Raw genomic sequence first — 56,901 nt, 5'->3', positions numbered from 1 at the left:
GGTGATGTTACCGAAGGCCACCAGCGAAGCGAATAAGGCGATAGCGCAGACCAGCAGCGCTTTGGATAAGCGAACGATCATCGTGATGAGTCCTGAACAGGTTAAGGTAAGGTTAGGCGGGCTCAGAAATGAAAGAACGGGCTTGCTGGATACCCGAAAGAAGCAAGCGCCTCTTTTTTTAAAACAAAAGAAGCGCTTGTTCAATACGCATTCAGGCGTAGCGGCGGAGCTTAGACGTACAAATAGATCGCCATGAAATGGCAGGCGCTGCCACCGAGCACGAAGCCGTGCCAAATGGCGTGGCCAAAACGGATGCGTTTGGAGGCATAGAAAATCACGCCCAAGGTATAAACCACCCCACCTATCGCCAGCAGCGTGACGCCGCCGGCCTCCAACCGCGTGACCAGCTGGTAAATCACGATCAGCGACAGCCAGCCCATCGTCAGATAGGTCACCAGCGACAAGGCTTCAAAACGGTGGGCGAAGGCCAGTTTGAACAGCACGCCCAGCAGCGCCAACCCCCAGATTACCGCCATCAGGCCCTTCGCCAGCGGCGAATCCAGCCCCACCAGCAAAAACGGAGTGTAAGTCCCGGCAATCAGGAGATAAATGGCGCAGTGGTCAAATTTTTTCAGCCAGTGCTTGGCCTTCTGATGCGGAATGGCATGGTACAGCGTGGAGGCGAGAAACAGCAGGATCATACTGCCGCCGTACAGGCTGTAACTGGTGATGGCCGTCGCATCGGCACCGGTATTCACCGCCTGCACCAGCAGCAACACCAGGCCGACGATGCCGAACACCAGCCCGATACCGTGGCTGATGCTGTTGGCGATCTCTTCCGCCCACGGATAAGCGGCGGCGACCCTCTTACCGCTCCCGGTTCTCACTCCGTCCGTTTTCCCCATAACGCGTAACCCCTCAAAATGCCCTGCTTTGTTCGAAATTAACGCAAAGCAGCTTAACTGAGAATAATTCCAGTGTACACGTGTACGCTAAAATAAAAATGTGAACGCGTGTAACCATCGAAATCCCCCGTCCGCTGGTCTACAATCGTCAGGCTTCAACCCACCCACCTTGAGGTTTACACCATGTCATCCGCTGTACCCGCGTTAGATTTCGGCTCAATGACCCAGGTCGTCCAGTTCCTGATGGAAATCGATAAGTTGAAAGGTGTGCAACGCCGCACCAAAGTGCTGGGTACCCAGCGCCAGGAAAACTCCGCCGAACACAGTTGGCACTTCGCCATTGCCGCCATGAGCCTGGCGCCCTACGCCGGTGATGACGTAGACATTCAGCGCGTGATCCAGATGGCGCTGCTGCATGACATCGTGGAAATCGACGCCGGCGACGTGCTGGTCTACGATCTGGCGGCCCGCGCGGCGATCCACGATCAGGAAGTGGCGGCGGCGCGCCGTCTGTTCGGCATGTTGCCGGAGGCTCAGCGCGAGTATTTCACCGCTTTATGGCAGGAATATGAAGATGGCGAAAGCGCCGATGCGCGCTTCGCTTTGCTGCTGGATCGCACCATGCCGATGCTGATGAATCTGCACAACGAAGGCCAGAGCTGGGTAGAAAATGGCATCAGCCTGGAACAGGTGCTGTCGCGCAATGCGACGATCGCCGACGTGCACCCCGAGCTGTGGCGCCACATGGAGCAACATCTGCGGGACGCGCAGCGCAAAGGCTGGTTGAAGTAAGTGAACCGGGCTGCCGCCGCAGCCCTTCAACGTCAAGCGAACGCCCGCTGGCGTTCCAGCGCCTCCTCATAGCTCGGCATCGACCCCGCCGCCCCGGCGCGCTCCACGCAGACCGCCGCATAGGCGGCGGCGAAGCGCACCGCATCGGCTAACGGCACCTGATTCGCCAGCTGCGCCGCTAGGGCGCCGTTAAACGCATCGCCCGCGCCGGTGGTGTCTTGCGGCTGCGCTGGAAACGCCGGGATCAGCTCGCTGTTTTCCCCGTCCGAGAACAACGCCCCCTGCGTGCCCAAGGTCACGATCAGCAAGCGAATGCCTTTGGCATGCAGCACCTGCGCCGCCTGGCGCGCCGAAGCCACATCCCGCACCGGTACACCGGTCAGCAACGTACACTCGGTGGCGTTGGGCGTCAGCAGATCGACCTGCGCCAACAGGCTGTCCGGCACCGGCTGAAACGGCGCCGGGTTGAGAATGATGAACGTCCGCGCCTCGCGGGCGATGGCGATCACCTGCTCGATCGCCGGCAGGTTGTTCTCCAACTGGGTCAACAGAATATCCGCAGCGGCGATCGCCGGCCGGCACTGGCGCACCTCGTCCTCACTGACCGTCAGGTTGGCGCCGGGATCGACGGCGATCATGTTCTCCGCATCCTCCCCGGCGACGTAGATAAGCGCATTGCCGGTCGGGCAATCGCCGGTGGAAAACAGCGTCACCGCATCGAAACCGGCGGCGGCGAGGTGGCGCCGGGCAAAGGTGCCGAAATCGTCGCGCCCCACCTTGCCGATATAGTGTACCCGCGCCCCGGCGCGCAGCGCGGCGGTGGCCTGGTTGGCCCCCTTGCCGCCCGCCCCCATCATGCTGTTGCGGGCGATCAGCGATTCGCCGGGCTGCGGAAAGCGCGCCATGCCGGCGACAATATCCAGGTTGAACGAACCGAACACACAGACTTTGCCTTTCATTGCGGGTACTCCCTGCTCAATTGGAGATGGCGCCGGGCGGCCAAACAGGCGCCTTTGCTGCCGGTTTCATCGGTCAGGCGGCTGACGGAGATCGCCAACCCCTGCGCCGGCTGCGGCCCGCGTAGATGGCGGCGGATCTCTTGCTCAAGGTGCGCCAACGGAAAACCGGTCATGGCGATCACGCCGCCGCCCAGGATCAGCCGCTGTGGATCGAGCACGTTCATTTCGAAGGCGATGGTCTGCGCCAGTCGTTCGACGAAGCACCGCAGATCCGGATGATCGCCGTGGCGTTCGAACAGCCGTTCGAACGGCGTTTGCGCCGCGTTGGCGCGCGCCCAGCCGGTCAGCCAATGGCCGGAGGTCAGGCTCTCGACGCAGCCCCGTTTGCCGCACGGGCACTCGCCCTGATGACCTGGCCAGGGAATGTGCCCCAGCTCGCCGGCGGCGCCGTGCGCACCGTGGTAAAAATCGCCGTTCAGCCACAGGCTGTTACCCATACCGGTGCCCAGATACAGCCCCACCGCCACCTGCGGCAGCGCCGGCAGCTGGTGCAAATCCCACCACAGCAGGTGATTGACGTCTTTATCCATCTGCACCGGCAGCGCCAGCAAATCGGTCAACAGCGCCGCCACCGGCTGAGTGTCCAGCGCCGGAATGAACGGCAGCGACAACACCCGCGAGCGATCGCGGCTGAGGATCCCCGGCAGCCCGAGCATCACCTGCGCCACCTGACGATCCTTGCAATGCCCGGCGATCAGGCGGCCCAACGCCGCCAGCGGATCGGCCTGCTGCGCCCAGCCGGCGGTCGCTATCTTGCGGTAGCCGCTGAACTCGCCCTCTTCATCCATCAACAGCAGGCGAGTATTGGTGCCGCCGACGTCAACGCCAAGAAAATGCCGCATCATGTCCCCCGCCTCAGGCCGCCTGCCGCATCTGGTCCAGCATTTTTTCCCATGCCGTCTCCAGATCCGGATCGAGGTTGAACAGCCCGGAGCTGCCGACGATCAACACTTCCGCGCCGGCGCCCATCAGATCGCGATAGGTGCGCTGATTGCAGGATCCGTCGATCTCGATCAGATAGCTCAGGTTTTGTTGACTTTTCAGATCGCGCAACTGGCGGATCTTTTCCAGCATTTCGGGAATGAACGGCTGCCCGGCATAGCCCGGATCGACGGTCATCACGGTGATCTTGTCGAGCAGATGGAGATAGTGGCGGATAAACTCCACCGGCGTGGCCGGGTTCAGCACCACCCCCACTTTTTTACCCAGCGCGCGGATCTGGTTGATCACCCGGAACGCGTCGCGGTTGATGGTTTCGGCATGCGGGCAGATAAAGTCCGCGCCGGCGCGGGCGATCGGGTCGATAAAATCGGTCGGGTTCTCCACCATCAGATGCACGTCCAGCAGCAACGAGGTATGCGGGCGGATCTGTTCGATAAAGAACGGCGACAGCGTGATGTTTTTGACGTAGTGCCCGTCCATGATGTCGATATGCAACATATCGGCGCGGCGATTCAACACCGCCAATTGCTGCCGGATATCCATCAGGTTCATGCACATCAGTGAAGGTGAAATCTGGTATTTCATTCGCGTTATCCTGCGCAAAAGGGAAAAAGGATCAGTGGCCCGCCGCGGCTCTGGCCTGGGCCGCGCTGCGGCGCATCGCCCGCCGCTGCCGATAGCGATGGCGGAAAAATTTCAGCGCCAGCACCGCGATCAGCACCGCGCCCCACATCGCCAGACTGAAATGCGGGCTGACGTTCATCAGGTTCAAACCGGTGGCGATCACCTGCAGCACCACCAGCGCCAGCACTACGCCGCTGACCCGGCCGAAACCGCCGAACGGATCGGTGCCGCCCAGAATGATCGCCAGCACCGTGAGCAGCAGATAAGAGTCGCCGTAGCCCATGCGCGCCGAGTTGAAGCGCGCCATCATCACCAGCCCGGCGATCACGCACAGCAGGCTGGAGAGGGTGTAAATGGCGATCAGCACCCGGTGGGTATTCACGCCGCTGAAGTGGGTGGCGTTGATGTTGCTGCCGCTCATGTAGATGCATTTGCCGAGCCGGGTTTTCTGCAAGAACAGCGCCAGCAGCGCGGCGACCGCCAGAAAGATCAGCAACGGTACCGGCATGCCCAGCACGCGTTCGGCGCCGATAAACCGCACGATTTCCGGCATGCCACTCAGGGCCGCGCCGCGCGTCAGGTAGATGCCGATGCCGTTGACCGTGGTCATGGTCGCCAGCGTCACCAGAATCGGGTGCGCGCCGACGTAGGCCACCAGCGCGCCGGTCGCCGCGCCGATCATCACGGCCAGCAGCATCGCCGCCGCCAGCGCCAACGCCAGCCACAGCGCCTGCAGCCCCAGCCCGGCGTCCGGCGGCAAATAGCTGATGAACAGCCAGGCCATCAGCAGGCTGGTCAGGTTGGCGCTGGCGATAATGCACAGGTTCAGGCCGCCGCTGAGGATCGGAATGAACATTGCCAGGGTCAGCAGACCCAACTCCGGCAGTTGAAACGCCACGCTGGTGAAGGTGGTACCGCTGAAGAAGCGCCCCGGCATTAGCAGGCTGAAGGCCAGCACCACCGCCAGCAGCAGCGCCAACAGACCGACGGCGGTGCCGTCCGGACGAAATTTCTGGTAGTTGCCCATCAAGCGCTCCTCAGGCGAAACCGACGTCGGTTTCTTTGCGTTTCTTGTAGTGGGTGACGGTAATCGCCGCGACGATCACCAAGCCGATCACCACGTTCATGAAGTAGCTGGACACGCCGATCAGGTTGAGACCGTTTTTCAGCACGCCGATCAGGAATACGCCCATCAGCGTACCGGCCACGCTGCCCTTGCCGCCGTTCAGGCTGGCGCCCCCCAGCACCGCCGCCGCCAGCACGTCGAGCTCGCCGCCCACCAGCGCGTTGGGCACCACTTCCCCCATGCGGTACACCTGCACCAGGCCGCCGATTGCCGCCATCGCGCCCAGATAGCCATAGGCGAACAGATGCAGCAGGCCGACGCGAATGCCGATACGCCGCGCCGATTCCGCATCGCCACCGACGGCAAACAGCTGGCGCCCGAGGTGCGTCTTGTTCAGCAGCAGCCAGGTCAGCAGCGCCACCGCCAGCATCACCAGCGTCGGCAAACCGAGCTGATAGCTCTGTTCACCCAGCTGGAACGGCAGCACGCTGCGCGGCAACGTCCACCAGTCCGGCAATGCGTACACACTGCGGCCGTTGGTCAGCCACATCAGCATGCCGAACAACAACGCCTGCATGCTGATGGTGACGATGATCGAGACGATACGCAGGCAGTAGATCAGCAGCGCGTTGACCATGCCCAGCGCGGCACCGATCGCCAACGCCAGCAGAATGCTGCCCGCCGGGCTGGCCAGGCCGTAGTGGGTCGCCAGCGTGGCGATCAGGTACTGCACCACCGAGGCCACCGCAGCGAAGGAGATATCGATGCCGCCGGTCACCAGCACCACGAACAGGCCGAGGGCGAAAATGCCGCTCACCGCGTAGCTTTCGCTGAGATCGAGCAGGTTCTGCACCGTCAAAAACTGATCGCTCATCAGCGAAAAGACGATGACCGTCAGCAGCAGTACCCAGGCCAGGTAGCCTTCGTTACCGCGCGGTTTCAGACTGAATCTACGCATTGACCGCCTCCGCCAGCTGCTGCTGGCTCACCTGCCCCGGCAGGTATTCGCCGATCACGCTGCCGCCGCTGAAGTGCAACACCCGATCGCAGTTGTAATACACCTCCGGCACCTCGTCGGAGATCAGCAAAATGGCGATCCCCTCCTGCGCCAGCCGATGGATCAATTGGTAGATGCCGGCCTTGGCACCGACGTCGACGCCGACGGTCGGCGAGTCGAGGATCAGGATCCGCGGCTGGGTCAGCACCCACTTGGCCAGCACGATCTTTTGCTGATTGCCGCCGGACAACGTCGAAACCGCCTGCTCCGGATCCGCCACCCGCACGCCGAGTTTGGCGATCCACTCCGCGACGATGCGATTCTTGCGGTCGTCGTCAAGCAGGCGAAAACGCCCGCGCAGCTTGTCGAGAATGGTCAGCACGGCGTTGTCCGCCACCGACTGTTGCTGCACCAGGCCCAGCGTCAGGCGATCCTCCGAAACGTAGCCAATGCCGGCCTTGATCGCGTCCTCATGGCCGCGAAAGCGCACCGGTTTGCTGTCGAGATAGAGCTTGCCGCTGTCCGGCCGGGTCATGCCGAACAGGCTCAGCGCCAACTCGGTGCGCCCGGAGCCGAGCAACCCGCACAGCCCGAGCACCTCGCCCTGATGCAGCCGGAAGCTCACGTCCTGATACTGCCCGACGCGGCTGAGGCGATCCGCCTCCAGCATCACCCGATCCTTATTCATGCTGGGTGGCTTCAGACGATAGTCCAGCTTCAGACCGGTCATCAGTTCGGTCAGACGATCGCCGGTGATCTCCGCCGCCGGCCAGGTACCGATCTTGTTGCCGTCGCGGATCACCGTGACGCGATCCGAGATCTCCAGCACTTCATCCAAACGGTGGCTGACGAACACCACGCAGATGCCCTGCGCTTTCAGATAACCCACCGTGCGCAGCAGCTGATTGACCTCGGTGCGCGTCAGCGAAGCGGTCGGCTCATCCATGATCACCAGCCGCGCCTCCGCCACCAGCGCGCGGCAGATCGCCACCTGCTGGCGCTGGGCGATCGGCAGTTCCGCCACCCGTTTGTCGAGATCCAGATGGAAACTCAGCGTCTGCAGCAGACGCTCGGCGGTGCGCCGCAGCCGCGCCGGGCGATACCAACCCAGCAGCCCGCGCAGGTTGTGCTCGAAGGCGATGTTTTCCGCCACCGTCAGGTTGGGAAACAGCGACAGATCCTGATAGATCACCTGAATGCCAAAGGCGCGTGCCTGATCCGGCGACAGCCGGCCGAAGGTTTGCCCATCGATGGTAATGCGGCTGCCGTCATCCGGTTGATACACACCGGCAATCGCCTTGATCAACGTGCTTTTGCCACAGCCGTTGGTGCCCGCCAGGCAGTGCACTTCCCCCGGCATCAGCGCCAGCGAGATAGCGTTCAGCGCACGCTGCCCGCCAAAGGTCATCGACAGCTGTTGCAGCGCGATCAGCGGCGCGCCCTGCGTGGCCGTATTGCCGGAAATCGCCATGATCACAACCCCATCTTCACCAACTTCGGCAGATTTTGCTTATCCAGGCTTTCGGTAGCGTTGCCGAGAATGGTGTGCTGCTGCGCATCCACCTGCACCTTGCCCATGCCTTCGATGGTCATGCCGTCGGTGATTTTTTCTCCCTTGTGCATCATGTCGGCGATGCGCACGAACACTTCGCCGGCCACCATCGGGTTCCAGATATAGCCTCCCTTGATGGCGCCACGGTTGACCAGCGAAGCGCCCTGGCCTGGGCTGAACGGCCCGACGACGCAGATATCGCTGCTTTTTCCGCGGTTGAGCACCGCGCGCCCAGCGCCGATCGGCCCCTGCGAACCGAACGCCAGCACGCCTTTCAGATCGGGATATTTGGCCATCAGATCGTTGGTGGTGCGCACGCTGTCATCCAGCGATTCACCCACGCCGAACTTGTCGCCCACCAGCTGCATATTCGGGTAGTGCTGCTTCTGATAGTTGATGGCCGAGTCCGACCAGGTGATGTGCAGCGGCACCGTCAGGCTGCCGACGTACACCGCGTATTTGCCCTGCTCTTTCATGCAGGCGGCCAGCGCTTTCATGTGGTTGACCCCGTGTTGCGAGGCGTCCACCAGCTCAAAGTCCCAGTCGGCGTACTTTTGGCCGGGGGATTCGTGCACGATCACCTTGATACCCGCTTCCTGCGCTCGCTTGAGCACCGGCTCTAGCACCCGGGCGTCGTTGGGCACCACGCCGATGATGTCCACCTTCTGCGCGATCAGATCTTCGATGGCGCGCACCTGCAACGCCGGATCCGCCGCCGTCGGCCCGACCATCCAGGCGTCGATGCCACGTTTGGCGCTCTCACTTTTGATACCGGCCTCCATGGCGTTGAACCACGGAATGCCGCCGATCTTCACCACCACGCCCATTTTTAGCTTGTCCGCCGCCTGCGCGGAGATCGACAGCAGCAGCGAGGCAAACAGACCGACCAGTACGGATTTTTTCATTGTTCTCTCTCCACAAATGTTGGCTGTAATAAAGGTTTTTCGTTGTTGTTATCGCGCCGCCCTTTTCGCGGCGGGTGAAACTTCGATCACGTCGACGTTGTTCCAGGCCAGTTCCTGACGAAACTCGTCGTCGCTGAGCCGATCGGTGATCAGGGTGTCTATCTCCCGGTAATGACAGATACGCGCGAACGAGCGGCGGCCGAACTTGTTGCTGTCCACCAGCAGGAATTTGCGTTCCGACGCCAACAGCATCTGCTGCTTCAGCCGCGCATGGTGCTCGTTGCTTTCGCGAATGCCGCCGTCCTGGCAGATACCGTGGCAGGAAAAGAACAGCTTGTTGATCACGAACTCCTTCAGCATCTGCTCCGCCAATACGCCGATGAAATCCTCGTACTTGGCGGAATATTCGCCCCCCAGCCCGATGGTGCGCACGTTGGCCTTACAGGCCAGCGTCTGGATGATGTGCAGCGAGTTGGTCAGCACCACCAGCGAGATATCCGGCAGCTGGCGCGCCAAAAACCAGCTGGTGGAGCTACTGTCCAGCAACAGGCAATCCCCCGGCGCGATAAATTCCAGCGCGCGTTTAGCGATGCGCGTCTTCTGCTCCGGTGCCTCGTTGCTGCGTTGGCGGAAAGATTCCCCCTGGTCTATCTCGGCGGGCACATAGGTTTTCTCCACCGCCGGCAGCTCGACGAACACCGCGCCGCCGTGGCTGCGCAACAGCAGGCCGCGCCGTTCAAGCAAGGCCAGATCACGCCGCGCCGTCTCGATAGAGATGTGGCACAGCTGCGCCACCTCCTGCACCATCACGCGGCCGCGCTGGCTCAAGACTTCGGTGATAAAGCGATGACGTTCTACAGGCAGCATGTTTCTTTTCTCCTCCAGGACGATGATTACGATATCGATTTGCTGCGCCGCGTTTTGCGCGCAGACGCAAAGCGCATCGCCCCGCGATCGGTCAACGATGGCGGTGTGATAGTTGTCAAAAAAATCGGGAAGGAAATGAAATGAATAATTACGAAAGTGTGGAGTAACAGGCAGTTATGATGTGTGTGCGTCTTAGACAGACAGGAAAGAAACGGTAAACGGTCACAATTCCACGTTCCGCAACATGACCGTTAATGACCGTTATTGTGGTTTTGACCGAACGCTGCCGAGCGGCGGCTAATGCTGGTAGGCAATACACTCCGCACGACGGGATGTCAAAAACCCCTCATGCGTTCAACGCCCGCCTGCGGCCTCGATAAAAGTGCCGGTCACGTAAGACGCAGCGTCAGACAACAACCAGGCGATCACCTCCGCTACTTCCTGCGGCTGCCCGCCGCGCTGCATCGGCAAGCTGTCCTTGACGCGATCCACCCGGCCGGGTTCGCCGCCGCTGGCGTGCATCTCGGTATAGATGAATCCGGGCCGCACGCCGTTGACGCGGATACCCTGCGCCGCCACTTCCCGCGATAACCCGATGGTCAGGGTATCGACGGCGCCTTTCGAGGCGGCGTAATCGACGTACTCCCCCGCCGCCCCCAACCGGGACGCCGCGGAGGAAACGTTGACGATGGCGCCACCCTGCCCGCCGTGGCGCAGCGCCATGCGCTTCACCGCCTCGCGGCAGCACAGGAAGTACCCGGTAACGTTGGTGCTCAGCACCTGATTGATGCGCTCGGCGGTCAACTGCTCAATGCTCGCCTGCTGGAACAGAATCCCGGCATTGTTGACCAGCGCGTCGAGCGTGCCCAGCCCGGCATCCAGCGCGGCGAACATCGCCATCACCTGCGTTTCGTCGGCCACGTCAGCCTGCAACGCCAGCGCTTTGCCGCCCTGCGCCTCAATCTCCGCCACCACCTGCCGCGCCGCACTTTCGTCGCGCAGGTAATTCACACCCACCGCATAGCCCTGCCGGGCCAGCAACAAGGCGGTCGCACGGCCAATCCCCCGGCCCGCACCTGTAACCAATGCCACTTTTGTCATACTGTTTTTCTCTGGTTGGCGATGTCAACATAGCGGCCTGCGCGCAGGCGCCCCGTTTGCCAGCCAGAGTATAGAATGGCGCCCTAAAAAACGCTTCAAAGCTGAGCCAAGCGGCGCAGCTGCTTTTTAATGCGCGCTTTGACGCAGCCGCAAGCGTCCGGCGCCGTCATCTGATGCCCCCGCTGCAAGCCGGCAGCATGCAGGTCGCTATGGTTATGGCTCTGGGCATCGCCGCGAAAAGACAGCATCAACAGAATGAGCAGCGCCGCCACGCCTGAATACATCAACCGCCGCGAGGAGCCCGCAAGCGGGGAACCGTCAGTCTGCATGTTTCGCTCCCTCTGTTGTGATATCGAATGGCAGCAAAATAACTGAAATTCCCCCGTGCTCCCTTAACGCGAGATTAAAGCCAGATTAAGGTTTGCTTAAGAACGTGCAGGCAAAGTGGGTTTCCCCGTTGTCTTCCCGGCAGGGTTATAGTTAGATAATCGCGACTCGAAGATCTCAGCGGAACAAACGTGAACATACTGTTGGTGGAAGACGACCTGCAATTAGGCAAGGCGCTGTGCCGCGCATTGGAGCTGGCCGGCTTTAACTTGTGCTGGGTGCGCCTGCTCGCGGACGCGGAAAATAAACTTCCACCCGGCGGGTTCGATTTGATGCTGTTGGATCTCACGTTGCCGGACGGCGACGGTTTGCAGAAGCTGATCGCCTGGCGCACCGCCGGGCAAAATATTCCCATCATCATCCTGACCGCCCGCGACCGCATCGAAAGCCTGGTGAACAGCCTGGACTCCGGTGCAGACGACTTCCTGGCCAAACCCTTTGCGCTGCCCGAACTCATCTCGCGCGTCAAAGCGGTCAACCGGCGCATGGCGGGCTTCGCTTCGCAAACCTGGAGCCTCGGCACGCTGTATCTCGACCCGGTCAACCATCAGGTGACACTGGATAACGCACTGCTGATGCTATCGAAAAAAGAGTATCACCTGCTGCACGAGCTGATGCGCTGCGCCGGCACTGTGGTGCGCAAAGCGGTGTTGGAACAGCGGCTGTTCGGCCACGGCGACAGCGTGGAAAGCAACTCGCTGGAAGTGCACATGCATAATTTACGGCGCAAGATCGGTAAAGAAAGAATTATTACCGTACGCGGCATTGGCTATTTGCTGAAGAAAGAGTAGCAGGATGATCGGTTTCAAATCCTTCTTTATGCGCACCATTATTTTCCAAGTCCTGGCCATTTTATTATTGTGGGGGATCCTCGTCGCCTGGGTGAAATATTGGTATTACCCCGACATGGAAAAATATTTCGATAACCAGCAACGCATCGTCGCCGTGGGTATCGCCAATATTCTCGATGAAACCGGCACCGATAATATCGATTACCGCGGTATCATCAAAACCATCGAAAGCATGTACATTGATTCCATCAATAATGGCATGCATGACCAATTCGACTATCACCCGCTGTTCGTCGTTTACGATCGGGATAACCAGGTGCTTTACTGTTCGCAAACGCAGGGAGAGCCGCTACGCCTGCCGCCTACGGTGCTGTCCGGCTCCGTCAATTACGCCGGCGCCAACTGGCACCTTGCCGGCAGCTGGAGCGAAAAGCGCCAGTACCGGGTGATCGTCGGCGAGTCGTTCCACGATCGCACCACGATATTCGGCAATCCGGCGGAAAGCACCGCCGTACCGCTGTTGGGCATTCTGGCGGCCATCATCATCACCTTGCTGTTTACCGCCTACTTCAGCCTGCGGCCGCTGCGCCAGATCGCCCGCACCATTTCCGATCGCCAGCCGGGCAACCTGTCGCCGATCAACGTCAGCGAGCAGTATCAGGAAATCCGGCCGGTGGTGATGGAGGTCAACAAGCTGATGGCGCGCATCGACGCCGCCAATCAGCGCGAGAAACGCTTTATGGCCGATGCGGCACACGAACTGCGCACGCCGATCGCCGCCGTGCTGGCGCAGCTGCATCTGCTGACCCAGGTCACCGAGCAGCAGGAGCGTCGGGAAATCATCGGCGACATGCAGCAGGGGCTAGATCGCGCGGCGTCGCTATCACGCCAGCTGATCAACCTGGCCAAGCTGGAGGCGGAGGATTTCCCGCTGAAAATTGAGGCGGTGGACATCTACGCCGAGATCGGCAAATGCATCGCGCAGCACGTCCCTTACGCGCTGGAGAAGGATGTGGAGCTCTCGCTCGACGGCAGCGAGGACGTGGTGATAAACACCGATCGCCATGCGCTGATCGCCATCTTCACCAACCTGCTGGATAACGCGCTCAAGTACGCGCCGCCCGGCAGCCGCATCGAAGCCAATATCCGTTCGCTGGCGCCGCTCGGCTGCTATATTACGCTGCGCGACAACGGCCCCGGAGTGAGCGAAGAACACCATTCCCGCCTGTTTGAACGCTTTTACCGCGTGCCTGGCACGCAGCAAACCGGCAGCGGGCTCGGATTGGCCATCGCCCGAAACCTGGCCGACAAAATCGGCGCACAGCTGCGCGTCACCGAAGGCCTCGACGATCGCGGCATCGGCTTCATCATCGATTTGCCGGAAAGTTACCGGCCACAGGCTGAGAGTGAACAACGACCATGATCGCCCCTGTTCTGCTGCAACGGCAGCAACTCGACCGGTTATGGGATATCGACCGCAGCGAAATCATCGACACCCTGTATCGCCTGCAGGACGGTAAGCTGCAGCCCTATGCGGAGTACTACGATGTACGCGGCTGGGATCCGCACGATCGGGAAACCTATACGCCGATCCACGAAGCATGCTTCGACCGCGGCGGCGCGTTCTTCGCGCTGTTCGAAGGCGAGGAGATCGTGGCGGCGGCGGCGCTGGACACCGAACTGCGCGGCCCGCAGCGGAATCTGCGCCAGCTGCTGTTCTTTTACGTCAGCGCGCACAAACGCGGCCAGGGGTTAGGCAAGCAGCTGTTTCAACTCTGCCTGCGCCAGGCGGCGCAAGAAGGCGCTGCCGGGCTGTACGTCTCCTCCATCCCCAACAAAAGCACCGTAGACTTCTATCTGGCGCAAGGGTGCCGGCTCATCGAACACCCGGATGCCGAGCTGTTCGCCCGTGAGCCGGAGGACATTCACCTGGTCTGCCCTTGCCGCTAGCGGCCGGAACTTAACGGGAGATGCGTATCACCGAACGCACGTCGCTTTTCTTGTTCAGATCCCACACCTCGGCGATCTCCGCCAGCGCATGCTCCTGCGTCTCGATAGTGAGCGCTCCCGTCGCCGCCAGCGCCAAAATCTCGGTCGCGTAGCGCTGCATCTCCGGGATCGGCGGGAAGTTGCCGGTACCGCTGCCGAGGATCTGCAGCTGATTGCTGCGCAACACCGCCGCCGGCAGCCGGATGTCCGACGCGGCCATCGAGCCGACGTTGACCAGGCGAATGCCGCGCCCGCCGGCGTAAGACGAGAGATCGTGGTTGTTGAGCGTCGCGAGCAGCGCTTCGGTCGCCGGGCCCCAGATATAGTCGACGATCACCTGATAACCGCCCGGCCCCGCCGCCGCAGCGAAAGCCTGCGTCAGCGCCTCGCCCTGCAGGCTCAGATCCACCGTGGCATCCACGCCCAACGCCTCCAGCACGCTCAGCCGACGGCCGGCGGCAACGATGCGCCCGGCCCCCGCCTGACGCGCCGCCGCGACCGCCAGCTTGCCCGAAGTGCCTGTGGCGCCGATGATCAGCACCGTTTCACCAGGCTGCAGATCCGCCCGCCAGCGCAACGGCAGCCAGGCGGCGAAGGCTGGATTGATCAGCGCCGCCGCCGTCGCGTCGTCCACCACTTCCGGCACCGGCACCGTCCATGACGCGACGCTGCGCTCGGCCATCGCGCCGTAAGGGCGACGGAAGGAGGCGAAATACACCCGTTTCCCGTCCGCCGTACGGCCCACGCCATCGGTGCCGGGCACGATCGGCAATTGCTTCGGGCTGGAGTAATGGGTGCCGGCGACGGTGGCGCGATCCAGCTGTTTGATGCCGGCCGCCAGAACGTCGATCAACACTTCATTCGCCTGCGCCTGGGGCTCCTCAAAGGTGCCGAAAACCGGGGCTTGCCCCAGCGCTGTTACGATTGCCGCTTGCATGGTGACTCCTCAAATCGTGGGAACGTACAGGAAAGAATAGGCCGCAATAAAATAAAAAGGGACACCGCATGATGCGGTGTCCCCCGAACACAAACTTTGCCGAACGTGTTATTCGTAATCGCTCATCGGCACGCAAGAGCAGAACAGGTTACGGTCGCCGTACACGTCGTCCAGACGCTTAACGCTCGGCCAATACTTGTTCTCGCGCACACCGGCCACCGGGAACACCGCCAGCTCGCGGCTGTACGGGTGCTGCCAGTCGTTGACCAGCTCCGCCTGCACATGCGGCGCATTCACCAGCGGGTTGTCCTCCAGCGGCCATTCGCCTTTGGCAACGCGGTCGATCTCGCTGCGGATCGCCAGCATCGCATCGATAAAGCGATCCAGCTCCACTTTGCTTTCCGACTCGGTCGGCTCAACCATCAGCGTGCCCGCCACCGGGAACGACATGGTCGGCGCGTGGAAGCCGAAGTCGATCAGGCGCTTGGCGATGTCCATTTCGCTGATGCCGGTCTCTTCCTTCAGCGGACGAATATCGAGGATACATTCGTGCGCCACGCGGTGATCGCGGCCGGTATACAGAATCGGGTACGCGCCTTTCAGACGGGTAGCGATGTAGTTGGCGTTCAGGATCGCCATCTGGCTGGCCTGCTTCAGCCCTTCCGCACCCATCATGCGGATATACATCCAGCTGATAGGCAGGATGGAGGCGCTGCCGAACGGTGCCGCGGAAACCGCGCCCTGTTGGGTGGTCACACCGTCGATCTGCACCACGCTGTGGCCCGGCACGAACGGTGCCAGGTGCGCTTTCACGCCGATCGGGCCCATGCCCGGGCCGCCGCCGCCGTGCGGGATGCAGAAGGTTTTATGCAGGTTGAGATGCGAAACATCCGCGCCGATGTAGCCTGGCGTGGTGATGCCCACCTGGGCGTTCATGTTGGCACCGTCCAGATACACCTGACCGCCGAACTGATGCACGATCTGGCACACTTCGCGGATGGTCTCTTCATACACGCCGTGGGTCGACGGGTAAGTCACCATGATGCAAGAGAGTTCTTCGCCTGCCTGCTCCGCCTTGACGCGCAGATCGTGCAGATCGATGTTGCCGTTCTTGTCGCAGGCGACCACCACCACGCTCATGCCCGCCATCTGGGCAGAAGCCGGGTTGGTGCCGTGCGCGGAGCTCGGGATCAGGCAGACATGACGGCCCGCTTCGTTGCGGCTTTCGTGGTAGCGGCGGATCGCCAGCAGGCCGGCGTATTCGCCCTGCGCGCCGGAGTTCGGCTGCATGCACACCGCGTCATAGCCGGTCAACTGCACCAGCCACTGAGACAGTTGGCCGATCATCTGCTGGTAGCCGGCAGCCTGTTCCGGCGGGCAGAACGGATGCAGTTCGGAGAATTCAGGCCAGGTGATCGGGATCATCTCCGCCGCGGCGTTCAATTTCATGGTGCAAGAACCCAGCGGGATCATCGCCTGGTTCAGCGCCAGATCCTTACGTTCCAGACGATGCATATAACGCATCATCTCGGTTTCGCTGTGATAACGGTTGAATACCGGGTGGGTCAGGATCGGATCCTGGCGCAGCATGGCGGCCGGGATCGATTGGCTGTTCTTGCTCACCGCCGCGTCCAGCGCGTCGATGTCCAGGCCGTGGTTGTCGCCGGCCAGCAGTGCGAACAGCGTTTGCACGTCTTCGCGCGAGGTGGCTTCGTCCAGCGTGATGCCCACTGCGCCGTGGATGTCGGTACGCAGGTTGATGCCGAAGCTCAGCGCGCGTTCCAGCACCGCCGCCTTGTCTTTCACTTCAACGGTCAGGGTGTCGAACCAAGTGTGGTGACGCAGCGTCAGGCCGGCCTTCTGCAGCCCGGCGGCCAGAATGTCGGTCAGGCGATGGATACGCCCGGCGATGCGCTGCAGCCCTTGTGGGCCGTGGTACACCGCGTACAGGCTGGCGATGTTGGCCAGCAGCACCTGCGAAGTACAGATATTCGAGTTGGCCTTCTCGCGGCGGATATGCTGCTCGCGGGTTTGCATCGCCATACGCAGCGCGGTGTTGCCGGCGGCATCGCGGGAAACGCCGATGATGCGGCCCGGCATCGAGCGCTTGAACTCGTCGCGGCAGGCGAAGAAGGCGGCGTGCGGGCCGCCGTAGCCCATCGGCACGCCGAAGCGCTGCGCGGAGCCGAACACCACGTCGGCGCCCTGCTTGCCCGGCGCGGTCAGCAGCACCAGGGCCATGATGTCGGCGGCCACGCTGGTGATGATTTTGCGCGATTTCAATTCGGCCAGCAGCGCGCTGTAGTCGTGCAGCTCGCCGGTGGTGCCCACCTGCTGCAGCAGCACGCCGAACACGCCGTCCAGCTCCAGCACTTTTTCTGCTTTATCGACGATAACGTCGAAGCCGAAGGTCTCGGCGCGGGTGCGTACCACGTCCAGCGTCTGCGGATGCACATCGTCGGCCACGAAGAAGCGGTTGGCGTCTTTCAGCTTGCTGGCGCGTTTGGCCAAGGCCATCGCTTCGGCGGCGGCGGTGGCTTCATCCAGCAGCGAAGCGGAAGCCAGATCCAGGCCGGTCAGATCGAGGGTCACGGTCTGGAAGTTCAGCAGCGCTTCCAGGCGGCCCTGCGACACTTCCGGCTGATAAGGGGTGTAAGCGGTGTACCAGCCCGGATTTTCCAGCATGTTGCGCAGGATCACCGGTGGCGTCAGCACGGCGCTGTAGCCCATGCCGATATAGGATTTGTAGCGCTGATTCTGCGAGGCGATCGCCTTCAGCTCAGCCAGCGCCTGGTGTTCGGTCGCCGCGTCGCCGACCGGCGGCGGCCCCGGCAGCTGAATGTCCGCCGGCACGATCTGTTGGATCAGCGCGCTGAGCGAGCGTGCGCCCACCGCTGCCAGCAACTCCTGGCGTTGTTCCGCAGAAGAGCCGATGTGGCGTTCGATGAACGCTTCGCTGTGTTCGAGTTGGCTGAGTGTCTGAGTCATTGCTACAAATTCCTGAATGCTTGCGTGATACGGGATATAGCTTGAGCGGTAACTAAAACGCCCCGGCCGAAAGGCCTGGGGCGTGGTCACGATTACTCGTCGATCGAGGCCTGATAAGCCGCGGCGTCCAGCAGATTCGCCAGCTCGCCTTCGTCTGAGGCTTTAATCTGGAACAGGAAGCCCTCACCGTAGGGTTCGCTGTTCACCAGCTCCGGAGAGCTTTCCAGCTCGCCGTTCACCGCCACGATTTCGCCGCTGATTGGCGCGTAAATGTCTGACGCCGCCTTGACAGATTCCGCCACGGCGCAGTCTTCACCGGCGGCGACTTTGCGGCCCACTTCCGGCAGATCGACAAACACCATATCGCCCAGCAGCTCCTGCGCGTGTTCGGTGATGCCTACGGTGTAAACGCCGTTACCTTCTGAACGAACCCACTCGTGGGAGGATGCGTATTTCAATTCTGTTGGCACATTGCTCATAGCCGGTTACTCCTTCGAAGAAATAATTTCCCGTCGTCTTTCACACCGCAGCGTTGTTGGCTGCGTACGTTCACCTCGGTCACTTACTTCAGTAAGCTCCCGAGGACTCGCGCACTTGCCGCCTGGCCGCAGCGCGAAATCCATAGGGAATAATCAATAAAAAATCAATTTGTCAGCGGCTTGCCGGCGCGAACGAAACCGGGCTTGGTCACTTTGACCGGCATTTCACGGTTGCGGATCTGCACGATAGCCTGCTCGCCGATGCCGGCGGGCACGCGCGCCAGCGCGATGCTGAAGCCCAGCGTCGGAGAGAACGAACCGCTGGTGATCACGCCTTCGTGGGTTTGCCCTGCCGCGTCGGTGAAACGCACCGGCAACTCATTACGTAATACGCCTTTTTCCGTCATGATCAAGCCGACCAGTTGCTCAGTACCTTGATCGCGCTGTTGTTCCAGCGCTTCGCGACCGATGAAACGGCGATCTTCCGGCTGCCAGGCGATGGTCCATCCCATGTTGGCGGCCAGCGGCGAAACGCCTTCATCCATCTCTTGCCCGTAGAGGTTCATGCCCGCTTCCAGACGCAGCGTGTCGCGCGCGCCCAGACCGGCCGGCTTGACGCCCGCGGCCAGCAATTTTTGCCAGAAATCCGCCGCCTGCGCTTTCGGCAGCGCGATCTCATAGCCGGCTTCGCCGGTGTAACCGGTAGTGGCGATGAACAGCTCGCCGGCCTGCACGCCGAAGAATGGCTTCATGCCTTCGACCGCGCTTTTTTGTTCCGGGGTGAACAGGGTGCCGGCGCGCTCTTTGGCCTGCGGGCCCTGCACCGCGATCAGCGCCAGATCGTCGCGCACCGTCAGCGCTACGCCATACGGCGCGGCGTGCTCTTCGATCCAGGCGAGGTCTTTGTCACGCGTGGCGGAGTTCACCACCAGGCGGAAATAGTCTTCAGTGAGGAAATAAACGATCAGGTCGTCGATCACGCCGCCAGAGGCATTCAGCATGCCGGTGTACAGCGCTTTGCCGGGTTGGGTCAGTTTGGCGACGTCGTTCGCCAGCAGGTAACGCAGGAACTCGCGGGTGCGGGCGCCGCGCAGATCCACAATGGTCATGTGAGACACGTCGAACATGCCGGCATCCTGACGCACCGCGTGGTGCTCATCGAGCTGCGAGCCGTAGTGCAGCGGCATCATCCAGCCGTGAAAGTCTACCATGCGCGCACCGCACGCCACGTGCTGGTCGTACAGTGGGGTTTGCTTTGCCATCTTTTCCCTCTTTCCACTCGGTCGCTAGAAGTTAGGGTGCTGCCACGCAATGCGGCGGAGCCTGGCTCGCGGCCCGATCGCCATGGCGCACTGACTGCTCAACACAAATGCTGCGCCGGGACGGGCGGAAACTGCGTGCAACCGCCGTGACGCAAACGATACCTTTCCCTCGAACTTATCACCGAACGACCACATTAACCATAAGTTAAAATAGGCTCATCGCCGTTCAGGGGCGGTAAAATGCCGGCCTAGTGTGCAGAGTTTTTCACTGGAAAAATGCGCTTTAAGGCACAAAATTAACAATTAAAGCGGCAAAACTCCGAACTTATATAACAAACCGATGGCCGGGCATGGAATTCCGACTTTTGATAGCCGAGCATGGAATTAGAAAAAGTAATGATAAAAAGCGGCTGAAATTAGATTATTTCAAATGAAGGGTTATATAAGGAAAGGCGATGGCATAAGGCAAGAAGCGCGAGCCCCCAGGGGGCTCGCAGAAGGCAGGGTATCAGGCAAGCCACTCAGGCAGATCGTTCAGGCCCATCGCCTGACGCACCAGTTTCGGTTTGACGCCCGGCAGGCTGTCCGCCAACCGCAGGCCCACGTCGCGCAGCAACTTTTTAGCCGGGTGGTTGCCGTCGAACAATTCGCGAAAGCCCTGCATGCTGGCCAACATCACCGCCGCGCCATGTTTGCGGCGGCGCTCATAACGGCGCAGATAGAGGTGCTGGCCAATATCCTTGCCCTGTCGCTGCAGGCGGCGCAGTTCGGAAATCAGCTCGGCGGCGTCCATAAAGCCCAGGTTCACGCCCTGCCCGGCCAGCGGATGCACGGTATGCGCCGCATCGCCCACCAGCGCCAGGCGGTGCGCGGCGAAACTGCGCGCATAGCGGCCGGTCAGCGGGAACGCCAGCCGTTCGCTTTCCAGGCTGCAGGCACCCAGACGCATATCGAAGGTCATCGCCAGTTCGCGGTTGAATTGCTCCGGCTCCAGCTGCTTGAGCCGTTCGGCTTCTTCCGGCGTCACCGACCAGACGATGGAACTCAAATGCGGATCGCTGAACGGCAGGAACGCCAGAATGCCGTCGCCGTGGAAAATTTGCCGCGCCGTCGCCTGATGCGGCTCTTCGGTGCGAATGGTGGCCACCAGCGCGTGGTGGCGGTAATCCCAGAAGGTGAGCGGGATGTCGGCGTGCTGGCGCAGCCAGGACTGGGCACCGTCGGCACCGATCACCAACCGAGCGGTCAGCATGCGGCCGTCCTCCAGCGTGACGAAGGCGTCGTTTTCGCCCCACGCCACCTGCTTGAGCGCGGCCGGGGTAATCAGCGTGATGTCCGACAGGCTTTCGGCGCGCTTCCACAGCGCCTGCTGGATCACCGAGTTTTCGATGATGTGACCGAGATGACTGAAGCCACACTCGTCGCCGCGGAAGGCGATCTTGCCGAAGCTGTCGCGATCCCACACTTCCATCGCGTTGTAGGCGCTGGCGCGCAACTGGAGAATGTCGTCCCACACGCCGATGTGCTGCAGCAAACGCTCGCTGGCGGCATTGATGGCGGAGACGCGCAGCGCAGGCTGCTCCGACGGCGGCGCCATGTCCGGCTGGCGCTGCTCCAGCACCGCCACGCGCAGCCCGCTGCCCTGCAAGCCGCAGGCCAATGCCAGCCCCACCATACCGCCACCGGCGATAATCACGTCAAATGATTGCATGCTGCTCGATTTCCTTAAATAACGCGCGACGCCTTGCCGCGCCGCACTTTGGGCGCGCGACAGGGCGCCCGACTCTGTGTCTAACGTTCCACCCAGCCCAGCGTGCGCTTGGCGAAGGCGTCGCGCACCGCCGGCAAGCGCTCCATCGCCATCAGCCCCAGATTGCGGCCGACCACCAACGGGCCATAACGGTTGGCGAACAGGTGGATCAGCCCGTCGGTCACGCCGATCGTCGACTGTTGATCTTTTTGCCGTCGCTGCTGATAACGGCTCAGCAGCGCATAACCGCCGGCGTCTTCGCCGCTGCGCGCCGCTTCCGCCAGCGTTTCCGCCAGCGACATTACGTCGCGCAGGCCGAGGTTGAACCCCTGCCCGGCGATCGGGTGCAGCGTCTGCGCCGCGTTGCCCACCAGCGCCAGCCGGTGGCTGACATGGCGATCGGCGGTCAGCAGGCTGAGCGGATAACTGTGCCGTTTACCGGCCTTGAGGATACGCCCCAGGCGCCAGCCGAAAGCCTGTTGCAGCTCGGCGATAAAACGCGCGTCGTCCCAGGCATCAACCAGGGCGCGATCTTCGCGCGCATGGCACCACACCAGCGAACTGCGCCCCTGCGACATCGGCAGTAGCGCCAGCGGCCCGTAGCGGGTAAAGCGCTCAAAGGCACGCCCCTGCGGATCTTCCGCCGTAGTGACGTTGGCGATGGTGGCGAACTGCGGGTAGTCCTCCTGCCGCCACTGCATGTTGCAGGCCTGAGCCAACGCCGAACGCGAACCGTCGGCCGCCACCAGCAGTTGCCCGCTGAGGCGCAGACCGCTGTCCAGCAGCACTTCCGCCCGCTCTGCGGTACGGATCACGTCCACCACCCGCGCCGGGCAGTGCAGCGTGACGCCCGGCGCCTTCGCCAGCAGCGCGAACAGCCGCTGCCCGGCGTCGTGCAGTTCGATCACCTGGCCAAGCGCATCGACCTGGTAATCCTGCGCCTGCAGATTGACGAAACCGGCGTGGCCGCGATCGCTGACGTGCACCTGCGTAATCGGCGTGGCGCAGTCGCGCAGCGCCGGCCAGACGCCGATACGCGCCAGCTGTTGACAGGTGCCCTGTGCCAGAGCGATGGCGCGGGCGTCAAAGCCTGGGTGGCTGCGGTCATCCGGCCGGGTTGCCTCGACCAGATCCACCGCCATTCGTCCCTGAGTAAGCGCCGAGATGGCCAGCGCCAACGTCGCGCCCGCCATGCCGCCGCCAACGATAATTACGCTCATTCCGTTACCTTGCCGCCGCCATCAACGCTTCGATGGCATCGGCGTCTTTCACCACGGCGGCGGTCAGGTTTTCATTGCCGTCCGCGGTGATCAAAATGTCATCCTCGATGCGAATGCCGATACCGCGGTATTCCACCGGCACATCCGCATCCGGCGCGATGTACAGCCCCGGTTCAACGGTCAACACCATGCCCGGCTCCAACACCCGATCGCGGCTCGGCGTGCCGTAGTGGCCGACGTCGTGCACGTCGAGGCCCAGCCAGTGGCTCAACCCGTGCATGAAGAACTGCCGGTGTGCCTGCTCGGCCACCAACTGCTCCACTTCGCCCTTCAACACGCCCAGTTCCACCAGCCCGACGATCATGATACGCGCCACTTCGTCGTTGACCTCGCGGATGCTGGTGCCAGGCTTGAACAGCTCCAGCGCACGCAGCAGCGACGTCAGCACGATGTCGTACACCGCGCGCTGCGGCCGGCTGAATTTGCCGTTGACCGGGAAGGTGCGGGTGATATCGCCGGCGTACCCCTGATACTCGCAACCGGCGTCGATCAGCACCAAATCGCCGTCGCGCATCTGGCTCTCGTTCTCGGTGTAGTGCAGGATACAGCCGTTTTCGCCGCTGCCGACGATGGTGTTGTAAGACGGGTAGCGGGCGCCGAGACGGGTGAACTCATGGTGAATTTCCGCCTCCAGTTGGTATTCGAACATGCCCGGACGGCATTTTTCCATCGCACGGGTATGCGCCAGTGCGCTGATCTCACCGGCGCGGCGCATCACCGCCAGCTCCTCCGGTGATTTGAACAGGCGCATGTCGTGCAGCCACGGACGCCAGTCGGTGACGGTGGCCGGCGCCTGCAGACTCTGGCGGAACCCCTTGCGCAACTTGTCCAGCGCGCCAAACAGGATCTGATCGGCATAGGCGTATTCACCCTGCGCATGGTAGACCACGTCCAGGCCGTTGAGCAGCAGATGCAGCTGGTCGTTGATTTCATCGAACGGCAGCGCGCGATCCACACCCAGCTTTGCCGGCGCGGCATCTTGCCCCAGGCGGCGGCCAAACCAAATTTCCGCCGTCAGATCGCGCACCCGATTAAACAGCACGCTGTGGTTGTGCGTTTCGTCGCTTTTGATCAGCACCAGCACCGCTTCCGGCTCATTGAAGCCGGTCAGGTACCAAAAGTCGCTGTTCTGCCGATAGGGATAGTCTGAATCTGCACTGCGCGTCGCTTCCGGCGCAGAGAAAATAACCGCCGCGCTGGCCGGAGCCATTTTCGCCAACAGCGCCTGACGGCGGTTGTTGAATTCCTGCTGAGTCATTACCTTCTCCTGAAATCATGCCATCCGCACCGCCGGCGGAGGGGCGATATGACGTTTAGTGCAACGTCGGTTTGATGTTTTCCGGCGCCGTCGGCTTGCGACGGGTGAATTCGCCGTGGCACATGATGGCGGCGACCCGCACATACTCCGCCACTTCTTCCAGCGACTGCTCCAGCTCTTCCTGATCTTCGTCTTCATCGTAGCCCAGCTGCGCGATGTTGCGCAGATCGTCGATCGCTTCCCCGACTTCGTCTTTCACCTGAGCCAGCTTCGGCTGCATCATGCCCAGCCCGAGCAGGAAGTGGTTGACCCAACCGGCCAGCGCATCGGCACGATCGAACACGCTGACGATCTCCCCTTCCGGCAACATCAGTTGGAACAGGAACTCGTCGTCTTCCAGCGTTTCGCGCGTCACTTCATACAACTGTTGCAGCGGTTGGCTGAGCGCCTGTGGGAAAGCGACTCCTTCGTTGGTCAGATCGTGCACCAGCGCCTGCCAGCCGGCGTCACGGCTGCCGCCGCACAGCAGCCCGCTGATCAGGCCGTGCATTTCTGCCGCGGTCAGCGCCACCGCCTGCTGGTTGAGGGCTACGGTCAAAGATTGGTAACTTGGAAATGTATTCTGTATAGACATGCGCATTCGTCATCGTTGGCAGGATAAGTTCGTGGTATGCTACCACCAAGGTCCGTCGCTATACCAGATAAGCGCGACACCTCAGTGGCTAGTTATAATCGTGATGTGGCAGGTCTCACACTGTGCCGGCGGGTGGCGAAAGAGCGCTAAATACGCATTTTGAAACCCTTTTTTGACTGGCAATGTCTGTCACAGTAGATTACAACCAGGTACTGAAAAAGGGGTTGTATCTTGGTACCGAGGTATATATAGTGGCGCCCGCTTTGGCGGCCCGGCAAGGGCGGACGGGGCTGGCGCGAAATTTAGGCAGGAAGGTGGCATGTCTGCACAACCGGTAGATATTCAAATTTTTGGCCGCTCGTTAAGAGTCAATTGCCCGCCAGAACAACAAGATGCGTTGAATATGGCGGCGGACGATCTTAACCAACGGTTGCAAGATCTAAAAGTTCGCACTAGAGTCTCCAATACTGAGCAACTGGTTTTCATCGCGGCATTGAACGTCTGTCACGAACTTGCTCAAGAACGGTTGAAAACTCGTGACTATGCGTCCAATATGGAACAACGCATACGGATGCTGCAGCAGACCATTGAACAAGCGCTGCTTGAACAAGGTCGCATCTCTGAACGTCAGGATGCACAATTCGAATAACTTAAGTTGTTGAAATCACAGTTTTCAGCAGCGAGTACAAAATTTCTCTGAGATGTTCGCCAGCGGGCCAGTCCCCTGAGCCGATATTTAGTACAAACAGAATGTGTTGCTCCGCGATCGGTGAGCACGCTCGGTGCGCCGAGAAGCCTTAAGATTGCGACGGCACGTTCACCTTGAACCATGGGTTCAAGGGTTACAGCCTGCGACGGCATCTCGGAGATTCCCCCTTCTCAGCGGTTTATGTGTGCTGAACGCCACACTGAGCAAGCCTGATCCTATGTCTTTTCAACCTCAATACGCGCAACAACGCCAAACTATCCGTCAACTCATTCGCCAACGTCGGCGCGAGCTTACGCCGGAACAACAACGCTTTGCCGCAGAAAAGATCGCCGAACGCCTTACCGCACACGCGCATATTCAGGCGGCGCACAGCATCGCAGTATTTTTGCCGTTTGACGGCGAACTCGACACCGGGCCGCTGATCGAGCGGCTGTGGGCGTTGGGCAAACGGGTTTATTTGCCGGTTCTGCACCCGTTTAGCCCAGGCCACCTGCTGTTCCTGCGCTATACGCCGGAGACCCCGCTGACACGCAACCGCTTCAATATACTCGAACCGCGCCTCGATGTGCGCCAGGTGCTGCCGCTCGGCGAACTGGACGTGGTTCTAACCCCGCTGGTGGCGTTCGATCACACCGGACAGCGCCTGGGCATGGGCGGCGGCTTTTACGATCGCACCTTGCAAAATTGGCGGAGCGGCGGCCCCTATCCCATCGGCCTGGCTCATGATTGCCAACAGGTGGAGCACCTGCCGACCGAACATTGGGATATCCCGCTGCCGGAAATCCTCACCCCAATCTGCAGCTGGGCGTGGCGGGAGCCCAAATAGCAAAAGGCCGGATCAATCCGGCCTTTTCATTATTTAATGCGGCGCGCCGCCGAATCAGAACAGCAGACGGGCGCGAATGGTGCCGTCGATGGCCTTCATGCGCTGCAGCGCGGCGTCGGCGCGCGCGGTTTCCGCTTCGATGTCGATCACCACGTAGCCGATTTCCGGCCCGGTTTGCAGATACTGTGCGGCGATGTTAACCCCCTCTTCGGCGAAGATCTGGTTAATCTGCGTCAGCACGCCCGGACGGTTTTCGTGGATGTGCAGCAGGCGGCTGGCGTTCGGGCCATGCGCCGGCAGCGACACTTCCGGGAAGTTGACCGCCGACAGGGTCGACCCGTTGTCGGAGTATTTCGCCAGTTTGCCGGCCACTTCGTCGCCGATGTTCTCCTGCGCTTCCTGGGTGGAGCCGCCGATGTGCGGCGTCAGCAACACGTTGTCGAACTCGCACAGCGGCGAGTTGAACGGATCGCTGTTGGTCGCCGGCTCTTCCGGGAAGACGTCGATCGCCGCCCCTGCCAGGTGATTGCTGGCCAGCGCATTGCACAGTGCGGGAATATCCACCACGGTGCCGCGCGAGGCGTTGATCAGGATGGCCCCCGGTTTCATCAGCGCCAGCTCTTCCGCACCCATCATGTTCTTGGTGGATGGCGTTTCCGGCACATGCAGCGTCACCACGTCGCTCATGTTGAGCAGATCGGACAGATGACGCACCTGCTGCGCATTGCCCAGCGGCAGCTTGTTCTCAATATCGTAGAAGAACACCTTCATGCCCAAGCCTTCGGCCAGAATGCCCAGCTGGGTGCCGATATGGCCGTAGCCGATAATGCCCAGTTTCTTACCGCGCGCTTCGTAAGAGCCCACGGCCAGTTTATGCCACACGCCGCGGTGTGCCTTGGCGTTGGCGGCCGGAATGCCGCGCAGCATCAACAGCAGCTCGCCCAGCACCATTTCGGCCACGGATCGGGTATTGGAGAAGGGAGCGTTGAAGACCGGAACGCCGCGCTTGGTCGCCGCTTTCAGATCAACCTGGTTGGTGCCGATACAGAAGCAGCCCACCGCCACCAGTTTCTCTGCGGCGGCGAAAACCTCTTCGGTCAGATGCGTACGCGATCGGATGCCGATGAAGTGCGCATCGCGGATGGACGCTTTCAGCGATTCGGTGTCTAACGCACCCTTATGGTATTCGATGTTGGTATAACCGGCGGCTCGCAGATTGTCTACCGTGCTCTGATGAACCCCTTCCACCAACAGGAATTTAATCCTGTCTTTCTCCAATGATACTTTTGCCATTTACCCGACCCTATGTTCAGACTTCAGAAGCGGCTGTTGCGACACAGCTCCCATCCAACATAACAAAAATAACGCGGGCGGCAATACAAACGATTGCCTGCCCTGCAGGACAAGGCGCAGCGTTCTTGGCGGTTTCTGGCAGAAAATGCCATTGGGAAAGTTTTCGGCAGAAGCTTTGGGGAGTCAGTTTTCACAATGTGACATAAGTCACCAAATTTGCCGCTTTTCAGAAAAGATATTTTAACCGAAGAATTATGCGGCCCGGCGCCACCGGGCCACAGATCGCAGAGGCTTATTTAACCACTTTCACCCCTTCCGGGGTGCCGACCAGCGCCACGTCGGCGCCGCGATTGGCGAACAGCCCGACGGTCACCACACCGGCGATGCCGTTGATCTTGTTCTCCAACGCGATGGCGTCGGTGATGCTCAGGTTATGCACGTCCAGGATCACATTGCCGTTGTCGGTCACCACGTTCTGGCGATACTCCGGCAGGCCGCCCAGTTTCACCAACTCGCGCGCTACGTAGGAACGGGCCATCGGGATCACTTCCACCGGCAGCGGGAACTTGCCCAGCACGTCCACCTGTTTGCTGCCGTCGACGATACAGATGAATTTCTTGGCGATAGCGGCGATGATCTTCTCACGCGTCAGCGCAGCGCCGCCGCCCTTGATCATCTGCATATGGCCGTTGATTTCGTCCGCGCCGTCCACGTAGATATCGAGCGAGTCCACTTCGTTGCTGTCGAACACGTGGATGCCGAGGCTTTTCAGCTTGGCGGTGGAGGCGTCGGAGCTGGACACCGCGCCTTCGATCTGGTGCTTGATGGAGCCCAGCGCGTCAATAAAGTGGGAAGCGGTAGAGCCGGTACCGACCCCAACAATGGTGCCCGGCGTCACGTATTCCAGCGCCGCCCAGCCCACCGCTTTTTTCAGTTCATCCTGCGTCATAATATGTCCCTTGCCTCTGTACGAAAACGTGTGCGTATTATAGGGTAAAACGCTGTTTTTCACGCCGGCAGGATCACACTTATTTACCGCAGCCCGCATTTTTACCCGCATAGCGGCGAGGCGGGGCGTGATTTTTACACCTGCGCCGCACGCAAAATGTGGCATAGTGCCGGTATCATTCTAATTTAAGGGATATCTTTCCGATGAAACGCCCAGACTATCGAACGCTGCAAGCGCTGGACGCGGTGATCCGTGAGCGCGGCTTCGAGCGCGCCGCTCAAAAACTCTGTATCACGCAATCGGCGGTATCCCAACGCATCAAACAGCTGGAAAATCTGTTCGGCCAACCGCTGCTGGTCCGCACCGTGCCGCCGCGTCCGACCGAACAAGGGCAAAAGCTACTGGCGCTGCTGCATCAGGTGGAGCTGCTGGAAGAAGAGTGGCTGGGCAACGATACCGGCGTCGATACGCCGCTGCTGCTGTCGCTGGCGGTCAACGCCGACAGTCTGGCGACCTGGCTGCTGCCGGCGCTGAAGCCGGTGCTGGCGGACTCCCCCATTCGCCTGAACCTGCAGGTAGAAGATGAAACGCGCACCCAGGAGCGGCTACGCCGCGGTGAAGTGGTGGGCGCGGTAAGTATTCAGCCGCAGCCGCTGCCGAGCTGCCTGGTGGATCGGCTGGGGGCGCTGGACTACCTGTTCGTGGCATCCAGCGGCTTCGCCGAGCGCTATTTCCCCAACGGCGTCACCCGCTCCGCGCTGCTGAAAGCACCGGCGGTGGCCTTCGACCATCTCGACGACATGCACCAGGCGTTCCTGCAGCAGAACTTCGATCTGTCGCCGGGCAGCGTGCCCTGCCACATCGTTAACTCATCGGAAGCCTTCGTGCAGCTGGCGCGCCAGGGCACCACTTGCTGTATGATCCCGCACCTGCAGATCGAAAAGGAGCTGGAATCCGGTGAACTGATCGATCTGACACCGGGGCTGTATCAGCGCCGCATGCTGTACTGGCACCGCTTCGCGCCGGAAAGCCGCATGATGCGCAAGGTCACCGACGCGCTGCTGGAGCATGGCCACCAAGTGCTGCGCCAGGATTAAAACGAAAAAAGGTTCGCCGCAGCGAACCTTTTCATCGATACCCCGATCTTACTGCGTGGCGTTGCGCTGCAGCTCGAACACCACATCCACCTGATCGTCGAAGTGAATGCTTTGCTGTTCATAAGTCTGCGCCGCGTCGCTTTCCGCCGCCGCACCGGCCGCCTTATACATCCGTGCCACCGGCATCGGCTGGTAGTTGGCGACTCGATAGCGAATGCTGTACACCGGCCCCAGCTTGGCGTTGAAACCTTTGGCCAGCGATTCGGCCTGCTGAGTCGCATTCTCGATCGCTTTCTGCCGCGCCTGCTCGCGATACACGTCCGGCTTGGCAACGCCCAACTCCACCGCGCGGATCTCGTTCAGGCCGGATTTCAACGCGCCGTCCAGCAGCTCGTTCAGCTTGTCCAGCTGGCGCAGGGTCACCTGCACCTGACGCACCGCCCGGTAGCCCTTCAGCACCGACTCACCCGTTTTCAGGTAGTCGTACTCCGGCTGGGTGCGCAGATTGGCGGCACTGATGTCTTTCTTCTCGATGTTATTTTTCTGCAGGAAATCAAAGTACTGCGCTACACGCTCGTCCACCTGCTTCTTCGCCTGGGCGGCGTCTTTGGAGGAAACGCTCACTTCGATCGCCAGGGTGGCGATGTCCGGCGTGGCGTCTACGCTGGCGGTGCCGGAGGTGACGACGTGCGGCCCTTCAGGCACTTCGGCCGCCTGCAGCGCCATAGGTAACGTCCCTAATCCGACCATTGCGGCCATAGCCAATGCTTTTAGCTTCACAGTGTCTCCTTATGACAGGCTGTCTCTGATCACCGGCTTTTCCCTGTGAGAACCGCCGGATTCCTGGCATCAAACGTAGCATATCGCGCGGCGTTTTAAATTCGGATTAGTGACAAATTCTTATAAACTTGCCCCCTGCCAGGCCAGCTGCAGCGCGATGCCCCACATCACCAAACCGACCAGCGCGTTGATGATGCGCTGCGCCCGCTGGGTGTTCAGCCACGGCGCCAGCCAGGAGGCCAACAGCGCCAAACCGAAGAACCACACGACCGACGCGCTGACAGCACCGAGCGCGAACCAGGAGCGCACGTCCGCCGTCAGTTGCCCGCCCAGGCTGCCGAGCACCACGAAGGTGTCCAGATAGACGTGCGGGTTCAGCCAAGTGACCGCCAGCATGGTGATCACGATACGCCAGCGGCTCTGCGCCAGCTCCTGCGCCGCGGCCTGCGCCGGCTGTGGGCTGAAGACGGAGCGGAACGCCCCCCAACCGTACCACAGCAGAAACGCCACCCCGCCCCAGGTCACCAGCGCCAGCAGCAACGGCGAACGGGTCAGCAGCGCACTGCCGCCGAAAATACCGGCGCAGATCAGCGCGATATCGCTCAACGCGCACAGTGAGGCAATCATCAGGTGATACTGACGGCGGATACCCTGATTCATCACGAATACGTTCTGCGGGCCCAGCGGCAGGATCATGGCGGCGCTCAGGGCAAAACCCTGCAGGAAGACGGCTAACATGGGGATTCCTCGAATAATAAAAGGCGCCGGACGAGGGCGCGTATCGGTCAACTCGCGCATCATACGAGGAAGCGATCATTAGGTGAAATTGATGTTTCTAATCCTGCATCAGAGGTGCTAATACTCCAACCACAGGGATAGACGCGGCAGCTTCATCGAATTCGCCCACCGGCGAAAAATTCGCTATCATCCGCTCCCACTCTCCCGCCGGACGCCCAATGTCTACGATTACCGATACCTTTATCGCCCCGCCGTGTCATGACGACATCGAGATCCTCTATCAGGACGCACACCTGGCGCTGGTCAACAAACCCGCCGGTTTGCTCAGCCTCTCGGGGAAAAATCCGCAAAATCTCGATTCGGTGCATCATCGGCTGGTGCAGGTCTTCCCTGGCTGCGCCCTGGTGCATCGCCTGGATTTCGGTACTTCCGGGTTGATGGTGATTGCCCGCAATAAGGCAATCAACGCCGCCCTCTGCCGGCAGTTCAGCGAGCGCACCGTGAACAAAGTGTACAGCGCGCTGCTCTGCGGCCATCTGGCGCATAACGAAGGGGTGATAGACGCGGCGATCGCCAAAGATCCGGCGCTGTTCCCGCTGATGTCGATTTGCGCCATCCGCGGCAAACCCGCCCGCTCTCGCTATCGGGTCATTGAGCGTTTTTATCGCGAGTTGGCGGACGGGACATTGCTGCCGTTGACGCGGGTGCAGCTAACCCCGGAGACCGGGCGCACCCACCAATTGCGTATTCACAGCCGGCAGTTGGGCCACCCTATTTTAGGCTGCGATCTGTATGGCGGGCGCCTGCTGCCGGGGACCGAACAGACGCCGCGGCTGATGCTGCACGCCAGCGAGCTGGACTTTGCGCATCCTATTAGCGGCGAGCGGATAACCGCCCGTCACGCGGCGCCGTTCTGAACGCGGCTTACCACATCAAATCATCGGGCACTTTAAAGTCGGCGTACGGATCGTCTTCATCCTGTTCTTCCTGACTCAGCGCGCTATGCAGCACAATGCTGGCCGCATCACGCTGCGCGATCTTATCGGCAACGCTCGCGGGAATAATCGCGTATTCACACTCTTCACGACCATCGACAACCAAGCGCGCAATGGCAAGACGGCCGTTAATCAGCTGGGTTTGTGTCGCCTTATCCACCAGGATTTTTTTAATCAAGTTACCGTCGGTGAAATTAAAACCGATATCGCCTTTCGTCAGAGCGATGCGGTTCATCTCGATCAGCTGCTTCACCTGCGCTTTATATTCTTTAGATAACGCGGCTTGCTTTTGCTGCTCGTTCAGCTGCTTATCGCGCTCAAGCTGTGCCTTTTTATTTTCTTCCACCGCTTCTCTGGCCTCACGGGCCTGAACGCGCGATTTCTTAGCCGTTCTTTGGACTTTGGCCATTTTCTTGCTGGTCACCAAGCCCGCTTTGAGCATCTGCTCTTGTAAAGTGAGTTTTGTCATGTTCGTGTCTAAAGCCGTTGGGTCATGGGGGGGATTATACCTGCATTTTCTGAGGCTGCACCAGGTTGCCGGCCCGGCGCACCGAGCGGCTTGCGCGATCGGGAAACGACGACAAACCGGCCCGAACGCCAGATCATGAACGCGGCTCATGTCGTAATGAAATTAAGTCTCTTTCACTCCCCCCAGGACTCTGGCAAAAATAGACCTCATTAACGATAGACGATATGAAAGCGGTTGAATGAAAAAATAAAAAAACAACCCATTGAAAAAAAATGGATAAAAAAATTCTTCATATCATATAACAGGATGCCATAAGACGATGAATAAAGACTTTACCTTTACGATTAAGAGCAGTTCTTTCAATGAAGACTATAACCCTTCTGAAAGCACGCGTATCACGACCAACTTTGCTAATTTGGCCAGAGGGAAAAACCGCCGGGAGAACTTACGCAACACGTTGGCGATGATTGACAATCGCTTCAATACATTGGCGTCTTGGGATAACCCCAAGGCCGATCGTTACTCAGTCGAACTTGAAATCATTTCGGTTGAGATGCGCATTGAAGATCATGGCGCCAGCTTCCCGGTGATCGAAATCCTGAAAACCAACATCATTGATAAAAAAACGCAAAAGCGCATTGAGGGCATCGTAGGGAATAATTTCTCTTCTTACGTGCGCGATTATGACTTTAGCGTCTTGCTGCCGGCGCACAATAAAAACCAAGCGGAATTCAACATTCCGGATGATTTCGGCGATTTGCACGGCAATATCTTTAAGCACTTCGTCAATTCAAATGCATACCATGAGAATTTCAGCAAACCGCCGGTGATCTGCCTGAGCGTATCCAGCAAAGACACCTATCATCGGACGGGCAATCAACACCCGGTCTTGGGCGACGAGTATCGGCAAGACGGCGCTTCGCTGACCGACCGGTATTTTAAGAAAATGGGCCTGCAGGTGCGCTATTTCATGCCGAAAAATAGCGTCGCGCCCCTGGCGTTTTATTTCCCGGGGGATTTGCTGAGCGATTATACCAACCTTGAGCTGATAGGCACCATCAGCACGATGGAGACGTTCCAAAAAATCTATCGGCCTGAAATTTACAATGCCAACTCGGCGGCAGGGCAATGCTATCAGCCAAGCCTGAATAACCAGGATCATTCATTAACCAAGATTGTTTACGATCGCGAAGAGCGTAGCCAGTTAGCGATTGAGCAGGGGAAATTTACGCAAGAGCAATTTATTAAACCCTACCAACATATTCTTGAGCAATGGTCTGCTCACTACGCGCTTTGATTCACTCAAATACAGGTCATCTATTATGAAAATATTGCTCCCGACGTCGACCGCAGGCAGCTTGCCCAAACCTTCCTGGCTGGCCCAGCCGGAAACCCTGTGGTCGCCCTGGAAATTGCAGAATGAAGAATTAATCGAAGGCAAACAGGACGCTCTGCGTTTGTCGCTGGTAGAGCAACAGCAGGCCGGCATCGATATCGTCAGCGATGGAGAGCAAACGCGCCAGCACTTCGTCACCACGTTTATCGAACACCTCAGCGGCGTCGATTTCGAGAAACGCGAAGTGGTTAAAATCCGCAATCGCTATGAGGCGAGCGTGCCGAGCGTCGTGGGCGCGGTCGCGCGTCAAAAACCCGTTTTCGTTGAAGACGCCAAATTTTTACGCCAGCTGACCGATCAGCCGATTAAATGGGCCCTACCGGGGCCGATGACCATGATCGACACGCTCTATGACAACCACTATAAAAGCCGCGAAAAGTTGGCCTGGGAATTCGCCAAGATCCTCAATCAGGAAGCCAAAGAGCTCGAGGCTGCAGGCGTCGACATTATTCAGTTTGATGAGCCCGCGTTTAATGTGTTCTTTGATGAGGTGAATGACTGGGGCATCGCCGCCCTGGAAAAAGCCATTGAAGGGCTTAAGTGTGAAACAGCGGTACATATCTGCTATGGATACGGCATTAAAGCCAATACCGACTGGAAAAAGACGCTGGGCTCGGAATGGCGGCAATATGAAGAGGCGTTTCCTAAACTGCAAACGTCTAACATCGATATCATCTCGCTGGAGTGCCATAACTCGCACGTGCCGATGGATCTGCTTGAACTGATTCGCGGTAAGAAAGTGATGGTCGGCGCCATTGACGTGGCGAATCATACCGTTGAGACGCCGGAGGAAGTGGCCGCTACGCTGCGTAAAGCGCTGCAGTTTGTCGATGCCGACAAGCTCTATCCCTCCACTAACTGCGGCATGGCTCCCCTGCCTCGCCGGGTCGCCAGCGGCAAGCTGAATGCCTTGAGTGCGGGTGCCGAGATCGTGCGCCGGGAACTGCTGGCCAAATAACCGCGCCAGCGCCCGCCGCAGGAGCCTCCTGCGGCGGGCGATTATCATCGACTCCCTCTCCCCGCAACGCCCCCGCTCTGGTGTATACTCGGATTTCTACGCGATGCCAGCCACAGCGGCCTGAACGGCCCCTCAGCCAGCCCACACCAGCTTAATAACAGTGGAACCCTCATGAGCCCAGATACCGCTCGCATCAGCGAAATTATCGATCGCGCCAGGATCTCGCCTTATCAAATCCTCATCCTCACCCTGTGTTTCCTGATCGCCCTGCTGGACGGCTTCGATACCGCCATCATCGGCTATATCGCCCCGGCACTGCGCGAAGAGTGGGGCCTGCAACCCTCACAGCTCTCCCCCGCCTTCGGCGCAGGGCTGTTCGGCCTGCTGATCGGCAGCCTGCTGTTCGGGCCGATCGCCGACGCCATCGGCCGTAAACGCGTGCTGCTCGTCGCGGTGCTGGTGTTTGGCGGCTGCACCCTGGCTTCGGCCTATACGCAATCGATCGAGTCCCTGACCCTGCTGCGTTTCATCACCGGCATTGGCCTCGGGGGCGCGATCCCGACCTGTATCACCCTCAGCTCGGAGTACTCACCGGCGCGCCGGCGCATGCTGATGGTTACCCTGAGCTGGAGCGGCTTTACCGCCGGATTGGCCCTGGGCGGCCTGCTGGCCGGGCAGATCATCCCGGCGTTCGGCTGGCGCGGTGTGCTGCTGGTCGGTGGCATTGCGCCATTGGTGCTGCTGCCGCTGCTGGCCTGGCAGATGCCCGAGTCGGTACGCTTTATGGCCGCCAACGCCAAACATGCCGATCGGCTGCGTCGGGTGGTCGAACGCATTACTGGCCAAAGCTGGGCAGGCGTGACAATTGTCGATGACGAACGCCCGGCGCAGGCCAAATCGCCGATCTCGCACCTGTTTATCGAAGGGCGCGCCGTGCGCACCCTGTTGCTGTGGGCGGCGTTCTTCTGCTCGCTGTTCGTGTTCTACCTGCTCACCAGTTGGCTGCCGACGATCCTCAAAGACGCCGGTTACGATATCGCCCACGCCTCGCGCATCGGGGCGATGGTGCCGCTCGGCGGCACCCTGGGCGCCATCCTGATGGCGCTGCTGATGGACCGGGTCGGGCCCTACCGCGTGCTGGCCGTCTCCTACCTGGGCGCCGCACTGGTGATCGGCGCGACCGGGTATCTGATGGGCGACGTCTACACGCTGGCCGCCGTCGTGTTCCTGATAGGCTTCGGCGTGGCCGGCGCGCAAAACGGCCTGAACCTGGTCTCCGCCACCCTTTACCCGACCGCAGCCCGCGTGACCGGCGTCAGCTGGGCCATGGCCAACGGCCGCTTCGGCTCGATCGTCGGCTCGATGCTCGGCGCCTGGATGATGACCGCCGCCGGCTCGCCGGACGTGTTCTTCCTCTGGCTGGCGCTGCCGGCGCTGCTGGGCGCAGTCGCCATCTTCCTGCTCTATCGCCTCAATCTGCACCGCCGCGCACCGCTCGCCAAACCTGTCGCTGGCACCTAAACTCGCGGAAAAGAAAAGGCCGAGACGCCATCGGTGGCGTCTCGGCCTGCAATGAAAAAGGGGGCCAAGGCCCCCTTCTGCGTTATTCCGCCTTGGCGGAAGCGTTTTCGGTGCGATACAGGTGCACGTCCATCTGCGGGAACGGAATGCCGATGTTGTGGGCATCCAGCGCACGCTTGAAGTTCTCCATCAGATCGAAGTACACGTTCCAGTATTCCGCGTTGGTGGTCCAGGAACGGGTGACGAAGTTCAGGGAAGACGGCGCCATCTCGTTCAGACGCACGGTCACGCCTTTGGCGTGCATGATGCGCTTGTCGGCGGCGATCACGTCGCCCAGCACTTTCTTCACCACGTCGATATCAGCGTTGTAGGCTACGCCCACCACGATATCCACACGGCGGTTCGGCTCGCGGGAGTAGTTGATGATGTTGCCGGCGATGATTTTACCGTTCGGCACCACGATGGTTTTGTTGTCAGAAGTCCGCAGGGTGGTAGAGAAAATCTGCACCTGATCGACGGTACCGGCCACGCCGCCCAGATCGACATATTCACCCACGCGCAGCGGACGGAAGATCACCAGCAGCACGCCGGCGGCAAAGTTGGACAGCGAGCCTTGCAGCGCCAGGCCGACGGCCAAACCGGCGGCACCCAGCACGGCGATCACCGAGGTGGTCTGTACGCCGACGCGCCCCAGCACCGCGATGAAGGTAAACGCCAGCACGCCGTAGCGCACGATCGCCGACAGGAAGTCCGCGACCGTGGCGTCGATGCCGCGCAGCTTCATCACGCGGTTCAACGCATTGCCGACCACGCGGGCCACAATCGAACCGATGATCAGGATAACGATGGCGGCGACGATGTTCACCGCGTACTGGATCAACAGATCCTGGTTCTTCACCAACCAGTCGCCGGCACCATTGATGCCGTCTACTACATTCAAATCTTTCATTCGTGTCGTCCTAACTCTGTCCCTAACGGGAGAAACTCGCAAAAATACACTGACCTCGGCGGCCAGTAGGAAACCACCGCCTAAGGGTAACCAACATTAAAGGCCCATGCCAACCGTCAGCGTTAAAAATAGCCGAATCTGCCCGCCGCTTCTTCTATGCTGAGAACAGCGCGCTGGCCGTTTCACGACAAGGAACCCGTTCATCATGCATATCCGTTCTTCACTCAAACACTATTGGCAGGTACGGCCCAGGCTGCTGCTCTCCGTGGGCGCCGGGCTGCTGTGTTTTCTGTTGCTGCCCACCCAGCTCTCGCTGCTGCAGCGGCTGATGATCGGCTGGAACACGCTGGCCTGGCTGTACCTGCTGTTTCTCTGGCGGCTGATGCTGATCAGCACGCCGCAGCACATCCGCCAGATCGCCCGCCGGCAAGATGAAAGCGCCAGCATGGTGCTGACGCTGGTCAGCCTCGGTTGCCTGGTCAGTTTACTGGCGATCCTGTTTGAACTGAGCAGCGCCAAACAGGTGGCGGGCTCCCTGAAGACGCTGCATCTGATGCTGACCGGCGCCACGTTGACGGTTTCCTGGCTGCTGCTGCCGACCGCCTTCACCATGCACTACGCCCATCAGTTTTATCGCCAGGGCGCGCAGCAGAATCCGTTGCCGCTGCTGTTCCCCGGCAACCTCACCGATCCAACCTATCTGGACTTCGCCTACTTCTCTTTCACTATAGCGGTGGCGTCGCAGACCGCCGATGTGGCGGTCGGGGCGGCGGAGGTGCGCAAGGTTACCCTGCTGCAGTCAGTGATCTCCTTCGCCTTCAACATGCTGATACTGGGCCTGTCTATCAACGTCGGCGCCGGCCTGCTGGGCTGAAAAAAAAGGCTCCCCGCAGGGAGCCTTTAACTCACAAACAAAGGAGGAAAAAACGTGGTTTCTCCTCCTTTGTGGTCATCAGCCGAAAATCAATAGATTGATTTTCCTTATTTTTTATATTTTGCCAACGGCAAGCCAGGCAACGCCATCAGGCTTGTCATAAACAAAAAGGCTCCCCGCAGGGAGCCTTTTGCATCGTGCAACAGGTGCCGAAGATTACAGAACGTCTACCGCGTTCAGATCTTTGAAGGCCTGCTCCAGACGCGTCACCATGCTGGTCTGCGCTGCGCGCAGCCATACGCGTGGATCGTAGTATTTCTTGTTCGGCTGATCGGCGCCTTTCGGGTTGCCCAGCTGGCCCTGCAGGTAAGCTTCGTTCGCTTTGTAGTACTGCAGGATGCCGTCCCAGGTCGCCCATTGGGTGTCGGTGTCGATGTTCATCTTGATCACGCCGTAGCCCACAGACTCTTTGATCTCTGCGTCGGTAGAACCGGAACCGCCGTGGAACACGAAGTTCAGGCTGTTGTGCGGCAGGTTGAATTTCTTGGACACGTAGTCCTGAGAATCACGCAGGATGGTCGGAGTCAGCTTAACGTTGCCTGGCTTGTACACGCCGTGCACGTTACCGAAGGAGGCAGCGATGGTGAAGCGCGGGCTGATGGCGTTCAGTTTTTCGTACGCGTAAGCCACGTCTTCCGGCTGGGTGTACAGTGCGGAAGCGTCCATATGGCTGTTGTCCACGCCATCTTCTTCACCGCCGGTGCAGCCCAGTTCGATTTCCAGCGTCATGCCGATTTTGGCCATGCGCTTCAGGTAGGCGCTGCAGATCTCGATGTTTTCTTCCAGAGATTCTTCAGACAGATCGATCATGTGGGAAGAGAACAGCGGTTTGCCGGTAGCGGCGAAGTGCTTCTCGCCGGCGTCCAGCAGGCCGTCCAGCCATGGCAGCAGTTTCTTCGCGCAGTGGTCGGTGTGCAGGATCACCGGCACGCCGTAGTGTTCAGCCATCTGGTGAACGTGGTGTGCGCCAGAGATGGCGCCCAGAATCGCTGCGCCCTGAGGCACATCGGTCTTCACGCCTTTGCCAGCGATGAACGCGGCGCCGCCGTTGGAGAACTGAACGATGACCGGCGCGCGCACTTTAGCCGCGGCTTCCAGCACTGCGTTGATGGAGTCGGTACCCACGCAGTTTACCGCTGGCAGCGCAAAGTTGTTCTCTTTAGCAACTGCGAAGACTTTCTGAACGTCATCACCCGTGATGACACCCGGTTTTACGAAATCAAAAATTTTAGACATGTTACTTTGTCCTGTTTCGTCGGCCGTAGATGGATGTAAATCGATGTTTTCACGCCGCGCAGCATTAGCCGCGCGGTATAAAACAAACGGGCGGCTTTCGCCTCCCGTTGTCTGAATTACTGCTTAGCGCGCTCTTCCAGCATCACGACTGCAGGCAGCGGTTTCCCTTCAACGAACTCCAGGAATGCGCCACCGCCGGTGGAGATGTAGGAAATTTTGTCAGCGATACCGAACAGATCGATGGCTGCCAGAGTGTCGCCGCCGCCAGCGATAGAGAAAGCGTCGCTATCGGCGATCGCGCGGGCGACAATTTCGGTGCCCTTACGGAAGTTAGGGAACTCGAATACGCCAACCGGGCCATTCCACAGAATGGTTTTGGCGTTCTTCAGGATAACGGCCAGACGCTCGGCAGAGACGTCGCCCATATCCAGAATTTGCTCGTTGTCCTGGATCTCGTTGGCCTGCTTCACGGTCGCGGTCGCGGTTTCGGAGAACTCGGTCGCGACACGCACGTCGGTCGGAACCGGGATGTCGCAGGTTTCCAGCAGTTTCTGCGCGTTCGGGATCAGGTCAGGTTCGTACAGGGACTGGCCCACGTTGTTGCCCTGCGCCGCTACGAAGGTGTTGGCGATGCCGCCACCGACGATCAGCTGATCGGCGATTTTGGACAGGGAATCCAGCACGGTCAGTTTGGTGGACACTTTAGAACCGCCCACGATGGCGACCATCGGACGGGCCGGGTTGCCCAAGGCCTTGCCCAGCGCTTCCAGCTCGGCGGACAGCAGCGGGCCGGCACAGGCGACAGGCGCGAACTTGCCCACGCCGTGGGTGGAAGCCTGCGCGCGGTGCGCGGTGCCGAACGCGTCCATCACGTACACGTCGCACAGCGCCGCGTATTTCTTGGACAGGGTTTCGTCGTCTTTCTTCTCGCCCTTGTTGAAACGGACGTTTTCCAGCACCACCAGTTCGCCTTCGGCGACGTCGACGCCATCCAGATAGTCCTTCGCCAGACGCACTGGGGATTTCAGATGATCTTTCAGGTAGTTGACGACAGGCAGCAGAGAGAATTCTTCGTTGTACTCGCCTTCAGTAGGGCGACCCAGGTGGGAGGTTACCATCACGCGGGCGCCTTGCTTCAGCGCAGCTTCGATAGTCGGCAGGGAAGCGCGGATACGCGCGTCGGAAGTCACTTTACCGTCTTTTACCGGCACGTTCAGATCGGAGCGGATCAGTACGCGTTTACCCGCCAGATCCAGATCGGTCATCTTAATTACAGACATGGTGAACCCTCTTTATTGAATCTCTATAAAATTGCCTGAGCAGCGCGCCAGCCGCGCCGGCGCCGCCGTACTAGAAACCGCTGGCGGCCATTGCCCGTGTTGTATCCAACATCCGATTGGCAAAGCCCCATTCATTGTCGCACCAGACCAAGGTCTTTATCAGGTGCTGCCCGCTGACCCGGGTTTGCGTACCGTCGACGATAGCGCTGTGCGGGTCATGGTTAAAATCGATCGAGACCAATGGTAATTCCGTGTAGTCAACTATACCACGAAATGATTCCCGTGCGGCCTTTTGCAACAACTGGTTGACCTCCGCTACCTTCACCGCGGCGCTGACGCTGACGCTGAGATCGATAGCCGTCACGTTGATGGTCGGCACGCGCACCGAGATCGCCTCGAAGCGATCGCAAAACTGCGGGAAAATGCGGGTGATGCCCGCGGCCAGCTTGGTGTCGACCGGAATGATCGACTGGCTCGCCGCGCGGGTACGCCGCAAATCCGCGTGATACGCGTCGATCACCGGCTGATCGTTCATCGCCGAGTGAATGGTGGTCACGGTGCCGGATTCGATGCTGTAGGCGTCGTCCAGCAGCTTGATCACCGGAATAATGCAGTTGGTGGTGCACGAGGCGTTGGAAACGATGCGATGCTCCGCCAGCAGCGTCTGATGATTGACGCCGAACACGATGGTGGCGTCCAGATCGTTGCCGCCCGGATGGGCGAACAGCACTTTCTTCGCCCCCGCCGCCAGATGGGCTTCGCCATCCGCCCGGCTGCCGTACACGCCGCTGCAATCCAGCACCACGTCGACGCCCAGTTCGCCCCAGGGCAACTGCTCCACCGCCGGCTGATGCAACAGACGAATCGCGTCGTCCCCGACGTTCAGCGTGTCGCATTCCTGCCGTACATCCCAGGCGAAGCGGCCGTGGCTGGAGTCGTACTTCAGCAGATGGGCCATGCCCTCGGCGTTCGCCAACTCGTTGATCGCCACCACGGAGATTTCCGCCCGTCGTCCCGATTCGTACAGTGCGCGCAATACGCTGCGGCCGATGCGGCCAAAGCCGTTTATCGCTATGCGGATGGTCATGCTGCTCCTGAAAAAGGGCCGTCCCCGCCGGGCTGACTCACCGGCGCCGGGCCGGCGCTGACTGGTTGTCTCACTAACCCGCATAGAGTAGTGGATCGCACCGCCCGCTGTGAATCGCCGCGTTTGCATTATTCCCGCGCTTCAGCGGCTTTTCGCCGCCGTCACATCGGCATTTCTGTCGAAGAGTATCTCAACTGAAACGCTTCAGCTGAGCATAAACCAAAGTTTTGCCAAAAGGAACAGGTGCAACAGTTCCACAAGTAACGGAGAGGAGTTTTACGAGCATAAGATGATCTGGCGCACATTTTTGACCTTAAGGCCGCGACGGATTTTCACTCGCCGACCCCGTTTCGCCATAGTGCTCACGGAAATAGTCGCGCAAAAATTCGACCGTCACCCGCACTTTCGCCGACGTTGCCAGCCGGGAAACGTACACCGCCCAGATGTTGGCCGGCTGATAATACTCCGGCAGGATGTGCACCAACCGGCCGCTGTCGATGTTCTCTTTCACGTCCCAGGCGGAACGCAGTGCAACGCCCTGCCCGTCCAGGCACCACTGATGCACAATTTCGCCGTGGTTCGACGCCAGCGCCCCCGTCACCTTCACCGTCTCTTCGCCGCCCGGCCCCTGCAGCCGCCACAGCCCGAACGGGTGATCGCGCTCCTTGATCACCAGGCAAGCGCGGCCCGCCAGCTCCGCCGGGCTTTTCGGCACGCCGTGGCGCTGTAAATACGCCGGCGAAGCGCACAGGATGCGCTGGTTGTCCGCCAGTTTGCGCGCGATCAGATTGGGGGCGATGTCGTCGCCGATGCGGATATCCAGATCGAAGCCTTCGCTGACCAGATCCACCAGCCGATCGGAAACGTCGAGCCGCAGCTCCAACTGCGGATACTCCCGCGCCAGCGCCGACAGCGCCGGGGCCACGAAGCGTCGGCCGAAACCGAAGCTGCTGACTACGCGCAGCATGCCCTGCGGCGCCTGACGCACTTCGGACAGTTCATCCATCATCTGATCGACGTCATTCAGAATGCGCTGCGCCCATTCGTAGATCCGCTCGCCGTCTTCGGTGATCGCCACCCGCCGCGTGGTGCGGTGCAGCAACGACACGTCCAACGCCTTTTCCAGCAACGCTATGCGCTTGCTGATAAAGGCCGGCGAAACGCCCAGCTCTTCGGCGGCGGCGGCGAACCCGGCGCGGCGCGCCACCAGCACGAACACCCGCAGGTCACTCAGGATCGGCATATTGTTCATGATTCGTGTTTTATGTTTCACCGTTTTCGCGATTGATTAACAGTTAGTCAATTATAGGATAACAGTGTTGTCAATCTCCCCTACCTACAAATGAGACCTCTGTATGAGCAAAACTTACAAGATTGCCGCTATCCCCGGGGACGGTATCGGGCGGGAAGTGTTGCCGGAAGGCATACGGGTATTGCAGGCGGCGGCGGCGCGCTGGGATCTGTCGCTGGAATTCGACACCTTCGAGTGGGCCAGCTGCGACTACTACCAGCACCACGGCCAGATGATGCCGGGCGACTGGTTTGAGCAGCTCAAGGGCTTCGACGCCATCTACTTCGGCGCCGTCGGCTGGCCGGATACGGTGCCCGATCACATTTCACTGTGGGGTTCGCTGCTGAAATTCCGCCGCGACTTCGAGCAGTACGTCAACCTGCGCCCGGTGCGGCTGTTCCCCGGCGTGCCCTGCCCGCTGGCGAACAAGCAGCCGGGCGACATCGATTTCTACGTGGTGCGCGAAAATACCGAAGGGGAATACTCCTCGCTCGGCGGGCGGATGTTCGAAGGCACCGAGCGCGAGATGGTGATTCAGGAATCGGTCTTCACTCGTCAAGGCGTGGACCGCATTCTGAAATACGCCTTTGAACTGGCGCAGCAGCGCCCGCGCAAACGCCTGACCGCCGCCACCAAGTCCAACGGCATGGCCATCAGCATGCCGTACTGGGATGAGCGCGTAGCGGAGATGGCACGCCAGTACCCCGACATCGGCTGGGACAAACAGCACATCGATATTCTATGCGCGCGCTTCGTGCTTAATCCCGAACGCTTCGACGTGGTGGTGGCCTCCAACCTGTTCGGCGATATTTTGTCGGATCTCGGGCCGGCCTGCACCGGCACCATCGGCATCGCGCCATCGGCCAACCTGAACCCGGAGCGCAACTTCCCGTCGCTGTTCGAACCGGTGCACGGCTCGGCGCCGGACATTTTCGGCAAGAACATCGCCAACCCGATCGCCATGATCTGGAGCGGCGCGATGATGCTGGACTTCCTCGGCGACGGCGATATCCGCTACCGCCAGGCGCACGACGGCATCCTGCAAGCGATCGAGCGCATCATCGCCGACGGGCCGCGCACGCCGGACATGCGCGGCGACGCGTCTACTCAGCAAGTCGGCCAGGCGATCGCCGCCCTGCTGCAACGCTGAAACCACGCTGTTTCCCCCGCAGGGCGCCTTCCGGCGCCCTGCTTTGCCGCACCTGTTTTTCCTGCTCGATCACTGCCGCAAATCCGCTGAAAACCACCGCAGAAAGCACGCCAATACCCCGGTCAAGATCACAACAAATTGTTTACATACTGTGTTTTATCCTTTTACAGATGCCCCAATTGTGGCCCTCCTGTAATTTGTGCACACTCGAAAATGTTAATGAAGAGTAAATATTCCCGGCAACGTCCTGCCGGGGCGTTTACTCCTCGCGGTGTAACAAAACAAAGGGTTCAAACCAATAAGGCCCGGGCGCCCCCTACGCTTCGCGCACCGGCCCACCACCGATAACAGGAGTTCACTCCCATGCAGAGCAACCCTAAAAAGGATGTCACGCTCATCGCCATCAGCCTGTGCAGCATTGCGCTGATCGCCATTTGCCTGATGCTCTTTCCGGCTAAATCCGCGCTTATCGCCAACACCATTTTCAACGGCGTCACCCGGCTGTTCGGTTCAACCATCCAAATTCTGGTGCTGATCGCCCTGCTGGTGGTGTTGTATCTGGCGTTGAGCAAATACGGCAACATCCGCCTCGGCGAAGGCAAACCGCAATACTCCACGCTGGCCTGGCTGTTCATGTTCATCTGCGCCGGCCTGGGCTCGTCCACCCTGTACTGGGGGGTGATGGAATGGGCGTATTATTACCAGACGCCGGGGCTGAACATCGCGCCGCGCACCCCGAAGGCGCTGGAATACAGCATCAGCTACTCCTTCTTCCACTGGGGGCTGAGCGCCTGGGCGACCTACGCCCTCGCCTCGCTGATCATGGCCTACCACTTCCACGTGCGTAAGAACAAAGGGCTCAGCCTGTCGGGGATCATTTCCGCCATCACCGGCGTGCGCGCCAACGGCCCGGTCGGGCGGGCGGTGGATCTGATCTTCCTGGTCGCCACCGTCGGCGCGCTCACCATCTCGCTGGTGCTGACCGCCTCCACCTTTACCCGCGGGCTGACGGCGCTGACCGGTATCCCGGACAACTTCGCGGTGCAGGCGACGGTGATCCTGCTGGCGGCGGTGATCTTCTGCCTCAGCTCCTACATCGGCATCGACGGCGGCATGCAGCGCTTGAGCAAAATGGTCGGCTGGGGCGCGTTCGCCTTCGCCGGGCTGGTGCTGCTGGTCGGCCCGACCGAGTTCACCATCAACAACACCATCAACGCCATCGGCCTGACGGCGCAGAACTTCCTGCAGATGAGCCTGTTCACCGATCCGATGGGCGACGGCAGCTTCAGCCGCAGTTGGACCGTGTTCTACTGGCTGTGGTGGATCTCCTATACCCCCGGCGTGGCGATGTTCGTGACCCGCGTCTCGCGCGGCCGCAAGATTAAAGAGGTGATCTGGGCGCTGTTGCTCGGCAGCACCCTCGGCTGCTGGTTCTTCTTCGGCTCGCTGGAAAGCTACGCCATGCACCAGTTCATCAGCGGGCAGCTCAACGTGCCGGAGATCCTCAGCAACCAGGGCGGCGAAACCGCCGTGCAGATGCTGCTGACGGCGCTGCCGCTCGGCAAACTGTTCCTGGCCGCCTATCTGTTCATCATGATCATTTTCCTGGCCTCGCACATGGACGCGGTGGCCTACACCATGGCCGCCACCAGCACCCGCAACCTGCAGGAAGGGCAAGATCCCAGCCCGATGCTGCGCTTGTTCTGGTGTGTAGTGATCACCCTGATCCCGCTTTCTATTCTGTTTACCGGCGCTTCGCTGGACACCATGAAAACCACGGTGATCCTGACCGCGCTGCCGTTCCTGCTGGTGCTGCTGGTGAAAACCTACGGCTTCGCCCGCTGGCTGAAGCAGGACTACGCGGCCATCCCGGCGCACCTGATCGAAAACAGCGCGCCGGCGCAGCCCGACGCACCGCCACCCGCCGACGTCTCCGCTTCATCGTCGTATCAACCGCGCCCTATGGCGAAATGACTATAAGAAAAGAGGAAGGTTAACTTATGAGCACTCTGATCCCTGAATTTACCTTACCGAAAGATTTCTGCGCCGACGCCCGCGAGGCTTACACCATTCCAGCCCGGTTCTATACCCACCAGGCGGCGTTCGATCACGAAAAAGAGCAGGTGTTCGCCACCAGTTGGATCTGCGTGGCACACCGCAGCGAGCTCGCCGAACCGAACGACTACATCACCCGCGAGATCATCGGTGAAAACATTCTGGTGGTGCGTGGCCGCGACAAGGTGCTGCGTGCCTTTTACAACGTCTGCCCGCACCGCGGCCACCAGCTGCTGGCGGGCGATGGCCGGGCGAAAAACGTCATCACCTGCCCTTATCACGCCTGGGCGTTCAAGCTGGACGGCGAACTGGCGCACGCGCGCAACTGTGAAAACGTGCAAAACTTCGATAAAGAAAACTCGCACCTGATGCCGGTGCGGGTCGAAGAGTACGCCGGGTTTATCTACGTCAATCTGGATCCGCAGGCCGGTACGGTGGAAGACCAGCTGCCGGGCCTCGGCGCCAAAGTGCGCGAAGCCTGCCCGCAGGTCGACGATCTCAAGCTGGCGGCGCGCTTCGTCACCCGCACCCCGGCCAATTGGAAGAACATCGTCGATAACTACCTCGAGTGCTACCACTGCGGCCCGGCACACCCCGGCTTCGCCGACTCGGTGCAGGTCGATCGCTACTGGCACACCCTGCACGGCAACTGGACGCTGCAGTTCGGCTACGCCCGCCCTTCCGAGCAGTCGTTCAAGTTTGAAGAGGGCAAAGAAGCCAGCTTCCACGGCATCTGGCTGTGGCCGTGCACCATGTTCAACATGCCGCCGCTGGAAGGCATGATGACGGTGATTTACGAGTTCCCGGTCGATGCGGAAACCACCCTGCAGCACTACGACATCTACTTCACCAACGCCGATTTGAGCGACGAGCAGCTCAAGCTGATCGACTGGTACCGCGACGTGTTCCGCCCGGAAGATTTGCGGCTGGTGGAGAGCGTGCAAAAAGGCCTCAAATCGCGCGGCTATCGCGGCCAGGGGCGCATCATGGCCGACGGCGCCGGCAGCGGCGTCAGCGAACACGGCATCGCCCACTTCCACAACCTGCTGGCGCAGGTTTATCAACCCTGATGCGACGGGGCCCACGGGCCCCCTCCCCCTGACTTGTGAGGTTCTTTGTGAATATTTCCGATCGGGCGCTATTCCGCCAACAGGCCTACATCAACGGCCAATGGCGCGATGCCGACAACCAGGAAACCCTGCCGGTGAGCGATCCCGCCACCGGCCAACTCATCGGCAGCGTGCCCAACATGGCGACGGCCGAAACCCAACGGGCGATCGACGCCGCCCAGCAGGCGCTGGAAGGCTGGCGCACGCTGCCGGCACAGCAACGCGCACAGCTGCTGCGCCGCTGGTTCGAACTGATGCTGGAACATCAGCAGGATTTGGCCAGCCTGATGACGCTGGAGCAAGGCAAGCCGCTGGCGGAGTCGCTGGGCGAGATCCGCTACGCAGCCTCCTTTATCGAATGGTTCGCCGAACAGGCCAAGCGCACCAATGGCGACATCATTCCCTCGCCGAGCGGCGATAAACGCCTGATGGTGCTGAAGCAGGGCATCGGCGTGTGCGCGGCGATCACGCCCTGGAACTTCCCGGCGGCGATGATCACCCGCAAGGCCGCGCCGGCGCTGGCGGCCGGCTGCACGCTGGTGGTCAAACCCGCCAACGAAACCCCTTACTCGGCGCTGGCGATGGCCGAGCTGGCCGAGCGCGCCGGCATTCCCGCCGGGGTGTTCAACGTGGTGACCGGCAACTCGCAGGCGATCGGCGCCGAGCTGACCCGCCACCCGCAGGTGCGCAAGCTGAGCTTTACCGGCTCCACGCCGGTGGGCAGGCTGCTGATGCGCCAGAGCTCGGACACCATCAAGAAAGTGTCGCTGGAACTGGGCGGTAATGCGCCATTCATCGTGTTTGACGATGCCGACATCGATGCCGCGGTGGAAGGCGCGCTGATCGCCAAGTACCGCAACGCCGGGCAGACCTGCGTCTGCGTCAACCGGTTCTACGTGCAGCGCGGCGTTTACGCCCAGTTCGCCGAGAAGTTTGTCGCCCGCGTGGCGGCGCTGCAGGTCGGCAACGGCTTCGAACCCGGCGTGCAGATCGGCCCGCTGATCAACCGCAAGGCGCGCGACAAGGTGCTGGAGCTGCTGGATGACGCGCTGAGCAAAGGCGCTCAGGTGCTGACCGGCGCCACGCCGCACGCGCTGGGCGGCAATTTCTTCACGCCGACGGTGCTGGGCGACGTGCAGCCCGGCTCACTGCTGCTGGAAGAGGAGATCTTCGGCCCGGTCGCGCCGCTGGTGGTGTTCGATGACGAAGCCGAAGCGATCCGTCAAGCCAACGACACCATCTACGGGCTGGCCGCCTACTTCTACACCCGCGATGTAGCGCGCATCTGGCGCGTTTCGGAGCGGCTGGAATACGGCATGGTCGGCATCAATACCGGCCTTATCTCCAACGAGGTAGCGCCGTTCGGCGGGGTGAAACAGTCGGGCCTGGGGCGTGAAGGCTCCGAATACGGCATCGAAGACTATCTGGAGCTCAAATACCTGTGCCAGGCGGTATAACTTTTTCATGCGCGGGGACGCCCGCGCTTTGGAGCCAATGAATGACCAGCTATCAGATGCTTGATGTTCGCGTCGTCGACATCGAAACCGTCACCGCGCAGGTCAAGCGCTTTACCCTGGCGGATACGCAAGGCCGGCCACTGCCCGCCTTCAGCGGCGGCAGCCACATCATCGTGCAAATGCAGGACGGCGAGCAACGCTACAGCAATGCCTATTCGCTGCTGAGCTCGCCGTTCGAGCTCGACCGTTACCAGATCGCCGTGCGCCGTGAGTCCCCTTCCAAAGGCGGTTCCGACTTCATGCACGATCGGCTGGCGATCGGCGATGCGCTGACCATCAGTACCCCCAATAACCTGTTCGCGCTGGCGCCGGAGGCGCAGCATCACGTGCTGATCGCCGGCGGCATCGGCATCACGCCGTTTATGGCCCATCTGCACGAGCTGCAGCGCAGCGGCCAGCGTTACCATCTGCACTACTGCTTCCACAGCGAGGAGCACAACGCCTTCCAGCAACAGCTGATGCAGGCACCGTTCGCCGGCAACGTCAGCTGCCATGTCTCCCGCCTTAACGGCCGGTTGGATTTGGCCCGCACGCTGGCCGACGTGGAACCTGGCGCCCATATCTACGTTTGCGGCCCAGCGGCGCTGAACGAAGCGGTTTACCAGACCGCCGCCGAACTGGGTATCGAGCCCGCTCGTTTGCACAGCGAAGCCTTTGCCGCCGAAGATACGGCGGGCGGGGCCTTTACGCTGGTGCTGGCTCGGTCGGGCATTGAGCTCGAAGTGGCGGAAGGCATGACCATCCTGCAGGCGCTGGAAAACAGCAAGGCGGCCAAGGTCGAGTGCCTGTGCCGCGAAGGCATTTGCGGCACCTGCGAAACCCGCATCGTCGAAGGGGAAGCCGATCACCGCGATCAGTATCTCAGCGACGAAGAACGCGCGGCGCAGCAAACCCTGCTGATCTGCTGCTCGCGCGCCAAAGGCAACCGGCTGGTGCTTGATCTGTAAACGGAACGCCCGCGTCTGCGGGCGTCCTGACTAGGCTTTCGGGAATATCCACAGATGCTCGGCCGGCAAAGAAAGCCGGCAAAGCGCCTGATCGCGCGCCTCGTGCCCGTAGGCACGCACCACGAAATCTTCGGCCACGGTACGGAACAGGTATTCCCAGCGATCGCCGAGATACATGCTGGTCAGCAGTGGTAGCTCAAGCTGGTTGCCCTGCGGATCTTCGCCCAACCGCACGCGCTCCACGCGGATCACCGCCGAACCCTCCTGTCCGACCTGCAACCCCGCGCCCGCTTTGCCCCACAGCGCCCAATCCTTGCCTTCGATGCACGCCCGATCGCCCTCCAGCGCGACGATCTTGCCCGGCAACCGGTTGTTGCTGCCCATGAACTCGGCGGTAAACAGCGTGGTGGGCGAACCGTACATCTCCTGCGGCGTGCCCTGCTGTTCGATTTTGCCGTTGTTGAGCAGCAGAATGCGATCGGAGATGGCCATCGCCTCGTTCTGATCGTGAGTCACCATCAACGCCGACAGACCGAGCTTGATAATCAGCTCGCGCAGGAATACCCGCGCCTCTTCGCGCAGCTTGGCGTCGAGGTTGGACAGCGGCTCATCCAGCAGGATCACCGGCGGGTTATAGATCAACGCGCGCCCGATCGCCACGCGCTGCTGCTGGCCGCCGGAGAGTTGGTGCGGATGGCGTTTGGCCAGATGCCCCAACCCGAGCTGGTCCAGCACCGCCTGCACCCGCTGGGTGATTTCCGCCGAGGCGATCTTACGCAGCTTCAGCGGGTAAGCGACGTTCTCAAACACCGTTTTATGCGGCCACAGCGCGTAGGACTGAAACACCAGCCCCAGGTTGCGCTCTTCGGCGGGAATTTCGCTGCGCGCGCTGCCGTTGTACACCGCGCTGTTGCCGATGACGATCCGCCCCTGGCTCGGCTTCTCCAGCCCGGCCACCGCCCGCAACAACGTGGTTTTGCCGCTGCCCGACGGGCCCAGCAGCGAGACCACCTCGCCCCGTTTCAGCTCCATCGACACCCCTTTCAGCACCGGGTTGTCGCCATAGGTCAAATGCAGATTTTCTACTGAAAGTTCAATCATGTAATTTCACTCCAAAGCGCAAGGCGATCCCCAAACCCAGCACCACCAGCAGGATATTGATGAACGACAGCGCGGCGACGATATCGATGGCGCCCGCGGCCCACAGGGAAACCAGCATCGAACCGATGGTTTCCGTGCCTGGAGACAATAGATACACCCCGGTGGAATATTCGCGCTCAAAGATCAGGAACATCAGCAGCCAGGAGCCGATCAGGCCGTAGCGCGACAGCGGAATAGTGACGTGTCGGGTGACCTGACCGCGGCTGGCGCCGGCGCTGCGCGCCGCCTCTTCCAGCTCCGGCCCCACCTGCAGCAACGTGGAGGAGATCAGCCGCAGGCCGTAGGCCATCCATACCACGGTGTACGCCAGCCAGACGCTGAAGATGGTGCTGCGTAACGAACGCAGCCAGACGATCCCGTTCTCGCGCAGCCACTCGGCCATCGGCAGCGCCGACAGCCAGCCCTCCTTGAGTGATTTGTCCAGCCACATCGGCAGGAACAGAAACACCCACAGGAATGCCAGACCGGCCAGCAGCCCCGGCACCGCGCGCGGCACCAGCACGCTGTAGTCGAGGAAGCGCGTCGCGCCGTCCGGCTTGCGGTGCATGGCGATGCCGATAAACAGGTAGCACGCCACCGCCAGCGCCCCGCCGATCACCCCAATCGCCATTGAGTTGACGATGGCGCGTAGCAGGTTGGGCTGCGCCCAGATGGTGCGGAAGGTGTTGATCGACAGTTCGTCCCATATCGACACGCCCACGCCCCAGTTGGAGATAAAGGCGCGCAGCACCACGCCAGCCAGCGGCACGCCGATGGTGATGGTCAACCAAAGCACCACCACCGCGCCGGCCACCCAGCGCCATTTGCCCAGCGGCAGCGCGCGGGCCTGCGAGGCTTTGCCCTTGACGGTGACGAAACGGTTGGCGGTGCGCATCAACCGACGTTGCAGCATCACCAGCGGAATGGTGATGCAGATCAGCACCACCGCCACCGCCGCCATCAGGTGGTAGGACGGCGTGCCCAGCTTGTTGGTCAACTGGTACAGATAGGTCGCCAGTACCAGGTTGCCTTCCGGATCGCCCAGCACCAGCATCAGGCCGAACACTTCCAGCCCGAGGAAGAACAACAACACCCCGGCGTACAGAATAGACGGCCGTACCATCGGCAGACTGACGGCGGTCATCACCTGCAGCGGCGTGGCGCCGGCGGTGCGCGCCGCTTCTTCAACGTCGGAGCCCACGCTGCGCAGCGCCGAGGAGATGTACAGATACGCGTGGGGCACGTGCGTCAATCCGGCGATCACCACGATGCTGGCCATCGAATAGATGTTCCACGGCACGAAGCCCAACAGCGCCTCCGCCCACAGCGAGAAGAAGCCCACCGGCCCCGCCGCCACCACGTAACCGAAGCCCAGCACCATCGGCGACACGAAGATCGGCACCAGAATCAGCGGTTCGATAATCCGCCGCCCCGGCAGATCGGTGCGCACCATCAAGAAAGCCAAAATGCCGCCCAGCGGGATGGCGATGATCACCAGACCAAATGCCAGAATAAAGCCGCTTCTCAGCGCCTTGTAGAAATCCGGATCGGTAAAGATGAACTCGAAGGCCTCCAGGCTGAAGACCTTGGAGGGAGAGAAAAACGGAGCCGAGAGGAAGCTTTGAATGATGATAAACGACAGCGGGATATAGATAACCAGCGCGGTTATCAACACCACCAGACCGCGCGGCAGGCTCTGCCACTTTCTGCGCCATGCTTGCATAAATGCTCCCTATGGTTGTAAACGACGACCAAAGGGCGCGCGCCCCTGCAACAGGCGCGCGTCCGAATGCAGTCCCTGTTATTTCGCCGCGGCGGCGCGCCACTGTTTGATGTAGTCGAGACGTTTGGCCGGCTGCAGATACTCCAGCAGGCTGTCGTCGACCGGGATCGGCTTGAGCGCGTTGCCCAGCCGCTTGGTCATGCCGTCGATGTCGTTCTGGCCTTCGATGTCGTTGCGGATCGAGGGGATATCCGCCTGATTGGCGAGAATATTTTGCCCTTTCTCCGACAGCACGTAGTCGAACCACAGCTTGGCAGCATTGGGGTGGCCGGCCTCTTTGCTGATGAAGCTCACGCGCGACAGCACCAGGGTATAGTCTTTCGGATAGACGATGCCGAGCGACGGATCGCTCTTGGCGCGGGCCTCGGCGTACGAACCGAGGATATTGAAGCCGATCAGGTTTTCACCGGAGGAGACGCGCTCCATCATAGTGCCGGTGGAGGATTGCACCGCCAGCCCGCCTTTGGCCACGTCGGCCAGCGTTTTGAAGTAGTCAGGATCGGCCTTGAAGTCCTGCACCGACAGCATGAAGCCGACGCCGGATTTCTCAATGTCGTACGTGGTGACTTTCTTCTTGAACTTGTCCGTCTGGCCGGCGATCAGCTTAGCCAGCGCCGCGTGCGAATCCGGCACATCCCCTTGCGGGATCAGGCGTTTGTTATAGATAAACACCACCGGCTCGTAAGTGGTGCCGTATACCTTATCTTGCCATACCGCCCATTTCGGCAGCTGAGGCTGCTCGGGGGAGGCGTAGTCCTGTGCATAATCGCCCGCCAGCTTCAGAATGGTATCCATCGACGAGCTCCACACCACGTCGCCGCTGGTGCCGCCGGCCGCCTGCTCGCTGATGAAGCGGTTATACAGTTCGGTGCTGTTCATGTCGTTGTATTCAACCTTGATGCCCGGATACAACGCCTCGAATCCCTGGATCAGCGGTGCCGCCGCCTTGGTGTCGGTGGTCGAGTAAATCACCACCTTGCCTTCTTTCTTCGCACCGTCGACCACTTTCTGATAATCGGCGGGGTAGCCCGCCGGGAAGGCCGCATAGGCGGAAACGGAACCCAGTAAGGTGATTGCAGCCACGGTCGCGCTGATTTTTGTCATCATCATCCATCCCCTGATCACATTTAATAAACCAAAAATTAACATATAGTTAATAACCATGATGAGGCAACGGCATTGCTTTGTTATCTTCCGGTTTTGTGAGGTTGGACATTTTTCAGCCAACAAAAAAGCCCGGCAGAGCGGGCTTCGTGGTAGCACGGCGTGCAGAATCGGCGGATCAGAAAGCGCCTGGCATCGGCCCGAACCACAACCGCTCAGCGGCGTAACTCAGGTTTTTTTTGTCAAAATATTATATGCTGCGCACCGAAAATTTTGCGGGCGCTCGCTGCACCCTGCAATTCTCCATGTCGCAGCCAGGCCGTTTATTTCATGAATACAGGCAGTGCAATACCGTTATGACCAAGAATTTATCCCCGAAAGACATTATCGCCCTGGGCTTTATGACCTTCGCCCTGTTTGTCGGCGCCGGCAATATCATTTTCCCGCCGCTGGTGGGCCTGCAGTCCGGCGAGCATCTATGGTCGGCCGCCCTCGGGTTTATGGTGACCGCCGTCGCCCTGCCGGTGATCGCCGTGATCGCGCTGGCGCGCGTCGGCGGCAGCATCAGCCTGCTGACCGGCCCCATCGGCCGCACCGCCGGCCTGCTGTTGGCGACCGTCTGCTATCTGGCGCTCGGCCCGTTGTTCGCCACGCCGCGTACCGCCAACGTTTCTTTCGCCCTCGGCATCGCGCCCTTCACCGGCGACGGCGCCCTGCCGCAGTTCATCTACAGCCTGCTGTTCTTTACCCTGGCGATGATCGTGTCACTGTACCCCGGCCGGTTGCTCGATAACGTCGGCCATATTCTGGCACCGCTGAAAATTCTGGCGCTGGCCGCGTTGGGCATCGCCGCCCTGGTCTGGCCCGCCGGAGCACCGGTATCCGCCGTCGGCAGCTATCAGGCTTCGGCATTTTCCACCGGCTTTGTGCAGGGCTATCAAACCATGGATACGCTGTCGGCGCTGATGTTCGGATCGATTATCGTCACCGCCGCCCGTTCGCGCGGCGTCAGCGATGCCGGCCTGCTGTTGCGTTATACCCTGTGGGCCAGCCTGATCGCCGGTGTCGGCCTGACGCTGGTCTATATCTGCATGTTCAAGCTCGGCGCCGGCAGCGGCAGCCTGGTTGGCGGCGGCGCTCAGGATGGTGCGGCAATCCTGCACGCCTATGTACAACATACCTTCGGCGACCTGGGCAGCGTCTTTATGGCGGTGCTGATGTTCATCGCCTGCCTGGTGACGGCGGTCGGCATGACCTGCGCCTGCGCGGACTTCTTCTCCCGCTACCTGCCGCTCTCTTACCGCACGCTGGTGGTCATCCTGGCCCTCTTCGCCATGCTGGTTTCCAACATAGGGCTGACCAATCTGATCCGCGTCTCACTGCCGGTGCTGACGGCGATCTACCCACCCTGCATCGCGCTGGTGTTGCTCAGCTTCAGCCAGAACCGCTGGCGCAGCGCCAAACGCGTCTTCGCGCCGGTGATCGCCACCAGCCTGGTGTTTGGCCTCGCCGACGGCCTGAAGGCCTCCAGCTTCAGCGGCCTGCTGCCCGCCTGGTTCGATAAGCTGCCGCTGGCCGAACAGGGTCTGGTCTGGCTGCAGCCTACGCTGCTGGTGCTGTTGCTGGCGGCGGCTTACGACCGCTTGCGCAGCGTCGAAAGCGCCAACGCCGCTTCGTAAGCACGGGTCACGCCCATAAAAAAAGCCGGTCATGATGACCGGCTTTTTTATCGGCTTGCGCCAGGCTGCTTACTTCAGCAGCGCCTGCGCCTTGGCCACCACGTTGTCCACGGTGAAGCCGAACTCGGCGAACAGCTGCTCCGCCGGCGCCGACTCACCGAAGGTGGTCATGCCCACGATGGCGCCGTTCAGGCCCACGTACTTGTACCAGTAGTCCGCGATACCCGCTTCCACCGCCACGCGCGCCGTCACCGCCGCCGGCAGCACCGACTCGCGGTACGCCGCATCCTGCTTGTCGAACGCATCGGTCGACGGCATCGACACCACGCGCACCTTGCGGCCCGCCGTGGTCAGTTTGTCCGCCGCGTCCACCGTGATGCCCACTTCGGAGCCGGTGGCAATCAGGATGACCTCCGGCGTGCCCGCGCAGTCTTTCAGCACGTAGCCGCCGCGGTACACGTTCGCCAGCTGCTCTGCGGTGCGCGGCTGCTGCGTCAGGTTCTGGCGCGAGAACACCAGCGTGGTCGGGCCGTCGTTGCGCTCGATGCCGTACTGCCATGCCACCGCCGATTCCACCTGGTCGCACGGGCGCCAGGTGCTCATGTTCGGGGTCACGCGCAGGCTCGCCAGCTGCTCCACCGGCTGGTGGGTCGGGCCGTCTTCGCCCAGACCGATGGAGTCGTGGGTGTAGACGAACACGTTGCGCAGCTTCATCAGCGCCGCCATACGCACCGCGTTGCGGGCATATTCCACGAACATCAGGAAGGTCGCCGAGTACGGCAGGAAGCCGCCGTGCAGCGCGATGCCGTTGGTGATGGCGGTCATGCCGAACTCGCGCACGCCGTAATGAATGTAGTTGCCCGCCGGGTCAACGTTCAGCGCTTTCGAACCGGACCACATCGTCAGGTTGCTCGGCGCCAGGTCGGCGGAGCCGCCCAGGAACTCCGGCAGCACCTTGCCGAACGCTTCCAGCGCGTTCTGCGATGCCTTGCGGCTGGCGATGTTGGCCGGGTTGGCCTGCAGTTTTTCCACGAACGCTTTGGCGTCGGCTTTCCAGTCGGCCGGCAGCTCGCCGTTCATACGGCGCTTGAACTCGGCAGCCTGCTCCGGGAAGGCCTTGGCGTAGGCGGCGAACTTGTCGTTCCAGGCCGCTTCTTTGGCCTGACCGGCTTCTTTGGCGTCCCACTGGGCGTAGATGTCCTGCGGGATTTCAAAGGCGGCGTATTTCCAGCCCAGCGCTTCGCGGGTGGCGGCCACTTCGGCAGCGCCCAGCGCGGCACCGTGCACGTCGTGGGTGCCGGCCTTGTTCGGCGAACCGAAGCCGATAACGGTCTTGCACATCAGCAGCGACGGCTTGTCGGTCACCTTGCGGGCTTCTTCAATC

At 60.8% G+C, this 56,901-nt stretch carries 52 protein-coding genes and 1 other RNA gene (1 of these 53 only partly in view); 19 read left to right on the top strand and 34 right to left on the bottom strand.

What is annotated here, in order from left to right; translation table 11 throughout:
* Positions 1-81, bottom strand: partial view of a DUF2165 family protein gene (locus BHU62_RS16545; protein ID WP_073532977.1) — the 5' end (the start) only. The gene continues 417 nt to the left of window position 1, outside the view; the window shows 81 of its 498 coding nt (coding positions 1-81); its start codon is at positions 79-81; the stop codon falls past the left edge of the window.
* Positions 82-230: 149 nt separating this feature from the next.
* A complete protein-coding gene (gene trhA / locus BHU62_RS16540) occupies positions 231-905 on the bottom strand; it encodes a PAQR family membrane homeostasis protein TrhA (protein WP_073532976.1) in 675 nt (224 codons plus the stop codon).
* A 183-nt stretch (positions 906-1,088) separates the two neighbouring features.
* On the opposite strand from trhA, the gene BHU62_RS16535 reads away from it, so the two are divergent.
* Positions 1,089-1,697: an HD domain-containing protein gene (locus tag BHU62_RS16535; RefSeq protein WP_073532975.1), complete on the top strand. Its 609-nt coding sequence runs from the start codon at positions 1,089-1,091 to the stop codon at positions 1,695-1,697.
* Positions 1,698-1,729: 32 nt separating this feature from the next.
* On the opposite strand, the gene rbsK is transcribed toward BHU62_RS16535, so the two are convergent.
* The 10 genes from rbsK to BHU62_RS16485 all read right to left on the bottom strand — a co-directional run bounded on the left by rbsK (position 1,730) and on the right by BHU62_RS16485 (position 11,099).
* Positions 1,730-2,656, bottom strand: a complete 927-nt coding sequence (rbsK, locus tag BHU62_RS16530) for a ribokinase (protein ID WP_073532974.1) — start codon at positions 2,654-2,656, stop codon at positions 1,730-1,732.
* Entirely contained in the window at positions 2,653-3,561 is a 909-nt protein-coding gene (alsK, locus tag BHU62_RS16525; protein WP_073532973.1) for an allose kinase, read from the bottom strand. The genes rbsK and alsK overlap by 4 nt, the downstream gene beginning before the upstream one ends.
* A 10-nt stretch (positions 3,562-3,571) precedes the next feature.
* Positions 3,572-4,243, bottom strand: coding sequence for a D-allulose 6-phosphate 3-epimerase (gene alsE / locus BHU62_RS16520; protein WP_073532972.1), 672 nt, complete (start codon positions 4,241-4,243; stop codon positions 3,572-3,574).
* A 31-nt stretch (positions 4,244-4,274) separates the two neighbouring features.
* On the bottom strand, positions 4,275-5,309 hold the full coding sequence (locus BHU62_RS16515) for an ABC transporter permease (RefSeq protein ID WP_073532971.1): 1,035 nt from the start codon (positions 5,307-5,309) through the stop codon (positions 4,275-4,277).
* Positions 5,310-5,319: 10 nt separating this feature from the next.
* Positions 5,320-6,306, bottom strand: coding sequence for an ABC transporter permease (locus BHU62_RS16510; protein ID WP_073532970.1), 987 nt, complete (start codon positions 6,304-6,306; stop codon positions 5,320-5,322).
* Positions 6,299-7,816 carry a sugar ABC transporter ATP-binding protein gene (locus tag BHU62_RS16505; protein ID WP_073533035.1) on the bottom strand — a complete coding sequence of 506 codons (1,518 nt, stop codon included), beginning with the start codon at positions 7,814-7,816 and terminating at the stop codon, positions 6,299-6,301. Before BHU62_RS16505 ends, BHU62_RS16510 begins: the two co-directional genes overlap by 8 nt.
* A 2-nt stretch (positions 7,817-7,818) precedes the next feature.
* The gene (locus BHU62_RS16500) at positions 7,819-8,802 is read right to left on the bottom strand and encodes a substrate-binding domain-containing protein (RefSeq protein ID WP_073532969.1); all 984 of its coding nucleotides are present in this window, start codon (positions 8,800-8,802) and stop codon (positions 7,819-7,821) included.
* 48 nt (positions 8,803-8,850) lie between these two features.
* Complete coding sequence (locus BHU62_RS16495; protein ID WP_073532968.1) at positions 8,851-9,669, bottom strand: DeoR/GlpR family DNA-binding transcription regulator; 819 nt, start codon at positions 9,667-9,669, stop codon at positions 8,851-8,853.
* A 354-nt stretch (positions 9,670-10,023) separates the two neighbouring features.
* The gene (locus BHU62_RS16490) at positions 10,024-10,770 is read right to left on the bottom strand and encodes an SDR family oxidoreductase (protein ID WP_073532967.1); all 747 of its coding nucleotides are present in this window, start codon (positions 10,768-10,770) and stop codon (positions 10,024-10,026) included.
* A gap of 95 nt (positions 10,771-10,865) precedes the next feature.
* Positions 10,866-11,099 carry a hypothetical protein gene (locus BHU62_RS16485; protein ID WP_073532966.1) on the bottom strand — a complete coding sequence of 78 codons (234 nt, stop codon included), beginning with the start codon at positions 11,097-11,099 and terminating at the stop codon, positions 10,866-10,868.
* 189 nt (positions 11,100-11,288) lie between these two features.
* Here BHU62_RS16485 and BHU62_RS16480 point away from each other — a divergent pair, with 189 nt between their 5' ends.
* Genes BHU62_RS16480 through BHU62_RS16470 form a run of 3 tightly spaced genes read left to right on the top strand, consistent with a single transcriptional unit; the run spans position 11,289 to position 13,898 of the window.
* The gene (locus BHU62_RS16480) at positions 11,289-11,948 is read left to right on the top strand and encodes a response regulator (RefSeq protein WP_073532965.1); all 660 of its coding nucleotides are present in this window, start codon (positions 11,289-11,291) and stop codon (positions 11,946-11,948) included.
* 4 nt (positions 11,949-11,952) lie between these two features.
* Positions 11,953-13,371 (top strand): ATP-binding protein, encoded by a 1,419-nt coding sequence (locus BHU62_RS16475; protein WP_073532964.1) that lies wholly within the window; start codon positions 11,953-11,955, stop codon positions 13,369-13,371.
* Complete coding sequence (locus tag BHU62_RS16470; protein ID WP_236720685.1) at positions 13,371-13,898, top strand: GNAT family N-acetyltransferase; 528 nt, start codon at positions 13,371-13,373, stop codon at positions 13,896-13,898. Before BHU62_RS16475 ends, BHU62_RS16470 begins: the two co-directional genes overlap by 1 nt.
* Positions 13,899-13,908: 10 nt before the next feature.
* Here the strand turns inward: BHU62_RS16470 and BHU62_RS16465 are convergent, their stop codons facing one another.
* The 8 genes from BHU62_RS16465 to BHU62_RS16430 form a co-directional block, all read right to left on the bottom strand.
* Positions 13,909-14,874 carry a quinone oxidoreductase family protein gene (locus BHU62_RS16465; protein WP_073532962.1) on the bottom strand — a complete coding sequence of 322 codons (966 nt, stop codon included), beginning with the start codon at positions 14,872-14,874 and terminating at the stop codon, positions 13,909-13,911.
* Positions 14,875-14,982: 108 nt separating this feature from the next.
* Positions 14,983-17,862, bottom strand: coding sequence for an aminomethyl-transferring glycine dehydrogenase (gcvP, locus tag BHU62_RS16460; RefSeq protein ID WP_073532961.1), 2,880 nt, complete (start codon positions 17,860-17,862; stop codon positions 14,983-14,985).
* Positions 17,863-17,954: 92 nt separating this feature from the next.
* Positions 17,955-18,341: a glycine cleavage system protein GcvH gene (gcvH, locus tag BHU62_RS16455; protein ID WP_073532960.1), complete on the bottom strand. Its 387-nt coding sequence runs from the start codon at positions 18,339-18,341 to the stop codon at positions 17,955-17,957.
* A gap of 164 nt (positions 18,342-18,505) precedes the next feature.
* Complete coding sequence (gene gcvT / locus BHU62_RS16450) at positions 18,506-19,603, bottom strand: glycine cleavage system aminomethyltransferase GcvT (RefSeq protein WP_073532959.1); 1,098 nt, start codon at positions 19,601-19,603, stop codon at positions 18,506-18,508.
* A 508-nt stretch (positions 19,604-20,111) separates the two neighbouring features.
* On the bottom strand, positions 20,112-21,314 hold the full coding sequence (ubiI, locus tag BHU62_RS16445) for an FAD-dependent 2-octaprenylphenol hydroxylase (RefSeq protein WP_073532958.1): 1,203 nt from the start codon (positions 21,312-21,314) through the stop codon (positions 20,112-20,114).
* An 80-nt stretch (positions 21,315-21,394) separates the two neighbouring features.
* Positions 21,395-22,573 (bottom strand): 2-octaprenyl-6-methoxyphenyl hydroxylase, encoded by a 1,179-nt coding sequence (gene ubiH / locus BHU62_RS16440; protein ID WP_073532957.1) that lies wholly within the window; start codon positions 22,571-22,573, stop codon positions 21,395-21,397.
* A 4-nt stretch (positions 22,574-22,577) separates the two neighbouring features.
* A complete protein-coding gene (gene pepP / locus BHU62_RS16435; protein WP_073532956.1) occupies positions 22,578-23,891 on the bottom strand; it encodes a Xaa-Pro aminopeptidase in 1,314 nt (437 codons plus the stop codon).
* Positions 23,892-23,946: 55 nt separating this feature from the next.
* Complete coding sequence (locus tag BHU62_RS16430; protein WP_078062080.1) at positions 23,947-24,525, bottom strand: YecA family protein; 579 nt, start codon at positions 24,523-24,525, stop codon at positions 23,947-23,949.
* A 319-nt stretch (positions 24,526-24,844) separates the two neighbouring features.
* Between BHU62_RS16430 and zapA the strand changes: the two genes are divergently transcribed.
* The 3 genes from zapA (at position 24,845) to BHU62_RS16415 (ending at position 26,060) form a co-directional block, all read left to right on the top strand.
* Positions 24,845-25,174: a cell division protein ZapA gene (zapA, locus tag BHU62_RS16425; protein WP_004931621.1), complete on the top strand. Its 330-nt coding sequence runs from the start codon at positions 24,845-24,847 to the stop codon at positions 25,172-25,174.
* Positions 25,175-25,215: 41 nt separating this feature from the next.
* Positions 25,216-25,398: non-coding RNA, 6S RNA (gene ssrS, locus BHU62_RS16420), on the top strand.
* 53 nt (positions 25,399-25,451) lie between these two features.
* Entirely contained in the window at positions 25,452-26,060 is a 609-nt protein-coding gene (locus BHU62_RS16415) for a 5-formyltetrahydrofolate cyclo-ligase (RefSeq protein ID WP_073532954.1), read from the top strand.
* 54 nt (positions 26,061-26,114) lie between these two features.
* Here the strand turns inward: BHU62_RS16415 and serA are convergent, their stop codons facing one another.
* Both serA and rpiA read right to left on the bottom strand, forming a co-directional pair.
* On the bottom strand, positions 26,115-27,353 hold the full coding sequence (serA, locus tag BHU62_RS16410) for a phosphoglycerate dehydrogenase (RefSeq protein ID WP_073532953.1): 1,239 nt from the start codon (positions 27,351-27,353) through the stop codon (positions 26,115-26,117).
* Between the two features lie 292 nt (positions 27,354-27,645).
* Positions 27,646-28,302 (bottom strand): ribose-5-phosphate isomerase RpiA, encoded by a 657-nt coding sequence (gene rpiA / locus BHU62_RS16405; protein WP_073532952.1) that lies wholly within the window; start codon positions 28,300-28,302, stop codon positions 27,646-27,648.
* Positions 28,303-28,505: 203 nt separating this feature from the next.
* On the opposite strand from rpiA, the gene BHU62_RS16400 reads away from it, so the two are divergent.
* Entirely contained in the window at positions 28,506-29,399 is an 894-nt protein-coding gene (locus BHU62_RS16400) for a LysR family transcriptional regulator ArgP (protein ID WP_019455625.1), read from the top strand.
* A 48-nt stretch (positions 29,400-29,447) separates the two neighbouring features.
* Here BHU62_RS16400 and BHU62_RS16395 read toward each other — a convergent pair whose 3' ends face one another.
* Positions 29,448-30,179 carry an oxidative stress defense protein gene (locus tag BHU62_RS16395; protein WP_073532951.1) on the bottom strand — a complete coding sequence of 244 codons (732 nt, stop codon included), beginning with the start codon at positions 30,177-30,179 and terminating at the stop codon, positions 29,448-29,450.
* A 120-nt stretch (positions 30,180-30,299) separates the two neighbouring features.
* Positions 30,300-30,917 (bottom strand): arginine exporter ArgO, encoded by a 618-nt coding sequence (gene argO / locus BHU62_RS16390; RefSeq protein WP_073532950.1) that lies wholly within the window; start codon positions 30,915-30,917, stop codon positions 30,300-30,302.
* Positions 30,918-31,135: 218 nt separating this feature from the next.
* Between argO and BHU62_RS16385 the strand changes: the two genes are divergently transcribed.
* The gene (locus BHU62_RS16385; RefSeq protein ID WP_073532949.1) at positions 31,136-31,834 is read left to right on the top strand and encodes an RluA family pseudouridine synthase; all 699 of its coding nucleotides are present in this window, start codon (positions 31,136-31,138) and stop codon (positions 31,832-31,834) included.
* A gap of 7 nt (positions 31,835-31,841) precedes the next feature.
* On the opposite strand, the gene BHU62_RS16380 is transcribed toward BHU62_RS16385, so the two are convergent.
* Positions 31,842-32,381, bottom strand: coding sequence for a DUF2058 domain-containing protein (locus tag BHU62_RS16380; protein ID WP_073532948.1), 540 nt, complete (start codon positions 32,379-32,381; stop codon positions 31,842-31,844).
* Between the two features lie 319 nt (positions 32,382-32,700).
* Between BHU62_RS16380 and BHU62_RS16375 the strand changes: the two genes are divergently transcribed.
* From BHU62_RS16375 to BHU62_RS16365, 3 genes are all read left to right on the top strand, one after another.
* On the top strand, positions 32,701-33,678 hold the full coding sequence (locus BHU62_RS16375; protein WP_073532947.1) for a DUF1852 domain-containing protein: 978 nt from the start codon (positions 32,701-32,703) through the stop codon (positions 33,676-33,678).
* 25 nt (positions 33,679-33,703) lie between these two features.
* Positions 33,704-34,735 carry a methionine synthase gene (locus BHU62_RS16370; RefSeq protein ID WP_073532946.1) on the top strand — a complete coding sequence of 344 codons (1,032 nt, stop codon included), beginning with the start codon at positions 33,704-33,706 and terminating at the stop codon, positions 34,733-34,735.
* A 171-nt stretch (positions 34,736-34,906) separates the two neighbouring features.
* Entirely contained in the window at positions 34,907-36,256 is a 1,350-nt protein-coding gene (locus tag BHU62_RS16365) for an MFS transporter (protein WP_073532945.1), read from the top strand.
* 82 nt (positions 36,257-36,338) lie between these two features.
* On the opposite strand, the gene mscS is transcribed toward BHU62_RS16365, so the two are convergent.
* Entirely contained in the window at positions 36,339-37,205 is an 867-nt protein-coding gene (gene mscS / locus BHU62_RS16360; protein ID WP_073532944.1) for a small-conductance mechanosensitive channel MscS, read from the bottom strand.
* A 205-nt stretch (positions 37,206-37,410) separates the two neighbouring features.
* On the opposite strand from mscS, the gene BHU62_RS16355 reads away from it, so the two are divergent.
* On the top strand, positions 37,411-38,079 hold the full coding sequence (locus BHU62_RS16355; RefSeq protein ID WP_073532943.1) for a DUF1345 domain-containing protein: 669 nt from the start codon (positions 37,411-37,413) through the stop codon (positions 38,077-38,079).
* 216 nt (positions 38,080-38,295) lie between these two features.
* Here BHU62_RS16355 and fbaA read toward each other — a convergent pair whose 3' ends face one another.
* The 4 genes from fbaA to BHU62_RS16335 all read right to left on the bottom strand — a co-directional run bounded on the left by fbaA (position 38,296) and on the right by BHU62_RS16335 (position 43,015).
* Positions 38,296-39,375, bottom strand: a complete 1,080-nt coding sequence (gene fbaA, locus BHU62_RS16350) for a class II fructose-bisphosphate aldolase (protein WP_025304179.1) — start codon at positions 39,373-39,375, stop codon at positions 38,296-38,298.
* Positions 39,376-39,491: 116 nt separating this feature from the next.
* A complete protein-coding gene (gene pgk / locus BHU62_RS16345) occupies positions 39,492-40,655 on the bottom strand; it encodes a phosphoglycerate kinase (RefSeq protein WP_025160206.1) in 1,164 nt (387 codons plus the stop codon).
* Positions 40,656-40,725: 70 nt separating this feature from the next.
* Complete coding sequence (gene epd, locus BHU62_RS16340; protein WP_016930032.1) at positions 40,726-41,742, bottom strand: erythrose-4-phosphate dehydrogenase; 1,017 nt, start codon at positions 41,740-41,742, stop codon at positions 40,726-40,728.
* Positions 41,743-42,055: 313 nt separating this feature from the next.
* Positions 42,056-43,015: a LysR substrate-binding domain-containing protein gene (locus tag BHU62_RS16335; protein WP_321970035.1), complete on the bottom strand. Its 960-nt coding sequence runs from the start codon at positions 43,013-43,015 to the stop codon at positions 42,056-42,058.
* 82 nt (positions 43,016-43,097) lie between these two features.
* Between BHU62_RS16335 and BHU62_RS16330 the strand changes: the two genes are divergently transcribed.
* From BHU62_RS16330 to BHU62_RS16310, 5 genes are all read left to right on the top strand, one after another.
* Entirely contained in the window at positions 43,098-44,183 is a 1,086-nt protein-coding gene (locus BHU62_RS16330; protein WP_073532941.1) for a tartrate dehydrogenase, read from the top strand.
* A gap of 363 nt (positions 44,184-44,546) precedes the next feature.
* Positions 44,547-46,157: a BCCT family transporter gene (locus BHU62_RS16325; protein ID WP_073532940.1), complete on the top strand. Its 1,611-nt coding sequence runs from the start codon at positions 44,547-44,549 to the stop codon at positions 46,155-46,157.
* Between the two features lie 26 nt (positions 46,158-46,183).
* Entirely contained in the window at positions 46,184-47,308 is a 1,125-nt protein-coding gene (locus tag BHU62_RS16320) for an aromatic ring-hydroxylating oxygenase subunit alpha (protein WP_073532939.1), read from the top strand.
* Between the two features lie 47 nt (positions 47,309-47,355).
* Positions 47,356-48,804 (top strand): NAD-dependent succinate-semialdehyde dehydrogenase, encoded by a 1,449-nt coding sequence (locus BHU62_RS16315; RefSeq protein WP_073532938.1) that lies wholly within the window; start codon positions 47,356-47,358, stop codon positions 48,802-48,804.
* 41 nt (positions 48,805-48,845) lie between these two features.
* Positions 48,846-49,811, top strand: coding sequence for a PDR/VanB family oxidoreductase (locus BHU62_RS16310; protein ID WP_073532937.1), 966 nt, complete (start codon positions 48,846-48,848; stop codon positions 49,809-49,811).
* Between the two features lie 30 nt (positions 49,812-49,841).
* Here BHU62_RS16310 and BHU62_RS16305 read toward each other — a convergent pair whose 3' ends face one another.
* From BHU62_RS16305 to BHU62_RS16295, 3 genes are all read right to left on the bottom strand, one after another.
* Positions 49,842-50,912, bottom strand: a complete 1,071-nt coding sequence (locus BHU62_RS16305) for an ABC transporter ATP-binding protein (RefSeq protein ID WP_073532936.1) — start codon at positions 50,910-50,912, stop codon at positions 49,842-49,844.
* Positions 50,905-52,674 (bottom strand): ABC transporter permease, encoded by a 1,770-nt coding sequence (locus BHU62_RS16300; RefSeq protein ID WP_073532935.1) that lies wholly within the window; start codon positions 52,672-52,674, stop codon positions 50,905-50,907. The genes BHU62_RS16305 and BHU62_RS16300 overlap by 8 nt, the downstream gene beginning before the upstream one ends.
* Positions 52,675-52,752: 78 nt before the next feature.
* On the bottom strand, positions 52,753-53,841 hold the full coding sequence (locus tag BHU62_RS16295; protein ID WP_073533034.1) for an ABC transporter substrate-binding protein: 1,089 nt from the start codon (positions 53,839-53,841) through the stop codon (positions 52,753-52,755).
* 353 nt (positions 53,842-54,194) lie between these two features.
* On the opposite strand from BHU62_RS16295, the gene brnQ reads away from it, so the two are divergent.
* Positions 54,195-55,517 (top strand): branched-chain amino acid transport system II carrier protein, encoded by a 1,323-nt coding sequence (brnQ, locus tag BHU62_RS16290; RefSeq protein ID WP_073533033.1) that lies wholly within the window; start codon positions 54,195-54,197, stop codon positions 55,515-55,517.
* A 69-nt stretch (positions 55,518-55,586) separates the two neighbouring features.
* Here the strand turns inward: brnQ and BHU62_RS16285 are convergent.
* Positions 55,587-56,901: transketolase family protein (locus BHU62_RS16285; protein ID WP_073532934.1), on the bottom strand; the 1,315-nt coding region annotated here is incomplete at its 5' end.

The sequence above is a fragment of the Serratia marcescens genome, assembly GCF_001902635.1.
GTDB lineage: Bacteria > Pseudomonadota > Gammaproteobacteria > Enterobacterales > Enterobacteriaceae > Serratia > Serratia marcescens_F.
This window is presented reverse-complemented; position numbering and strand designations above follow the sequence as displayed.

Bases quoted from the DNA above. Each gene is read 5' to 3' on its own strand.
- trhA (WP_073532976.1), bottom strand. From the start codon at position 905: ATGGGGAAAACGGACGGAGTGAGAACCGGGAGCGGTAAGAGGGTCGCC.
- BHU62_RS16535 (WP_073532975.1), top strand. From the start codon at position 1,089: ATGTCATCCGCTGTACCCGCGTTAGATTTCGGCTCAATGACCCAGGTC.
- rbsK (WP_073532974.1), bottom strand. From the start codon at position 2,656: ATGAAAGGCAAAGTCTGTGTGTTCGGTTCGTTCAACCTGGATATTGTC.
- alsK (WP_073532973.1), bottom strand. From the start codon at position 3,561: ATGATGCGGCATTTTCTTGGCGTTGACGTCGGCGGCACCAATACTCGC.
- alsE (WP_073532972.1), bottom strand. From the start codon at position 4,243: ATGAAATACCAGATTTCACCTTCACTGATGTGCATGAACCTGATGGAT.
- BHU62_RS16515 (WP_073532971.1), bottom strand. From the start codon at position 5,309: ATGGGCAACTACCAGAAATTTCGTCCGGACGGCACCGCCGTCGGTCTG.
- BHU62_RS16510 (WP_073532970.1), bottom strand. From the start codon at position 6,306: ATGCGTAGATTCAGTCTGAAACCGCGCGGTAACGAAGGCTACCTGGCC.
- BHU62_RS16505 (WP_073533035.1), bottom strand. From the start codon at position 7,816: ATGGCGATTTCCGGCAATACGGCCACGCAGGGCGCGCCGCTGATCGCG.
- BHU62_RS16500 (WP_073532969.1), bottom strand. From the start codon at position 8,802: ATGAAAAAATCCGTACTGGTCGGTCTGTTTGCCTCGCTGCTGCTGTCG.
- BHU62_RS16495 (WP_073532968.1), bottom strand. From the start codon at position 9,669: ATGCTGCCTGTAGAACGTCATCGCTTTATCACCGAAGTCTTGAGCCAG.
- BHU62_RS16490 (WP_073532967.1), bottom strand. From the start codon at position 10,770: ATGACAAAAGTGGCATTGGTTACAGGTGCGGGCCGGGGGATTGGCCGT.
- BHU62_RS16485 (WP_073532966.1), bottom strand. From the start codon at position 11,099: ATGCAGACTGACGGTTCCCCGCTTGCGGGCTCCTCGCGGCGGTTGATG.
- BHU62_RS16475 (WP_073532964.1), top strand. From the start codon at position 11,953: ATGATCGGTTTCAAATCCTTCTTTATGCGCACCATTATTTTCCAAGTC.
- BHU62_RS16465 (WP_073532962.1), bottom strand. From the start codon at position 14,874: ATGCAAGCGGCAATCGTAACAGCGCTGGGGCAAGCCCCGGTTTTCGGC.
- gcvP (WP_073532961.1), bottom strand. From the start codon at position 17,862: ATGACTCAGACACTCAGCCAACTCGAACACAGCGAAGCGTTCATCGAA.
- gcvH (WP_073532960.1), bottom strand. From the start codon at position 18,341: ATGAGCAATGTGCCAACAGAATTGAAATACGCATCCTCCCACGAGTGG.
- gcvT (WP_073532959.1), bottom strand. From the start codon at position 19,603: ATGGCAAAGCAAACCCCACTGTACGACCAGCACGTGGCGTGCGGTGCG.
- ubiI (WP_073532958.1), bottom strand. From the start codon at position 21,314: ATGCAATCATTTGACGTGATTATCGCCGGTGGCGGTATGGTGGGGCTG.
- ubiH (WP_073532957.1), bottom strand. From the start codon at position 22,573: ATGAGCGTAATTATCGTTGGCGGCGGCATGGCGGGCGCGACGTTGGCG.
- pepP (WP_073532956.1), bottom strand. From the start codon at position 23,891: ATGACTCAGCAGGAATTCAACAACCGCCGTCAGGCGCTGTTGGCGAAA.
- BHU62_RS16430 (WP_078062080.1), bottom strand. From the start codon at position 24,525: ATGTCTATACAGAATACATTTCCAAGTTACCAATCTTTGACCGTAGCC.
- zapA (WP_004931621.1), top strand. From the start codon at position 24,845: ATGTCTGCACAACCGGTAGATATTCAAATTTTTGGCCGCTCGTTAAGA.
- BHU62_RS16415 (WP_073532954.1), top strand. From the start codon at position 25,452: ATGTCTTTTCAACCTCAATACGCGCAACAACGCCAAACTATCCGTCAA.
- serA (WP_073532953.1), bottom strand. From the start codon at position 27,353: ATGGCAAAAGTATCATTGGAGAAAGACAGGATTAAATTCCTGTTGGTG.
- rpiA (WP_073532952.1), bottom strand. From the start codon at position 28,302: ATGACGCAGGATGAACTGAAAAAAGCGGTGGGCTGGGCGGCGCTGGAA.
- BHU62_RS16400 (WP_019455625.1), top strand. From the start codon at position 28,506: ATGAAACGCCCAGACTATCGAACGCTGCAAGCGCTGGACGCGGTGATC.
- argO (WP_073532950.1), bottom strand. From the start codon at position 30,917: ATGTTAGCCGTCTTCCTGCAGGGTTTTGCCCTGAGCGCCGCCATGATC.
- BHU62_RS16385 (WP_073532949.1), top strand. From the start codon at position 31,136: ATGTCTACGATTACCGATACCTTTATCGCCCCGCCGTGTCATGACGAC.
- BHU62_RS16380 (WP_073532948.1), bottom strand. From the start codon at position 32,381: ATGACAAAACTCACTTTACAAGAGCAGATGCTCAAAGCGGGCTTGGTG.
- BHU62_RS16375 (WP_073532947.1), top strand. From the start codon at position 32,701: ATGAATAAAGACTTTACCTTTACGATTAAGAGCAGTTCTTTCAATGAA.
- BHU62_RS16370 (WP_073532946.1), top strand. From the start codon at position 33,704: ATGAAAATATTGCTCCCGACGTCGACCGCAGGCAGCTTGCCCAAACCT.
- BHU62_RS16365 (WP_073532945.1), top strand. From the start codon at position 34,907: ATGAGCCCAGATACCGCTCGCATCAGCGAAATTATCGATCGCGCCAGG.
- mscS (WP_073532944.1), bottom strand. From the start codon at position 37,205: ATGAAAGATTTGAATGTAGTAGACGGCATCAATGGTGCCGGCGACTGG.
- BHU62_RS16355 (WP_073532943.1), top strand. From the start codon at position 37,411: ATGCATATCCGTTCTTCACTCAAACACTATTGGCAGGTACGGCCCAGG.
- fbaA (WP_025304179.1), bottom strand. From the start codon at position 39,375: ATGTCTAAAATTTTTGATTTCGTAAAACCGGGTGTCATCACGGGTGAT.
- pgk (WP_025160206.1), bottom strand. From the start codon at position 40,655: ATGTCTGTAATTAAGATGACCGATCTGGATCTGGCGGGTAAACGCGTA.
- epd (WP_016930032.1), bottom strand. From the start codon at position 41,742: ATGACCATCCGCATAGCGATAAACGGCTTTGGCCGCATCGGCCGCAGC.
- BHU62_RS16330 (WP_073532941.1), top strand. From the start codon at position 43,098: ATGAGCAAAACTTACAAGATTGCCGCTATCCCCGGGGACGGTATCGGG.
- BHU62_RS16325 (WP_073532940.1), top strand. From the start codon at position 44,547: ATGCAGAGCAACCCTAAAAAGGATGTCACGCTCATCGCCATCAGCCTG.
- BHU62_RS16320 (WP_073532939.1), top strand. From the start codon at position 46,184: ATGAGCACTCTGATCCCTGAATTTACCTTACCGAAAGATTTCTGCGCC.
- BHU62_RS16310 (WP_073532937.1), top strand. From the start codon at position 48,846: ATGACCAGCTATCAGATGCTTGATGTTCGCGTCGTCGACATCGAAACC.
- BHU62_RS16305 (WP_073532936.1), bottom strand. From the start codon at position 50,912: ATGATTGAACTTTCAGTAGAAAATCTGCATTTGACCTATGGCGACAAC.
- BHU62_RS16300 (WP_073532935.1), bottom strand. From the start codon at position 52,674: ATGCAAGCATGGCGCAGAAAGTGGCAGAGCCTGCCGCGCGGTCTGGTG.
- BHU62_RS16295 (WP_073533034.1), bottom strand. From the start codon at position 53,841: ATGATGACAAAAATCAGCGCGACCGTGGCTGCAATCACCTTACTGGGT.
- brnQ (WP_073533033.1), top strand. From the start codon at position 54,195: ATGACCAAGAATTTATCCCCGAAAGACATTATCGCCCTGGGCTTTATG.